We start from the raw sequence: 57,671 nt of genomic DNA, 5'->3' as shown, positions 1-57,671 counted from the left end.
CTATCGCCTTCGTCGGAGCGAGCCGGCTCCGGGCGGCGCTCCGACGAAGAGGGCTTAGAGCCGGTCACTCTTCGTCGCTGTCATCCAGCCGCCAGTAACCCACGGCTTTGACGAATTGCTCGTTCAGCCCATGCTCATCAAGCAGCACCCGCCGAATCTGCCGTGACACCTTGGTTTCGGTCGCCACCCACGCATACAGATTGCCGCCGGGCACGTGCAGTTGCTTCACGGTGGTCAGCAGATTGTCCTTGCCGCCTTCGCGCAGCACCCAGATCACATGGACCTGCGCGGCGCTTTCCAGACGTTGCTGCTCGGCGCCGTTCTCCACTTCCACAATCACCAGCGCCCGACGATTGGCTGCCAGGCCTTCGAGGCGACGGGCGATGGCGGGCAGGGCGGTTTCGTCACCGATCAGCAGGTAGCTGTCGAACATGTCCGGCACGATCATCGAGCCGCGTGGCCCGCCGATGTGCAGGAACTGACCGGGTTTGGCCTGCTCGGCCCAGGTCGAGGCAGGGCCGTCGCCGTGCAGTACGAAATCGATATCCAGTTCCAGCGCGTCGAGGTCATAACGACGTGGTGTGTAGTCGCGCATCGGCGGCATCGGCCCGTTGTTTTTGCCCGCGCCGAGCACCAGGGTTTCCAGCGCCGCGTGTTCCGCCGCGTTTTGCGGGAACAACAGTTTGACGTGGTCGTCGGTGCCGAGGCTGACGAAACCGGCCAGTTCCGGCCCGCCCAGGGTAATCCGGCGCATACGTGGCGTCAGGTCGACCACGCGCAACACCTCCAGACGACGGCGTTTGATCTCATGCATGACGCGGTGGATGGATTGCACGATCACTTCAGTCATTCGGCTTTCTCCCGGACAGGTGGAACGGCAGGGCCGTCGACAATGGCTTTGGCGGTGTTATTGAGCAGGTCGCGTACCCGCAGGATTTCTTCCGGGCTCCAGCGGCCGTGGTGCATCTGCAAGGCATGACGCAAGTTGTGCACGGCTTCGTGGATCTCGGCCGGGCGGTCATGCCCGCGCAGCGAGCGTTTGCTGACTTCGATGCGCATCCGCACGCCATCCAGTGCAATGGCTTGCTCGGTCAACGATAAACGTCCGGCGTCGGTGATGCTGTAGCGTTTTTTGCCGCCCTCGGCGTCGCCCAGAATCATTTCGCTTTCTTCAAGAAAAGTCAGGGTCGGGTAGATCACGCCGGGACTGGGGCTGTAGGCGCCGTCGAACATGCTTTCGATCTGGCGGATCAGGTCATAGCCGTGGCAGGGCTGTTCGGCGATCAGTGCCAACAGCAGCAATTTCAGGTCGCCGGGGGCAAACACACGGGGGCCACGGCCGCCGCGTTCTCGGCCAGGACCTGGGCGTTTTTCGAAGCCGTCGCGGCTGTCGTTGTGCTCTCGATGGGAATGATGGTCTCTCATTTTGTGTCTTCTCTGTCGTGTTTAGATACAACTTAAGATATATCTTATGAGAAATGCAAGGCACCAGGACGAGCGGTCGAAGACTGAGGCAGGGCGCTGCAAGCGCAAGAGGGCTGTGACGGTTGCTTCTTTAGAGTAGTTAGACTAATTAATAACAGTTCATTTCTTACCAATGGCTGTTAAAAAATAATAAGTAGTGCCGTTCTTACAGATATTTAATCATTCTTGTCTGTGTGTTTTTTTAGTTAAAACTGTGTGTAGTATCAGTCTGAGAGTCGAACAGCGTAATTGCTGTTTTTACGACTTTTTTCCTTCTGTTCGAATGCTCTTGTTACTACATGTTCTTCGGAAGTTACGTACTTACTTTCCCAAGAGATTGGTCGATCATGTTCCGGCGTCGAAAGTTAAGCCTCGTGATGAACTCGTACATGACGCTGGCTTGTTAGGACTGCTCTCGGCCCAATCCTTTGAAAAGACAGGTACTCAATAATGCTCAATAAGTTTGCAATCGCCGTCCCGATGACACTCTTGGCACTTGGTTCTTCGCTGGCGTTCGCTGCGGAAGAAGCGCGCACCTCCATCAACATCAGCGCCACCATTCCAACCCAGGTTTTCCACGCCCAACCGGTCAATCCGGACTTTGGTAAAGATGAGAAAATGACCTACAACCTGGTGACCGGTACTTTGAGCCCATTGCGTGCGACGTACGATATTCGGCACACCAATGGTTCGGTCGGCGCCTATGTGGAAGGAGGCCCGCAACCCCTGTTCAACGGTAGCAACAACATCGCACTGACCTATAAATTCAACGGCGTTACCCTGACCGGCGCTTCCCAGGAAGTCGTTGGCGATACCGAGTCCAACGGTGGCATGCGGGCTGATCTGGTGATTGACGCCGCTAAACCCACCGCCACTCAAACGGGTTTCTACACTGCCACTCCGGTGGTGATCTTCGATGCCATCCCGCGCATCTAGTAATACTGAGATGACTTAAGGGTTGTCCTTATTAAGTAACGCTCACCGGTCGATGGGTAGTCAGTATCCGTCGATCGGGTTTTAACGTAACTATCTCTAGAGTATTTCGCTCATGTTCCCGATGACTCACATCGCGACGGCGCTTGCCCTGTTTTTTTGTGCAACCGCTTTGGCTGCGCCTGCAGATAGCGCGTCTACGCCTCGAAGTCTGCTGGCGCAGGCCAAAGGTTTGCCGTCTGAGTTCGAAGAGCACTTCTTTGATGTGCCACTGGCGGTGCGCGTGGAACTTGACCAACAGTTTCTGGGTGAGGCGATGGTGGTGTTATCCCGCGACGATCGCATCACCTTAGTTGACTTCACCGATGTCAGCGATAGCACTATCAAGCCCAGCGAGCGCGAGACCTGGGCAAATTATCTCAAGCAAGGTGTCGCACTGGGAGGCTGCCAGTGGTCGTGCCCGGAGCAACTGCTGGCGGTGCATTACAGCCTGGAAAACTCACTGGTTTCGATCCTGACGCAAAACGCCGAACGCGACGAGACGGCGCAGCGCTACTACACGTTGCCCGAAGGCGGCAGCACCGGCCTGATCGTGCGCAATCAGTTGAACCTCAACGGCGGGCAGAACCAGGACCTGGGCGGGCGCTATGGTCTTGAAGCCAGCAGCAGCCTGGGCAACTGGACTCAGGCTGTGAATGTTCAGCTGTCCCGACTCGGCGGGATGGATGACGAGTTGTTTCACGCGGTGAATGAGCTGTACACCCAGCGAGAACTGGAAGGCAATTTTCTGCGACTGGGCCTTTTCACCCCTTCGTCCGAAGGGCTGAGTCGGCAACCGCGCACCTTTGGTACCAGCCCCGATACGGCGGTGGGGGTCATGTACGGCAGCTCCGACAGCCTGGCTATCAACAATCCGAAACCGGCGGTGTATCCGATCTACGTCACCGCCAACCGCCAGGGGTCGGTGGAAATCTATCGCGACGGTTTGCTGATCAATACCCAGGCGATGCCGGCCGGCTTGCAGACCCTCGATACCCGACCGTTACCGGGCGGGATCTACGAAGTGGAAGTGCGTCTGATCGAAGACGGTCAAATCACCTCCAGCACCCAAGAGCTGGTCTACAAGCCCAACAACTGGCGTAACCATGACGAGCGCTGGCGCTACAACCTGTTCGCGGGGCGCGAGTCCAAGGTGCTCAGTAACTGGGACGAGCAGGACGATGGCGACATGACCGCCGGCGCGGCGGTCAACTACTTGTTGCATCCGCGGGTGATCGTCGGCCTGAACGGGCGCCAGGTGCGTGACAGCTTGCAGTACGGCACGTCGGTCGACTGGGCCATCGTCAACAATGCCAGCCTCTACGCCAACATTTATCAAACCGAAGACTACGGCACCGGCCTCGACGTGCAGGGGCTGTATTCCTACGGCAGTGGCAGCGTCGTCGCCAGCCACAACCGCAGTTGGCTCGACACGACGCGGCTCTACGACACCTTGCCGGACGGAACGCGAGTGCGACAACGCAACGTGTTCGTTGGCCAGACCAGCAACTCTTCGTTGTCGCTCAACCATCGATTGACCAGCAAAACCTCGGTCAACGCGCGGGTGTCCCACAGCGAGGGCAATACCGAAGGCACGGGGGTGGATCTGGGATGGACCCAGCGCACCCGACTGTTCGGCAGCGATGCCAACTGGCGATTGTCACTGTTCGACCGGCCAGGCAGCGTGAGTTCGGGGGACGACCGCAATCGTGGCGTCGACCTGAGCGTCAACATTGCTTTGGGCGGTCCTGGCGAACAGCTCTCCGGCAGCATCGGCTCACGCACCGCGCGTGAGGGCGGGCGGGATAACAACGCCTCGATCACTTACCGCAAAGACCTGCAGGGGCACCTCTTGCAGAGCGTGTCGGCGACCGCCATCACCGACACCTATGGCATCGGTTTGAATGCGATGGGGACGATGCATTCGGACCTGGTCAACGGCGACGGGTTTGTCCAGCGTTCGTCTTTCAACAACGACTTCACCGGCGGCCTGAACCTGGACAGCACCGTGGCCGTCGGCGGCGAAAAAATGGTCGTGACCAGCCAGTACCACCGCAACGGTGCCGGGATGATCATCGATGTCGAATCGGACATCGCGGGCATCACCCTGCGCGCCGACGATTTGAGCGGCGGCAGTGCGGTACTCAAACCGGGTCGCAACTTTGTCCCCATCACGGCCTACAAAAGCAGTTCGGTCAGTTTCGACTTCGAGGGCAATCATGTGCCCGCCGCGACCATCCAGCCGGCGCGCTCCAGCTATCACCTGAACAAGGGCGGCGTGGAATATCGCCAGGTCCGCGTGATGAGCACCCTCACCGTACTCGGACGCTTGATCGACCCCCAGGGCAACCCGCTCAAGGGGCACCACATCATCAACCACGCCAGTCGCGGCGTGAGTGAAGTCGACGGCTTCTTCTCCATGGAAATGAACGCCGGCTCACCGACCCTGGAAGTGCGCCACGGCAATCAGTTGCTGTGCCAGTTCCGCCTCGACCCGAGCAGCGCTCGCACGGAAAACAACGTGCTGATGATCGGGGACCTGCGGTGCACACCGGACACATTGGCGGATGCGACTTTCATGGCCCGGACGGCGGGCTGATGGTCCGGCACAACGCGATTAATCAACGAGGTAAGGGACGATGAAACGTCTGTTGGCACTATTTGGTTTTTGTTTGTTCACCCAAACGGCACACGCTACGCCGAGCATCAATATCGGCACCGTCTACGACTATCTGGACGGCGATAAAAGTACCTACCTGAAGCGGGTTTTCAACGGCGGCGACAGCACTGCGTTCGTCAAGGTCAACATTCTTGAAATCCTCTATGACGCCCAGGGCAAATCACAGGAAGTACCGCTCAAGACCCAGGCCGACGGCAGTGCCCGCGACGGCCTGATGGCCAGCCCGGCGCGGCTGATCGTGCCGGCCAATGGCATGCAGGGCACGCGATTGCTGTACATGGGCGAACGGGACAAGGAGCGTTATTTCCGCGTGCGTTTCGTACCGGTGGTGCCGGAGAAAGAAGATGAGTTCGCCGTTTCCAGTGAAGAACGCGATGCCTACAAGAAAACCCTCTCGGCCGGGGTCAACGTCCTGGCCGGTTACGGCGCGGTGTTTTTCGTGCGGCCCAAGCACACGCGCTATGAAAGCGTGATTGAAAACGCGGCGGCTCTTTACCGCATTCGCAACAACGGCAACACGGTGGTGGTGATCGACGAGTTCAAGGACTGCTCGGTAAAAAACGAACAGGACTGCCAGCCGACGACCAAGCATCACATCCTCGCCGGCCGGACGTTTCAGTTTGAAAAACAGGCTGGTCGCGAGTACCGCTTCACCTTGGTTGAAGGTGAAAGCAGCAAAAAACTGGACGTAAAGGGTTGAGCCCGGGTGATGACTATGTTGAAAAAAATACTCCCCGTGCTCATCGGTGCATGGGTTTCGAGCACGGCGTTTGCCGCCAGGGAGTCCCACCATTTCGATGTGTTCGTGAGCATTCCAACGTTGGCGTTCTATGTGATTCCGTCTGACCCTGGCTGGATTCATCGTGAGCAGCAACTGCCATGGAACCTGACGGCATCGACACTGGGTGGTTTGCGCAAGTTTTTCGACGTGAAGAACGAAGCAGGCTCGATCGAGGCCCGGCTCGAAGGCCGACCCTATCTATCCAATGGCACCGAAGCCCATGACATCGGCTTACGCGTGCTGTTCAACGGCACATTGTTGAACGACGCGGAAAACAGCGAGGTGGTGTCCATGGCCGACGCCATTGCGGGCAAACGGGTGGTGCTGGAAATCGTCCCGGTGCCGCCGGCCGACGGGGTTTACAAGCCCGGCAATTATTTTGGCAACGTCAACATGATTTTCAATGCGGTCATGCCCGGTGGCTGAGTGATAGAAAATGAAAACGAAAAACACCGTAAGAGTTCCGAGCCTTATTGTTTGGGCAATTGCGACGCTTGGATGGGGGATCGAGCCGGTGATGAGTGCGTCCATGGATATCAGCGCGGTGTTTCGGCCTGATCCTTCGAGACCCATGGATAACAAGTTCATCAATCAAACGCCTGTTACCGGACATTGCCAGCTTCAACCGGAATTTTGCAAAGAGAAGGGGCTGTTTTCTCTACTGGCGCCCATTGATTTTGTGTCCGTCGCGCCCATCGAAGCGCGGCACTCAGATTCGCGTAAAGGTGCATTTTTTCGAGTGCCAGGTCAGTGGCAAGTGCTGCGTGTCAGGAACGCCGTGACTAATGAGTATTCCGAACTGGAAGTGCGCATAGCGTCGATTGGTGGCCGCTACATCCTTCCGGATACCGCTGAAAACCTTGTGGGTGAAGGCGAGCCCACCAGCGTTCAGGGGTGGCACACACGCTTATGGGGCGACTGGACATGGTATCCACCCGCTCCCTGCCAGCCGACGGGAGGTATGTACACCGCACCGGCCAATCGAACTTTTTTCTGGATGACACCGCTTGCGAGTGAATGCGCGGCAACCGCCAATTATCGTATTTCGAACTTGAGTTACGACAAGATGCAGATCGGCTATGAACTGCGTACGCCTAATCCTTTGGGCATGTCGTCCGGCCTGTATACCGGCGACTGGACGTATACCGTCGGTCCCGGAATGGATTTCGATATGGGTGACATCATGATGCCCAGCAGTTCAACCCTGACATTGAACTTCACGCTGGACGTCCAGCACACCCTCAAGGTTGACGTGCCGCCGGGCGGCAATCGCGTGGAACTGGTGCCCCAGGGGGGGTGGCAGTCCTGGTTGACGCAAGGGCGCAAACCGACGCGGCTGTTTCGCGACCAGACGTTCAATATTTCCGCCAGTTCGCGCTTCAAGATGCAGATGGAATGCCAGTACAGCCACGAGGGCCGCACGTGTGCAGTGCTGGAACCGGTTTCCGGACATTCCGTGCCGCTGAACGTCAGTGTCAGCCTGCCCCATGGGTTGACGGACGCCGATGGGCAAGCGGTGGATCGTCGCCCTCTGAGGCTCGACGGCAGCGGTACAACGTTGTTCCAGCCGGGATTTTACGTAGACCGCAAACCCGGAACACTGCACTTCGAAATCCCCGCCACGCAAGTGGGCGAAATGATTCATCCGGGTCAGGCACGGCAGTACTCAGGCAGTGTGACCGTGATCTGGGATTCGGACATTTAGACGCGCCATCACCCGATGCTGGTGCAAGTGATTTGTGGAGAAGAGACGATGGATGATTCAGCCCGGCAAGGACACCGGACGATAAAACGTGGCGTATGGACAGGGTTACTGGTTGTCGTTTTTTCTGTCCCGGCAGTGGCGGAAGTACACGATATCCGCGCGACATTCCAGCCGGATTCGGCGAACCCGCAAAAAAATCAATTCACTAATCAAACACTTTCCGAGGGATTTTGCGCTCAAGTTCCACAGGCCTGCGCGCCCTTGAAACTGTTCAGCCTTATCGCCCGCATTCCATTTACGGCCAATGCGCCAATCCTCGCCAATCATACGGACCCTCGCCAGGGCGGCATGGCCCGGGTGCCGTCCGACTGGCGCGATGTGTCCGTGACACACAGTTCGGGGGACGTCACAACGCTGCAGGTGCGGATTGCCGCGATTGGTCATGAATCGTTGCTACCGAGGTCCATTTCCGAATTGACGGGTGGCGGGACCTGGGACGATTTATGGGAAGGCGGGCGCTGGTTGTATGCGCCTGCACCCTGCGTAGGAGTGGGGTGGGGCACCGTCGGCAACTTTGGCTATAACAGCTTCTGGGTCGTCCCCGTCGGGGCGGGTGTTTGTAGCAAAAAGGCGAAGTTCGACATTCCTTTGTCCTTTCGTTATCAGTACATCGTTTTCGGGTACGAATTGCGTACGCCCGATCCGCTGAAAATGGCGTCGGGCGATTACACCGGCGTTATTTCCTACACGGTTGGCCCGGGCCAGGATTTCGACATGGGCGATGTCATGATTCCCAGTGACTCCGTGTTGACCCTTAACTTTTCCCTTGAGGTCAGCCATACCCTGAAAGTCGATGTACCGCCTGGGGGGAACCGCGTCGAACTGGTTCCCGAGGGCGGCTGGCAGTCCTGGTTGACGAAAGGGCGCAAACCGACTCGGCTGTTCCGGGACCAGACGTTCAATATTTCCGCCAGTTCGCGCTTCAAAATGAAGATGGAATGCCAGTACAGCCACGATGGCCGCACGTGTGGAGTGGTGGAGCCGGTTTCCGGACACGCCGTGCCGCTGAACGTCAGTGTCAGCCTGCCCCATGGGTTGACGGACGCAGCCGGGCAAGCAGTGGATCGCCGGCCGCTACGGATCGATGGCAGCGGTACGGCGTTATTCCAACCGGGGTTTTATGTGGACCGCAAACCGGGAACGCTGCACTTCGAAATCCCCGCCGCGGAAGTTGGCGAAATGATTCATCCGGGTCAGGCGCGGCAGTACTCAGGCAGTGTGGCGGTGATCTGGGATTCGGATGTTTAGATACTCGCGTTATACGCGGTGACAGGGAGTGTATGAAACATGAATAGGGCAACGACGGCGAGCCGCTTGAGTACGCTGGCTCTGGCAGGCGCGTTCGCTGCGTCGGCAAGCGCGGCAACCGTGGATATGACGGCGGTATTCCGGCCAGATCCGGCAAACCCCATGCAAAATTCTTTCGAAAACAAAACACCTCAAGGAGGGTATTGCGGGGATCACCCGGAGTATTGTGACAACGGCGTGTTCAGCATCGCCCTGCCCATTCGCTTCAGGTCGGTCGCACCTATCCAGGCGTTGCATGATGAACGCCAGGGCCCGATGTTTCGTGTGCCTTCATATTGGAAGGACATCACGGTTCTCCATGAAGAGACCGGAGAAGCCGAGACGGTCAGAATGCGGGTCAACGGTATTGGTGCGGCCTACACGAACAACGCCCCGCTTCCCGAAGCTGTTTGGCAAAGAGCGTGGGTTTACGCGCCAGCCCCCTGCCAATATGGTGGCGTTGGCTATGGTAACGCCCTGTATTACGCGTTCTTCTGGAGAGTACCGGCCGATGCAGGTGTGTGCGCCAAGCAGGCACAGAAGACAATTGCCGAGACCCTTTCGTTTGCTTATGAGAACACCGGGTTTTCCTATGAGCTAATCACGCCCAACCCGCTCAAGATGACGGCGGGTATCTACCGGGGCATATCGAGTTACACCGTCGGGCCGTACCGGGATTTCGACATGGGTGATCTCATGTTGCCTGACGATGATCTGATCACCCTCAATTTCACGTTGCTGGTCGAACACACGTTGAAAGTCGAGATTCCACCGGGCGGCAATCGCGTCGAACTGGTTCCGCAGGGGGGCTGGCAGGCCTGGCTGACTCAGGGGCGTAAGCCTGTGCGGCTGTTCCGTGACCAGACGTTTAACCTGTCGGCATCCAGCCGTTTCAAGATGAACCTGGAATGCCAGTACGTCAGCGGCAATACCTGCGCGTTGCGGGAACCGGCATCGGGGCACACGGTGGCGCTCGATGTCGGCGTGACCTTGCCCAACGGCCTGACCGACGGGACGGGCCAGCCGGTCAATCGTCGTCCACTGTTGCTCAACGGCAGTGGCACCGATCTTTTCCAGCCTGGCTTTTATCTGGATCGCAAGCCCGGCACCCTTCACTTTGAAGTGGGCTCGGAGGACGTGCAGGAAATGCTCAATCCGAGAACTGCCCGTAACTATTGGGGCCAGGTCACGGTCATTTGGGATTCAGAGGTGGGGTGATTGAATCCTGAGGCCCAAGGACCTCAGGACACTCAGGGTCCTGCTCGTTTACAGCCCGGCCTTGTTCAACGCCTCGCGAGTCAGGCGCCGGCTCAATTCCTTCTCCCGATAACCGATATCGTTGAGCAACCGGTCATAGGTGGCATCGGGCATGACACCTTCGTTCAACAGCTCGCTTTGTGCCACGGGAATTTGCTGCGCGAGGTCGAGCACTGTTTTTCTGAGCACTCTGCGCTGCGCATCGGGGTGGCCAATGGAGCGTGCCCAGTTCCGTTGAGCCGTGCGCAGTTGTTCCAGCAGGTCGGACTTGGTCGCATAAAAACGAGTGTTTCGGCTGTAAGCGTCCGAATAAGTCGCCCTCAGGTATTTGTCCCAGAACGGTTGCTCGATCATCGCGTTCACCAGCCCGTCTCCTTGCTCCAGTGAAATGACCGTGTCAAAAGCCTGTTCGAGCATGGCGTCGTCGACGCCGGCCGTGGGCCGGTAAAGCATGGTCCGGGATTGCCACGGCAAACCCAGGCGTTGGGCGAGCCCGGTTTCATAGGCCAGGAAGACCTCGACTTCATCCGGGGTGCCGGCACGGCTACGAAAATCGGCGCGGGCCACGTCGTCCACGTGTTCCAGGCGAGCGGCACCTTTGGCCAAGGTCACCAAGCGGTTTTCCAGCATCGTGGTCGATGTCGACAGGGCGTTCGCTTCGCTGGCAAGCACCTTGATCCCCATGTTGTTGAACACCTGAGCCCCTGCATCGGCGCAGGTGGTGGGCGCGGTCGCGATCTCGAACAGTTCCTGGCGAAGTTCGCTGTCCAGATCCATGGCCTCGATCATGCGCCAGACTCGGTTGCTGAGTTGTTGGCGCATCTCCCCACCGGCCCGATAGTCGCCGGACAGCGTCTGGCGCTGGATAATCTCGAAGAAGCCTTCGGCGTTCGGCTCGCCCATTAGCGCGTGCCAGGCTTCTTCTCTGAAGGTGCCCAGCCCGCCAGTCTTGTTCCACCAACGGCTGTCGTCGGACATCGGCCATTGATCGATGGCGCGCTCGGCAGCGGGTGAGTAAGTCTGGTAGGGGTTGCGCCCCACGGACCGTCGGTAGTCGTGATAGGCAATACGGTTCGCCTCCGACAGATCCCGTACGTTGAGCCGGGTACGCGCCACCAGCAGTGCGTCGTCGGAACCGGGTACGACGTCCGGTATCTGCGCCAGCGGGTTGTCCCTCAAGTCGAGGAAAAAACCTCGCGGCCGTTTTTTATTAAACAAGCCCTCGGGCCAGGCCTTCACCCCCGTGTGGCTCAAACTCAGGATGCCCAGTTTCGGCATGCGCCCCACGTCCGGCAGCAGGCCCAGTTGCGGGTTGTCATCAAGGCGCAGGGTTTCCAGGCGGGTGAGGTTGCTCAATTGTTCGACTGCGGTGGGTGTCAGCCTGATCTGGTTGTCGGTCAGACGCAGCGAGCGCAACAGGTGCATTTTGCCGACGCCATCCGGCAGCCGGGTCAGCCTGCAGCCTCTGGCGCTCAGTTGTGAAACCCGTGGAAAGTCTCGCAGCAGTCCATCGGCGGAGGCAGAAAACCCCGTGTGATCCAGGTTCAGGCTGCTGACCTGATCGAGGTAGTACTTGAGGTCGGGCCGTTTTTTCCACCACAGCTCAAGGTTGTATTGACTGAACTCTGTCGACAGATCCAGTGCGTAGCCTGCATCAAGGGTGGTGCTGCGCTCACCGAAGACGGTCGACTTCCTTTCGAAACATTTGATGAGGCGTTCGCTAATGTGCAGACCACCCTTGTCCCTGAAAGAATTTGCGCCGGGTCCCCAGCCTTCCGGTTGCTGATAGCGCCATTGATTAAGCAGCACGCGCAGATTGTCCAGGTCGCGTTCCAGGCGATCAAGCGTCGCCAGCGCCTCGTCAATCGGCCCCAGTGACCTGACGAAGCGGGTGGTCTCCCGCTCGCTAAAATGAGGGTACAAATCCTGCACCCGTTCCATCGGGGTCGTGCCGGCCCGGGACAGGGCGGGGCCGCGCAGCAGCAACTGGGTCTGCGGGGCGGCGCTGGGCAAGATCGGCGGTTCGAGCAACGCGGTGCGTCGTTCGCCGGGCGCCTCGGTTTTGGCTTTTACCCATTGTTTGAACATCCGCCCCTGGCCCGTGCGGTAACCCAATCGGGCTCGTGCCTGTGCCGGCAGTGCCCGGAGCACGGCGTCATAGAAGTTCTCGAACGGCACGGGGCTGGAGCCGCCGCTGACAGCGTAGCGTGCGAACTCGTCTCGAATCAGCAGCCGAACCGTCTTCGCCTCGTCACTGCCCACACGGCAGCGCAGTGGTCCGTCAGAGGTGCCGTCGCGGATGTCGATGCGCAAATCACCAAAGGTGTCGGCGTGGATCCTGAGCGCGTTCAGCACCAGGCGTTCGGTATCGGCTGTCAGCTGTGCGTCATCGAACAACCCGGCGTAAGCATGGCTGGCGCGTGCTTCGAAGGCCGCCTCGCGGGCCTCGCTTTTCAGCGTCAATGGCAAACTTCGCTCGGTGTCCATTCGTTGCACATCGATGCGGCTGGCGCCGGCCAGCAGTTTGTCGGCAGCGCTGACGGGCAGGTCTGGAAAGTGACGCGTCAGCAGGCGAAGACGAGGGTTGTCGACGGTTTGGCTGGCCTGGTACTGCAGGTTGAAAATCTCCACCTCCAGTTTGCGGGCTTCATCGGCCAACAGGTTGCGCAGGGTTTGCAGGCGCTCAGCGGCGGGCAGTGGGTGGCCGAACAGGTTGTTGAGTTCCGCTTCGTCAAGAAACGCAAGAAGGCTGTGCGCAAACTTGCCGCTCAGCACGTGAGCCACGCTGGTGGAAAGGGTTTGCCCAGGGCCGGCGTCGGGGTTGCCATACTGGCGAAAGCTGCCGCTCAAGTCGGCGTCCTGGTACACCTTCAATGCCTTGTCCACAGGCCAGCCCTCCAGGTACGTTGGCAGCGCCTCGAACCAATAGGACGTGGCGGAAAGCGGTTGGCCGGTCCGGATCTTTGCAATGGCGTGGGCCACGTCCCGGCCAATTCTGAAGCGTTGCAGGCTATCGCTCAGCAATGGCGGGGGCGGGGCATTGTCGACATGCATCCGGCGCAGGGCGTTGTCCTGGGTACCACTGATGCTGCGGATTTGCTCGAGTTGCGCATCGCTCAGGTCCGCCACGCTGTGCCCCAGACGACGCATCAAGGTCGAGCCTTCCCACTCGCGCGGATTCTCGGCTTCATGGCTCCAGGCGCCGACGCCGTTGTGTTTCAGCGCGGGTTGATAAGCGTCGGTGCGGCTCGGATGCTTGACGCGCCAGGTGCCCGTGCGTGGGTCCTGCTGCACGGCGTAGTGCTTGTTCTCCAGCGCCAGGATGCGTTGACCGTCGAGGGCGTGCAGACCTTGTTCGTCGGGGATTGAGTCGGCAGGCAACTTGAGGTTCGGTTGTTCGTACGGTGTGAGGTCGGGGTGCCACAGATACTGTCGGCCATCGGGCAATTGCACCGGTTTCATGCCTTCGACCAAGGGCGACAGTTTCAATCGTACAAGCTGGCCAATCTGTGCGCCGGCGGCAAAAGCCGCGAGCTGGATGACGTCCGTGACCACCCCGACGATATGCTCGGCGGCTTCGGTAAACTGCCCTTCGGCAAGGTCCACAATGGACGTGAGGACCTCGCTTGTGAGCTGGTACGCCGTATACACCATCATCAGTTCACCCAGGCCCGGCACGAACGGCGTGACGATCATCAGGGCCACGTTGAAAATGTCCGAAACGACTTTCTTGAAGTTGTCCCACCAGGCCCAGCGCGCGTTGCTGTCTGCGTCGGCGGTAGAGACAGCAATGTGCCGGGCGTCATTGAGGATCTTGTTAAGTTTTCGCTGGTAGAGACGGGGCCAGAAATCACCGGTGACCGGTGTGACGTCAATACGCAGATTGGGAGTGGATATGGGCTCCTCTCGCCACGTCGGACGCTGATCGAACGGCCCTTTTTTATGGATCTGCGTCTCGAACAGACGGGCCTGGAGGCCGGCAAAAAAATGCCCTCGCTGTGGCTGATCGACAAACTGGCTGAAGTACTGGCGATAGGTCATTTGCGACGACTCGATGAAGGCGTTGTCACGCAACTGGCGAGTCAGTTCATTCATGAAGTCGGTGACCGAGGCGTATTCCTTGAGCGGATGCTCGGGGTCATGGGGAACGTACGCAATGATCCTTGAGACATCGCTCGCCTGTTCCAGATCAGGCGATATCAGCACGATGCCGGTCAATGGCGTGTCCATGAGGGCCATCTCGGCGAATTGCACAATCTTGCCTTTGAGGGTGAGATTGCGCTGGCCATCGAGCATCGCAAGCACTAGATCACGGGTATCGGCGACGATGTCGCCAGTCATCACCGCCAGGTGTGTCGCGGCGATGAACGCGGCTTTCTGGTTGTCGACCACTTTGTGTTTCAGGTACGTCTTGGCGAGCGCATCGTCCGGCAACAAGGTGCTTTCAAGGTGCTTGGTGTACCGCGCGCCAATGTCCAGTTCCCGGCACAGGGTCTGGAATTGGGCAATGGACATTTTGCGTTTGATCGGCTTGATATCGAACAGCCCTCGCTCGTCGGGCTGGGTGATGAAATCGGAGGCCGCTTCGCAGGTTTCGTGTCGGGCGAAGTTATGCAATGCGGCGTCCAGTAGCGAAACATTGCGAACGACAACGCCCCCCGATAGGTTGATGGCGTACCAGGGACGCGCTTTGGGTAAATAAAGATGTAAGTAAGTTGTTCTTGTGTTGTCGTCGATCCCGTACTGCTCTTTTAAGGCGGCGCTTAATAAGGGTACGGCAAATGTATAAATATCCTGTAACTCATCAAGCATTAAGTCCACTTTGTTTTGTGATGCCCAAAGTTTCAGACTGGCCGCTTTCAATAAAGAATGACTGGACGGTGAAGCGGCGGATATCCAGTGCCCGCGGCCTGTGCGGGCAGCGCTTAGCGCCTTGATCCTCTGGGATGAAACTTCTTTGAGCGGGGCAGGGATTCGACTTGTTATAAAGTCATAATGGCGGCCTTTGTTTTTGGCAGTACGTCCTTGTGGGTCAGTCATTGTTTTAATAAACCTTAAACGTTGAAAGAAGGCTCCAGCCTACCCTCCAACGTTAAAAGTAAAAGTCTGAATTACTGCTGTTAAGTCAGTGTGCGTACTTGCGCATCATTAATTTTATCGATGTCGAAAATATTTAATTACCACCCTCGTCAATCAACGCCGTGCCACCTCGACAGGCAGGCACCCGGTGTTACTTCCCGGTTGCAGGTAGGGCATCAGAATCGGCGCCATGCCCTTGAGCACTTGCACCGGCAGTGCTGAAGTGAACGTGAACGTTTCGGCCGAGCGACCCGGCACGAAAGCGGTGAGGGTGCCGAAATGGTTGTCGCCGATGTAGAACACGAAGGTCGCCGTGCGATTGAGGGATTTGGAGCTCAGCACCCGGCCGCCGGAACCAATGGCCGCAATGCGGTTGTCACCCGTCCCGGTCTTGCCGCCCATGGCCAGGGGTTTGCCATTGGGCAATGTGAAACTGCCGGACACACGTTTTGCGGTACCGGCATCCACCACTTGGGACAAGGCTTCGCGCATGGCCGTGGCGACTTCGGATGGCATCACCCGTTTGCCCACGACCGGGTCGTTGATCAACTTGGTTTCATACGGGGTGTTGGCCGCGAAATGCAGCGTGTCGATGCGCAGTGTCGGCATGCGCACGCCATCGTTGAGGATGGTCCCGATCAACTCGCCCAGCGCCGCCGGACGGTCGCCAGAGCTACCGATGGCGGTGGCCAGCGACGGCACCAGATGATCGAAGGGGTAGCCGACTTTCTGCCAGCGCTGGTGAATGTCCAGGAAGGCTTCGATCTCGAGCATGGTGCGGATGCGGCTGTCGCGGGCGCCCTTGTGCTTGCTTTTGAACAGCCAGCTATAGACTTCCTGACGTTCGAACTGACTGGCCTTGACGATCTGGCCCCACTTGGCGTCGGGGTTGTTCAGCAGGTAGCCCATCAACCACATGTCCAGCGGGTGGACCTTGGCGATGAAGCCCTGGTCCGGCAGGTCGTAGGCGCCGGGACCATAGCTTTCGTAGAGCCGTTGCAGGCGTTCGTCGGTGAGTTTTTCAGTGAGCTTGGCACCTTTGAGATGCGTGCGAACGAAGGTGTTGAAGCTTTCCTGACTGGCTTGCGGCAGCATATAACGATGGACCGCCGCCAGACGGATCGGTGTCGGGCGCATGCTGTCGAGGAAGGTGTCGAGCCGTGCCTGGGTGTCCTTGTTTTTGTATTTCTTCCAGAATTTCAGCAGGAACGAGGTGCCTTCGCGGTCGGCGAAATCGGCCAGGTATTCCTGACGGCGAGGGTCGCGGTCGTCCTTGAGCAGTTCTGCGCTGTTGTTGGGGCCCGAATACGTGGCGTAGCGCACCAGGTCGCGCATTAACCGAATGAACGGCAGGTTGATCGATTCACGCAGCGCATCGCGCAGGGTAGGGATGCGGCCGTTGTCTTCCTTGCGAAAGTTATGGAACACGTGCAACCCGCCACCGGTGAAAAACGCTTCGCCGGGGCTGGCCGAGTATTTGCGATCCAGCGCGGCACCCAGCATGGCCGGCAGATTGCGATCTTGATTCTCGATCAGGTAATCGACGGCCCAACGACTCAGTCGGTCCTGATCGGGGACATCGACTTTTTTCAGCTCTGGAATGGTCATCCCGGCATATTTGTCGTGCAGTTCGGCGATGATTTGCAGGTAGGTGGTGAGCACGCGCATTTTTGCAGTGGAGCCCAGTTCCAGCTTGCTGCCTTCGTTGATGTCGAACGGCTGGTCGGTGCTGTCGGTCTGGATGCGTACGCGCGCGCCGTCCGGCGTCAGTTCAAACAGGGTGAAGCTGTAGCGCACCTGGGTGGTGCTGGTGGGGGTGAGCAGGCGTTCGCCCATCAAGCCGATCTGCGCCGCAAATACCGGGTCGGCCAGGTGCTTGAGGTACTCGGTGGCCTGGGATTGCAGCTGGCCTTGCAAGGTACTGGTGGCAGACAGATCAAGGCGATCGAGGTCGTACAGTGGACGATTGAGCAAGCCGCCCAAGCGACTGCGTGCCACGCTGATGCCTTTGTTGGTTTCAATGGGCTGAATGGTCGGCTGGGTTTGCCAGTCGCGATAAGTGACCTTGCTGGCCAATGCCGCAGCGGCAAACGGCCCATCGATCACGCCATTTTGTGCCAGCAGTCGGATGTGGCTGTCAGTGAGATCGACCAGTTCATCACGGCCCTTGGTCAGGTAGTGGGAAGGCCGGCGCTGGGCAATCATCAACGAGAGCATTTCACGCAGGGCCAGGCCTTTGGCGGCCATCGTTTTTGGATCGGTGGCTGGGCTGGCCAGGGTTTCGTTGGCCTTGTCGAAGTCGGCGCCGTACCAGACGCGCAACCCTTCGGCCATGCCATGCACTTCACCGTGACCGGGCACGGCGGACAGCGGCACGCTGTTGAGGTAGTCGCGGACCACATTTTTCCGGGCATCGAGGGTTTCCGGGCCGGCCTGATAGGCGCGCACGGTGGCGGAAATCATCTGCCGGATCTTTTCCGCCCCCGATACCGTCAGGCCATCGGGCGAATGCCGATACTTTTCAAGCTGTGTCGCCAGGGTACTGCCGCCCGCCGATTGACCCGGCAGGTGAATCAATTTGGCTACCTGCGACCACGCCGCCATGCCGAAGCGCGGCCAGTCCACGGCGGGGTTGGCCAAGGGTTGCTTGGGGTCGAGCAGGAAACGGTTCTCGATGAACAACAGGCTGTTGATCACCACCGGCGGGATCGATTCAAAGCTTGAATAAAGCTGCTGCGGATACTTGAACTGGTACAGCGGCAACGCGCGGCAATCGGTGATCGACAGCCCGGCCTGGATTTTTTCCGAATAGGGCACGAACAGGCCCTTGTCGCTGTAGTCCATCAACTTTTTGGAAAAACGGGTCTGCGCCGAGATCACGTAGTCGCGCTTGAGCAACCGGGGCAGGAACTCATTCAGAGAGCTATAGCCCAGACGCAAATCAAAAGGCCCGGCGCCAGGGTAACGAATCGCATCGCTAGGGCCTGGTTCCAGGGTGTAACTCAGGGACGCAGCGAATTTGCTGACTTCCCGCGCCTGAAATTTCGACGTGCGCATTTCCTTGGCAGCGGCCAGGCCCACGACGATCAGAATGATCAGCAACAACAACCAAAACGCCTTCCAGCCGTGTTTGACACGACTGGTACGGGGTTTTTCAGGTAAAGGCGCTTCATCCACTCGTTCAGTCGGGACCACAGTTTTACTCGTATCGGTTTGCCACAAAGCGCCCATAGCCGATTGATCCATTCACGCAGATTGATCTGACTTGTCTGAAGCTTAGACGGTGGTTGGCAAAGGTGAAAAAATTGTGGACAAGGTTATCGCCTATTTTTTTGTATCCACACAAATCCCTGTAGCAGCTGCCGAAGGCTGCGTTCGACTGCGCAGCAGTCGCCAATCCTGCAATTTCAATTTGTCTGGAAAGCCGCGGTGTCTGATTTACGACTGCTGCGCAGTCGAACGCAGCCTTCGGCAGCTGCTACCAGGGGGCGGTGGTGTTATGGCTGAAGAGGCTTGATCTAGAGCTGTTCAGCAGTAAATAAGGTTTAGGCAAGTGCATGACGATGCACCAATGCTGTGCAATACTCGCCGCCGTTTCAGAGGCGAGTGTAATCGCCTTTAGCCAGTTAATACCTCTCCATAAATTGCTATTTTGCCGAGACTTATGGCTGCATATTGTGATTTATAGAGTGAAAAAACCTGATCGATGCTTTTTATACTGCACGTCCCGCTGATCCTCGAGGTTTTGTCCTACAGGACGGTCCTGCTCACGAAGTAGACCGGTTTCAGGCAAGCAATGGCTTATCGGTCAGCGCTTCGACACTCAGTGGCTAAATCCAATAACAAGACGAGGATGTCCCCTATGCCTGTCGGCAATCACCTGCCCAACGGCGAGACCGCTCAAGGCGGCCCGCTTAAACGCGAACTCGGCGAACGGCATATTCGCTTGATGGCACTCGGTGCCTGTATCGGCGTCGGCCTGTTCCTGGGGTCGGCCAAGGCCATCGAAATGGCCGGTCCCGCCATCATGCTGTCCTACATCATTGGCGGTCTGGCGATCCTGGTGATCATGCGTGCCCTGGGCGAAATGGCCGTGCACAACCCGGTCGCCGGCTCGTTCAGCCGTTATGCCCAAGACTATCTCGGCCCCTTGGCGGGCTTCCTTACCGGCTGGAACTATTGGTTCTTGTGGCTGGTGACCTGCGTCGCGGAAATCACAGCGGTGGCGGTGTACATGGGGGTCTGGTTCCCCGATGTGCCGCGCTGGATCTGGGCGCTGTCGGCGTTGATCAGCATGGGCACCATCAACCTGATCGCGGTCAAGGCCTTCGGTGAGTTCGAGTTCTGGTTCGCCCTGATCAAGATCGTCACCATCATTGCCATGGTGGTCGGTGGTATCGGCATCATCGCTTTCGGGTTCGGCAACGATGGCGTGGCGCTGGGGATTTCCAATCTCTGGGCCCACGGCGGTTTCATGCCCAATGGCGTGCAAGGCGTGTTGATGTCGCTGCAGATGGTCATGTTCGCCTACCTGGGCGTCGAGATGATCGGCCTGACCGCCGGTGAAGCCAAGAACCCGCGCAAGACCATCCCGGATGCCATTGGCTCGGTGTTCTGGCGGATTCTGCTGTTCTACGTCGGCGCGCTGTTCGTGATCCTGTCGATCTACCCATGGAACGAAATCGGCACCCAGGGCAGTCCGTTTGTGATGACGTTCGAGCGCCTGGGCATCAAGACCGCCGCCGGTATCATCAATTTCGTGGTGATCACCGCTGCGCTGTCGTCCTGTAACGGCGGCATTTTCAGCACCGGGCGCATGCTCTACAGCCTGGCGCAGAATGGCCAGGCCCCGGCCGGTTTCGCCAAGACGTCGAGCAACGGCGTACCTCGCCGCGCCTTGCTGTTATCGATGGGCGCGTTGCTGTTGGGCGTGTTGCTCAACTACGTGGCGCCGGAGAAGGTCTTCGTCTGGGTCACCGCGATTGCCACCTTCGGCGCGATCTGGACCTGGGTGATGATCCTGTTGGCTCAGCTCAAGTTCCGCAAAGGCCTGAGCGCCAGCGAGTGTGCCGGCCTCACGTACAAGATGTGGCTGTACCCGGTCAGTTCGTACCTGGCGCTGGCGTTTCTGGTGTTGGTGGTCGGCCTGATGGCCTACTTCCCGGACACCCGCGTGGCACTGTATGTCGGCCCTGCGTTCCTGGTGCTGCTGACGGTGTTGTTCTATGTGTTCAAGCTGCAACCGACCCAGGCAACGCAAGGTGCGGTGCGTTCGGCGTCGTAAGGCGTAACGCTTGAAATGCCAAAGCCCCGGTCGATTGACCGGGGCTTTTTCGTTTCAGGCTGCCGCGACGTGCAGTGAGCGGTTCAGGCGCTTATTGAATTCCAGCCAGACCCCCAACAACCCCATCAACCCCGCCCCGACCAGTGCGGTGAAGATTTGCATGGCAAACGCGTCGTCGGTCATGGCGTTGACCATGTCCGCCAGCGGCGCCAGCAACACGCCGAGGCAGAACACTTCCAGCGAATAGCGCCCCATGCGACAGCATTGCTGTGCCAGCCAGTTTTGTGTCCAGCCCGTGTCTGGCAGCAGTTTCGCCGTGACATAGGCCAGTGCCAGAAAGTGCAGTAATCGCACCGGCGACAGGTCGGTCTTACTGATCGGGTACAGCCAGTTGCTCAACAGGGTTGGCATCACCGCGTCGTGGATATGCGGCCAGCGCCAGGAAACGGTAATCACCCCGGCAAACACTACGTAAATGGCTGCACAGACAAATAACGGCTGGCGCGACAGCGCACGCGTCTCGGGCAGTCGTGACCTTTGCCCGTGAATCGCCGCCGCACCACCGAGCACAAACAGCAGTTGCCAGGTGACTGGGTTGAAATACCACACGCCGTCCTTGATCGCGGCCAGGTTCCAGCCGAATGACGGCGCCAACAGGTAAACAGTCAACGACACCGCTACCACTGCCCACGCCTTGCGTACCAGCAACGGCAGCACTAGGGGCAACCCGGCCAGTAGCACGATGTACAGCGGCAACGGGTCCATCAGGTTCGGTTTGAAGCGCAGCAGCAACTCATCGGTCAACGCTTGTTGAGGGTTGGAGATGAAGTGGTGCAGGCCCATTTCCTCGACCAGATCGCGGGTTTCCACATGGCTGTTGGCGAAGAACACGATGCCCATCAGCATCGCCAGCAGGAAAATATGCACCACATACAACACCCAGGCGCGGCGCAGGATTTTCACACAGGCAATCAGGTAACCGTCACGCGCAAGGATCTTGCCGTAGGCCAGCACCGCTGCGTAGCCTGCCAGAAATACAAAGATTTCCGCGGCATCGCTGAAGCCTACGTTGCGCAAGGTGATTTGACCCAAGGGGTTGTGGGGCACGTGATCCCAGAAAATGAAGATCAGTGCCAGGCCACGGAAAAAGTCGATTCGGTGATCGCGTTCAGTCGTCATGGCTGCGGGCTCTTGAACGGGTGTTGAAGGGGGCGGGCGGCGCCACTAGGTCGTGCGCCGCACATCGGCGGCGCGCAGGGTGCAGGCATTCGTCGGCAATTGCAAAGTGTGGGTATTACGAGATGTCTCAACCGCCTGTCTAAAAGCCCGGCAGCGGTGCGATCTCTGGTTATCGTCGGGTTCAAAGCTTTAGTGGTTGTAGGCGGAATTCCCTTGAGGCGCCGACATGAGCATCAGCGATTGGCTCGACAAAGAACGTGGAGGCCGTCAGGTCTGGTTGCTGTTTGTGCTTGCGACGCTGCTGTATGTCCTGCCGTTTATCCTCGCGGATTTCCCCTACATCGATGACAACTGGCGTGGCCTGGCCGCCGGCATGGGCTGGTCGCAGGAGGGCCGTCTCTTCGCACAATGGTTCTACAACCTGCTGAGCTTCAGCGATGCCGCACCCAATATCTTCCCGTTGCCGCTTTTGATCGCCACCCTGGCCATGAGTGCGGCCCTGACCCGTCTGACGTTCCATTACTTTCCCGTACCGACGGTTGCTCATTGCCTGGTCGTTCTGCCGCTTTGGTACAACCCGTATTTCCTGCAAAACCTGTCGTACCAATACGACGGTCCGACCATGGCGCTGAGTGTGGTGGCGGTGATCTACGCGATCACGTTTCAAAGCCCCTCGCGCGTCCAGCGATTGATCGTTCCGGCCGTGCTGATTGCATTGGCCATCGGCCTTTATCAGGCCAGCATCAATGTGTTTCTCGGGCTCTGTTGCCTGGAGCTGCTGCGCGGGGCAACCGAGCGAATATCGTGGCCGGCGTGGTGCCGATTGCTCGGCTGGAAAGTCGCGCAGGTGCTGTTGGCCGGATTGATCTACGGCGCCACGGCTTTTGCTTACATGAGTCAAAACCGCACCGCGATATTGAAGGGGGCGGCGGCACCGCTGCTGCAAGTTGAAATCAATGCGGGCCGGGTGCTGGAAAAAATCGTGCTGTTGTTTCATGGCGGCTTTACCTGGGTGTTCGCCGCGCTGTTGCTGTGCGCCATCGCCGGAGGTGTGTGCGTGGGGCAGGGTGTGCTGGCGCGGCAGGACACGGGGCTGCACAAGGCGCTGATAGGGTTGGCGTGTCTGATGATGCTGCCGGTCCTGATGTTACTGGTGCCCGGTGCTTCATTGTTTTTTCGAGACTTCAATGAAGGCGCCCGAACCTTGATGGGTTTTGGCGTCGTGCTGGTGGTGCTGTTCTACCTGAGTCATCGGGCGCTGGCGTCGTGGCATGGAAAACTGCCACTGCTGTTGCTCATCCCGCTGCTGGCGATGCTCTCGCTGTCCTTCGCCTACGGGCGCGTGCTGACCCTGCAAAAAACCTTCGCGACCAACGCGTTGTATGCCCTGAGTGCCGACATTGCCTCGCGCCCCGCATTGCGCGATGCCAAGCGCATTTACCTGTCGGTGAGTTATTCGGATCACTGGTTGGTGGCCGCTGCCGGGTCGTTCAAACAGATGCCGGTTTTGCACTATTTGCTTAACACCGACTTTTACATGCTCGCGGAAAACCTGCCGAAAACCGGCATCACCAACGTGGTCAGGGAAAAGGAACGGCGCAATGCGACACGAGTCGGTTACCAGGGGTATCCGCCGCTGGTGGACAGCCAGTTCTATCGCATTTATCTGCTGGGGGATTACGGCTTTATCGTCATGAAAGAGCCGGTGCCCGTGAAAACGCTTCAGTGGTGAATGAAGCCATTGGGCATGACCGTTAATCAGGAATACCGCGGTACCTGCTATTTCTGACAGTAGACGCACACCTGCCCTGACATTAGGTTGAAGCACTTCTGAAACCGAGAGCGGACCACGGAATGGACATGAAAGCTTTATGGAAAGAATTCTCCACCTATGCGGTAGTTGGCGTGGCCAATACGCTGATTCATTGGCAGCTGTTTTACATCCTCACCACCGCCGCCGAATGGAGTCAGGCCGCCAGCAACGTTACGGCGTTCTGTGTCGCGGCAACGTTCTCCTTTTATGTGCACGCGCTGTACACATTTGAAGCCGGAGCGTCGGTACGTCGTTATCTGTCGTATGTCTGCTGCATGGGCGTAGCGAGTTTTGTGGTCGGGCACTATGCCGATGTCTGGAAACTCCACGGCTTGGTAACCGTCGCATCGTTCTCGCTGTTGAGTCTGTTCTGCGGGTTTTTCTTTTCGCGATTTATCTTGTTCCGCGAGCGCGAAGCATGATGGTTTCGCGCTGCTCTGGGGAGGTCGCAGCGCTGTATGTGGTGGTGGCGGTCGCGTTATTCGCGAGACTTCACGCCATCACCACGCCGGCCGTCTGGTGTGAAATCTCCGACCGGCGCCTCCTGTGGCTGTTTTCAACCGATGTTTATGCCGCAACTTCCTCATTCGGCTCAAAACTGTCCGCCCGCGCCATCTGCCACATCCGCGAGTAAAACTCGCCATTCACTTCACCGGTGAGTAACTCGCCAGGCTTCAAGAACACATGCAACTGCGAGAACAATTTGATCTCGGTCGCCGACATGCGCCGCACCAAGTGTTTGGCTGACAGTTGTGAAGGGTGATCGAGGCCCGCCGCCGCGAGCATTTCAGCCAGGGCCTTGAGCGTGTTGCGGTGGAAGTTGAACACGCGCTGGGCTTTGTCCGGAACGACGAGGGCGCGTTGACGCAAGGTGTCCTGGGTGGCGACGCCGGTCGGGCATTTGTTGGTGTGGCAGCTTTGCGACTGGATGCAGCCGATGGCGAACATGAAGCCGCGTGCCGAGTTGGCCCAGTCGGCGCCGATGGCCAGCACGCTGGCGATGTCAAAGGCGCTGACGATCTTGCCGCTGGCCCCCAGTTTGATTTTGTCCCGCAGGTTCAGGCCCACCAGCGTGTTGTGCACGAACAGCAGGCCTTCGCGCATCGGCACGCCGATGTGGTCGGTGAACTCCACTGGCGCAGCACCGGTGCCCCCTTCCTTGCCGTCGACGACGATGAAGTCCGGGAGGATGCCGGTTTCCAGCATGGCCTTGGCGATGCCCATGAATTCCCACGGGTGGCCGAGGCAGAACTTGAAACCCACCGGTTTGCCGCCTGACAACTCACGCAGTTGCTGGATGAAATGCATCAGTTCAATCGGTGTGGAAAACGCACTGTGCCGCGACGGCGAGATGCAGTCTTCGCCCATCAGGATGCCGCGGGTTTCGGCGATTTCCTGGGTGACTTTGTGCTTGGGCAGAATCCCGCCGTGGCCGGGCTTGGCGCCCTGGCTCATCTTGATTTCGATCATGCGCACTTGCGGCGTTTGTGCCTGGGCGGCGAAGCGTTCCGGGTCGAAACGACCGTCGGCGGTGCGGCAGCCGAAGTAGCCGCTGCCGAGCTCCCAGGTCAGGTCGCCGCCGTTTTCGCGGTGGTACGCGCTGATGCTGCCTTCGCCCGTGTCATGGGCGAAGTTACCGAGTTTGGCGCCCTGGTTCAGCGCGCGAATCGCGTTGGCGCTGAGTGAGCCAAAGCTCATGGCCGAGATGTTGAACACCGAGGCCGAGTACGGCTGGGTGCACTGCGGGCCGCCGACCATCACCCGAAAACTGCCTGGATCACTCAACGGCGCTGGGCGCATCGAGTGGCCGATGAATTCGAAGCCCGATTGGTACACATCGATCAGCGTGCCGAAGGGTTTGTCGGCGCTTTCATTTTTGGCCCGCGAATAGACCAGCGAACGTTGGGCACGGGAGAAGGGCAGGGCGTCGCTGTCGGATTCGAGCAGGTACTGGCGGATTTCCGGGCGAATGCCTTCCACCAGATAACGAATGTTGCCCAGGATCGGGTAGTTGCGGCGTACCGCGTGAGGGCTTTGCAGCAGATCGAACAGGCCGATCAGGCTGAGCACGCCGGTGACGGCGGTGATCGGCCAGAGCCAGTCGTATTGCAGAAAGGGCAGGCTGACGAGGGTGAAGATCACGCAAGCGGCAAAGAAGGCGTAGCGGCTCAGGAGTGACAGGCTCATACGGTTTCCTTGGGTTCGGACTCGGTTGTGGCCACAGAGATCCCTGTAGGAGCCGAGCTTGCTCGCGATGACGTCGTGTCAGACAACGGAATTTTTGACCGGAAGACCGCCATCGCGAGCAAGCTTTGCTCCTACAGGGTTGCGGTGTGTCAGGCGTTTTGGGCCTGGAGAAAAATCGAAAACAGCTCGGACTGGGACTTGATTCCCAGCTTGCTGTACATGTGTTTCTTATGGACTTTCACGGTTTCGACGGAGATTTCCAGCTTACGGGCGATTTCTTTGCTGGAGCAACCGCTGAGCATCAAACGCCCGACGTCGAGCTCGCGCGCGGTCAGTTGCGCGCCTTTGAGCTGCTGCACCGACGCTTCCAGTTGCACGCGCCAGTCAGGTTGCGGTGGCGACGGCGCAAGGGCCACGACCTCGTTGATTTCGTAGGGCAGGCGCTGACGCAACAGGCCCAGCACCCACGGCTGGATCAGCGACAGCAAGGCGATCTGCTGGCCGCTGAAGCGCTGCTTGCTGCCCAGTGACAGGCACAACGTGCGGTCGCCTTCGAGCTGGCAATTGAACTGGATTTCATCGGCGACCACATTCAGACGAAAGTAGCGCTGGTAATACTCGGTCAGCTCAAAGTGCTCCGGCGCCACTTCCGACAAGCGATAGAGACCGGTGCGCGATTGCTCGCGGCAGGCGATGTAGAACGGGTCGAGCAGGTACAAACCGCGCAGGTAATCCTGAAACAACTGGTCAGGGCTGCCGTCCTCGCCAGGGCATTCGGCGAATACTTGCGGGTGCTGGTCGGCGCTGAAAAGCAGGGCCACCCAGCTGTCGAAGGTCACGTACTGATCCAGCAACCGCACCAGCTGCGTCCAGAAATTAGGCTTGTCTAGCGCGTCGATCAGTTGCCCGACCGAGCGATGCCACGCGATGTCGTCCAGCGAAAGTGTCATGCCTCTACCCCTATCGGGTTACCCCAGCGGCGTGATTCCCCGGCCGGTGGCTTGCTGCGCATACTGGCGCACAGTCACCGACCGGGCAATCTTTCTGCCGCCCGGCGTACTCCAGAACAAGGAATACCCATGAAAGTCGAACTCGCCCAGTTGGCGGGCCGTGACAACGGCACAGCGTATAACCTCGAACGCGCCTTGGCGGCGATTGCAGCCTGCGCCGCCGACACACAACTGATTGTCTTCCCGGAAACCCACCTGATGGGCTTCCCGACCGCCGACACCGTGGCCCGCACCGCTGAACCGCTGAACGGCCCGACCGTCAATGCCGTGCTGACCGCTGCCCGCGAACGCAACATCGCCGTGGTGATCGGCATGGCCGAGAACGACAACGGCCGGTTCTACAACACCACACTGCTGATTACCCCCGAAGGCATCGCGTTGAAATACCGCAAGACGCATTTGTGGGCCTCGGATCGCGGTGTGTTCGAACCGGGCGACCGTTACGCCACGTGCGAGTGGAACGGTGTGCGGGTCGGCCTGCTGATTTGCTACGACATCGAATTCCCGGAAACCGCCCGCGCCCTCGCGCAACTGGGCGCCGAACTGCTGATCGTCACCAACGGCAACATGGACCCCTACGGCTCGACGCACCGCACCGCGATCATGGCCCGCGCCCAGGAAAACCAGGCGTTTGCGCTGATGGTCAACCGGGTGGAAGCGGGCGATGACGGGTTGATGTTCGCGGGCGGCAGTGCGCTGGTGGATCCGCTGGGCACGCTGTTGTTCGAGGCCGGACGGGATGAAGGCCGGTTTACGGTTGAGCTGGATTTCAACCGGTTGGACGCGGCACGCAAGGACTATCGGTACCTGGACGATCAGCGGTTGAAACTGCCGGGGGAGATGGTTGAGCACGCTTCCGGGATTCGGGAGCTGCTGATTCCTAAAAACTGACCACCGATCGTTCCCACGCTCTGCGTGGGAATGAATCAACGGACGCTCTGCGTCCGCTTTTGGGACGCGGAGCGTCCCCGGCTGCATTCCCACGCAGAGCGTGGGAACGATCACTCGGCTCTGCCATAAATCTAATAAATTCGGAGTAGTCGCTCATGGCTCGTTTGCAACGCACCCTTTCATTGGGGTCGGTGGTGCTGTTTGGCATTGCCTACATGACGCCGATCATTGTGCTCGGCACCTTTGGCATCCTCGCTCAATCCACCGCAGGCATGGTGCCGGCCGCGTACCTGGCGGCCTTGGTGGCGATGTTCTTCACCGCCATGAGCTACGGCCGAATGGCCTCGGCGTTCCCTGTCGCGGGCTCGGCTTATAGCTACGTACGCAAAGCCATCAGCCCCAAGCTCGGTTTCATCGCCGGTTGGGCGGTGTTGCTCGATTACCTGTTCCTGCCAATGGCGATCTGGCTGATCGGCGCCGCCTACCTCAACTCTGCCTTCCCCGCAGTGCCGCAATGGCTGTGGGTGTTGGCGTTCATCGGCATCACCAGCGCGATCAACATCGTCGGCCTGAAACTGGCCAACGGCGTCAACGCCTTGCTGATGCTGGTGCAGGCGCTGGTACTGATCGCCTTTGTTGCGCTGTGCATCCATTACGTGGGGGGCGATGCAAGCACACCGTTGTGGTCGATCAAACCGTTCTTCAACGGCGACATGCAAATGCCGCTGATCATGAGCGGCGCAGCCATCGCCTGTTACTCGTTCCTGGGCTTCGACGCGGTCAGTACCCTGACCGAAGAAACCCGCGACCCGCGCCGCACCATCCCTCGGGCAATCATGCTGATTACCCTGGTCGGCGGGCTGATCTTCGTCAGCGTCTCGTACTTCGTGCAGATCGCGCATCCCTCGTTCCAGTTCGACAACGTTGACTCGGCCGCCTACGAGATTGCCCGCAACATCGGCGGCGACCTGTTTGTGTCGATCTTCCTGATCGGCCTGATCGTCGGCCAGTTCGCCTCGGGCCTTTCGGCACAGGCCAGTGGCTCGCGTCTCTTGTTCGCCATGGGCCGTGACGGTGTGCTGCCAAAATCGTTCTTCGGCACCTTGCACGAACGATTCGGCACCCCGGTCAACAGCATCCTGTTGTGCGCGGTCGTCGCGTTGCTGGCGCTGAAACTGGACGTCACCACCTCGACCTCGTTCATCAACTTCGGCGCGTTCCTCGCCTTCAGCCTGGTCAACCTGTCGGTGATTTTTCACTACTGGATCGGCGGCGAGAAAAAAGGCCCGCGTGAGCTGGTTCTTTTCCTGGTGTTCCCGTTCATCGGTCTGGTGGCGGACTTGTGGCTGATGGTCAGCCTCGACCACCTGGCGATTTACCTGGGCCTGAGCTGGCTGGCGATTGGCGTGGTGTACCTGGCGGTGCTGACCGGCGGTTTCCGTCGCCAGCCACCGGAGATGGATTTCCAGGAAGCTACATAAGCAATCGGCTGGCAGTACAGAACCCTGTGGGAGCGAGCTCGCTCCCACAAAGGTTCGGCAGTGAGTTGCAGATATTTTTCCCCGTGACGATGCACCGACACTTATGTGAACCTTGCGGCTTTTTCCCAAGGCCAATTCCGATCCATGACCCGTCCATCCGCTGATACGCCACGCATCATCCGCATCGCCGCCGCCCTGTTGATCGGCCCCGACGGCCGCACATTGCTGGTGCGCAAGCGCGGCACCCAGGCCTTTATGCAACCGGGCGGCAAGATCGAAGCCCATGAGCAGCCGGTTCACGCCTTGGCCCGCGAGCTGGAAGAAGAGCTGGGGTTAGTCATCGATCCGTCGCACGCCAGCTACCTCGGGAAATTCTCGGCACCGGCCGCCAACGAGCCGGGTTTTGTCGTAGAGGCCGAACTTTTTCGGCTGGCCATCGAGGAGGACGTCACCCCCGCAGCCGAAATCGAAGAAGTGATCTGGATTGACCCGACCACCGACGGTGATATCACGCTGGCGCCATTGACACGCGACCTGATCCTGCCGTTTTATCGAGCTTCGCTGACCGAACCTGCCTGATCAATTACGGACGAAGGACTGCCCATGATCCCGCTTCAAGATTTGCTGATTTTCGCCGCCGCCGCATTGCTGATGGTGCTGACACCGGGGCCGAACATGATCTACCTGATTTCCCGTTCAATCTGCCAGGGGCGCAAGGCGGGCGTGACGTCATTGTTGGGCGTGGTCGCGGGGTTCTTTGTCCACTTGTTCGCCGCCGCGGCCGGTTTGACCGCGGTGTTCCTGGCCGTGCCGATGGCCTACGAAGTCTTGAAATGGGCCGGGGCGTTGTACCTGGTGTGGCTGGCCTGGCAGGCGGTCAAACCCGGCGCGCGTTCACCGTTCGAGGCGCAGCAGTTGCCGCCGGACTCGTCACGCAAACTGGTCACCATGGGTTTTCTCACCAGCGCGTTGAACCCCAAGATTGCGGTGTTTTACCTGTCGGTGTTTCCACAGTTCATCAACCCTGAACACGGCTCGGTGTTCAGCCAAAGCCTTATCCTTGGCCTGACGCAGATCAGTGTCAGCTTCTGCGTCAATCTGCTGATCGCGTTGTTCGCGGCCGGCATCGCCTCGTGGTTCGTCAACAACCCGACCTGGCTGGCGGTGCAGCGTTATTTCATGAGTTTTGTGTTGGCGACGCTGGCGGTGCGGCTGATGCTTGAGCAACGCAGGACGGTTTGAACATGTGGATTGAACGGCTGGACGCCCGTCATGCCCTGGCCTATCGGGAACTGATGCTCGAAGCCTACGACCGGCATCCGCAGGCGTTCACCTCCAGCGTGCGCGAGCGCGCCGCGATGCCGCTGAGTGGGTGGGAAGGGCGCCTGACCAGCAAACTGGATGTGGTGCTCGGGGCGTTTGTAGAAGGGCGGCTGGCGGGCATCGTCGGGCTTGCGTTCGAGGCTCGGGAAAAGGCCCGGCACAAGGCGACGCTGTTTGGCATGTACGTCTCGGGCACCCTCCGCCAGCGCGGGGTGGGGCAGCAACTGGTGCAGGCAGCGTTGGCCGAGGCGGGCAAGCATCAGGGCTTGAAGCTGATCAAACTGACCGTCACCGCCGGCAACGACACCGCGTTCAACTTGTACAGCCGTTGCGGCTTCATCCAGTTCGGCCTCGAACCCATGGCCGTGCGCGTGGGTGAGGATTACTTCGACAAGATCCATATGTGGCGTGAACTCTAAACCCCACCGACAGATCTTGTAGGAGCCGGGCTTGCCCGCGATGGCGGTGTGTCAGTCGCCGCAGACATTGACTGGAAAATCGCCATCGCGGGCAAGCCCGGCTCCTACAAGGGCTATGTGTTCCTAGCGAACGGCGCTGACGCCATCCAGCGTCGAGAACGACGTGTCCTTGGCCGTCAGCAAGAAATCACGCATGTACGGCGCATCCAGCATGTCCGCGCGGATTCCTGCGTACAGCGTCGCAAACAAGCCTTTCTCGCCCAGTCGCTTGGCCTTCACGTAACCCCGTGAGCTGTATTCGTGCAGCGCCCAGTGCGGCATGCCGCACACGCCGCGTCCGCTGGCCACCAGTTGCATCATCATCACCGACAGTTCCGAGGTGCGGACCTGCGCCGGTTCGATGTCGGCCGGTTCGAGGAAGCGGGTGAAGATGTCCAGTCGATCACGCTCCACCGGGTAGGTGATCAGGGTTTCGCTCAGCAGATCTTCCGGAACGATATACGCCTTGCTCGCCAACCGGTGCTGGTTGGCCACCGCGAGCATGGCTTCATAGGTGAACAGCGGCACGTAGGTAATCCCGGCGATGTCTAGCGGGTCAGAGGTCACCACCAGGTCCAGGTCACCGCGCGCCAGCGCCGGCAAAGGCGCAAAGGCAAACCCCGACGCCAGATCCAACTCGACTTCTGGCCACGCATCGCGGAACTGGTCGATGGTCGGCATCAGCCACTGGAAGCAACTGTGGCACTCGATCGCCATGTGCAAACGGCCTGCCGTGCCACCGGCCAATCGTGCGATATCGCGTTCGGCACCGCGCAGCAACGGCAGGGTGGCGTCGGCCAGTTGCAGCAGGCGCAAACCGGCGCTGGTGAAGCGCACCGGTTTGGTCTTGCGCACGAACAACTGCATGCCCATGCGCTCTTCCAGTTCCTTGAACTGGTGGGACAGGGCCGACTGCGTCAGGTGCAGGCGGTCGGCGGCATCGACCAGGCTGTCGGCTTCGCGCAAGGCGTGCAGGGTCTTCAGGTGACGGATTTCAAGCACCGGATGGCTCCATGAGGAAAACTTGTGATCAACACGAAAAGGTTGAGTTTGTCTCATGTTGGGTTGGCTGTCGACAATAGCGCCATCTTTTACAGGGAGAAATACATCATGGCTCTGGCCCACACACTTGGTTTCCCACGCATCGGCGCGGACCGTGAACTGAAAAAAGCCCTCGAATCCTACTGGAAGGGCGACATTGATCAGGCTGCCCTGGACCGCGTTGGCCGCCAATTGCGTGCCATGCACTGGCAATTGCAGAAAGGCGCCGGGATCGACCTGCTGCCCGTGGGCGATTTCGCCTGGTACGACCAGGTGCTGACCCATTCGCTGACCTTCGGTGTGATCCCCGAGCGTTTCGACAGCACCAAAGATGCCGCCGGCCTGCCGACCCTCGACACCTTGTTCGCTATGGCCCGTGGCGCCACGGCCAGTTGCTGCGGCGGCGAACACAGCACCGCGCAATACGCCCAGGAACTGACCAAATGGTTCGATACCAACTATCACTACCTGGTCCCGGAATTCAGCGCTGACCAACAATTCAAACTGAGCTGGGAGCAGTTGTTCGACGAAGTGGACGAAGCCAAGGCCCTCGGTCACACCGTCAAACCGGTGATCATCGGCCCGTTGACATACCTATGGCTGGGCAAGGCCAAAGGCAATGACTTCGACAAACTCGACCTGCTGGAACGCCTGCTGCCGGTGTACAACGAAATCCTCGGGCGCCTCGCCGCGCAAGGGGTTGAATGGGTGCAGATCGACGAGCCGATCCTGACCCTCGACCTGCCGCAAGCCTGGAAAAATGCGTTCGAACGCGCTTACCACATCCTTCAATATTCGCCGCTGAAAAAACTCGTGGCGACCTACTTCAGCGGCCTGGAAGACAACCTCGGCCTGGCCGTCGGCCTGCCAGTGCAAGGCCTGCACATCGACGCCGTGCGTGCGCCGGATCAACTGGGCCAGGTGCTGGATCGCCTGCCGACCTACAAGATTCTCTCGGTCGGCCTGGTCAACGGTCGCAACGTCTGGCGCTGCGAACTGGAGCAGGCGCTGGCTCAGCTGCAACCGGCGCAAGAGCGTTTTGGCGACAACCTGTGGGTCAGCAGTTCGTGCTCGTTGCTGCACAGCCCGGTGGATCTGCGCCGCGAAGACAAACTCGACCCGGAACTGAAAAGCTGGCTGGCGTTTGCCGTGCAGAAGTGTGGCGAAATCGCCGTGCTGCGTGATGCCCTCAACGACCCGCAATCGCCCAGCGTGCAAGCGGCGCTGGCCCAGAGCCGCGCAATTGCGGCCAGTCGTGCCGAGTCGCCGCGTATCCACAAAGCCGCCGTGCAGGCGCGTATCGCTGCCATTGGCGTTGCGGACAGCCAGCGCCATTCGCCGTTTGCCCAACGCGTCGAACAGCAACGCGCTCGCCTGAAACTACCGACATTCCCGACCACCACCATCGGCTCGTTCCCGCAGACCGGCGCGATCCGTCTGGCCCGTCAGGCGTTCAAGCAAGGCAGGCTGTCGGCCAACGATTACACCGACGCGATGCACAGCGAAATCCGCCACGCGGTGCAAGTGCAGGAGCGCCTGGGCCTGGATGTATTGGTGCACGGTGAAGCCGAACGCAACGACATGGTCGAGTACTTCGCCGAGCAACTGGACGGCTACCTGTTCACCCGCTTCGGCTGGGTTCAGAGCTACGGCTCGCGCTGCGTCAAACCGGCGATCATCTACGGCGACCTGAGCCGCCCGAACGCGATGACGGTCGACTGGATCACCTACGCACAGAGCCTGACCGACAAGGTCATGAAAGGCATGCTCACCGGTCCCGTGACCATGTTGATGTGGTCGTTCCCCCGTGAAGACGTGTCGCGCAAAGTCCAGGCGCAGCAGTTAGCGCTGGCCCTGCGGGACGAAGTGGTGGACCTGGAAACCGCCGGCATCAAGATCGTGCAGATCGACGAAGCCGCGTTCCGTGAAGGCTTGCCCCTGCGCCGGGCGCAATGGCAGGACTACCTCGACTGGGCAGTCGAAGCGTTCCGCTTGAGTGCATCGGGTGTGCGCGATGAAACGCAGATCCACACTCACATGTGCTACAGCGAATTCAATGACGTGATCAAGGCCATCGCCGACATGGACGCCGACGTGATCACCATCGAAACCTCGCGTTCGGACATGGAACTGCTGGAGGCCTTCGAAGCCTTCGACTACCCGAACGACATCGGGCCGGGTGTGTACGATATCCACTCGCCACGGGTGCCGGACACCGCCGAGATGGTCAAGTTGATGAGCAAAGCCGTGAAGCGCATTCCAGCCGAGCGCTTGTGGGTGAACCCCGATTGCGGTCTGAAGACCCGGGCGTGGCCAGAGACTGAAGCGGCGCTGGTGAACATGGTGGCGGCGGCCCGACAGTTGCGCAGCCAATTGGCTTGAAAACAGTGAAACGGGAGCGGCCCAGCCGCTCCCGTTTTACTTTTTAGCCCTGATCAAAATGCCTGAGCGCGGCTGACTTTTTGCCGATGTCCGCGTAAGGCAGCGCGGTGTTGTCGGCGTGGGTCAGAAACCGGTGTTCCGGCAGTTTCAGGTGCGCCTTTTCGAACTCGGCGAATGCGGGGGCTGCCTTGGCGTAGTGGAAGTGGGCGTACCACAACAGTTTGGGTGGTTGAGCGGTCACGTCCCATATTTCATATTCCTGCAGGTGATCGCTTCGACCGTCAGAACGTTTGCCCAAGTGTTTGATCGGGCTTGTCTTGCGTATCTCCACGGCGTTGTGACTGATCAGGTCATCCAGCATTCCATCGGTCGGTCGTTGGGTACTCAAGGATTGGCGGGTGCGCATCTGGCGTCCGCTGGCAACGAGCTCGGTCGCCTTGTTGCGCAGTTGCTCAATGAGCGGATGTTGCGGGGCAACCGCCTCGATGGCTATCGCGCGGTGGGTCAACTCGCCGGCTTCACTGGTCATCATGTGCTCCAGGTCCACTGGCAGCATGTCGTGCGCCGCATAAAATCGAATCCTGATCTTGTAAGCCTCCTGAGATTGGAGGCGGCTGCGAGCATCTTCGACCAACGCGCCAAGGTCCCGTTGAGGCGTATGGGTTGCTGGCTCGGGCGGGTTCAGCAGGCGAAACTTGCCGTTTGTACCTTGTTCCCACACTTCATCAAATCCGCCCTGTCCGGTCAGGGTGTATTGGCGCTTTTGCGTTGTCGGCTCCCAGCGCTCCACTCCGATCAGCAATTGATCGTCTTCGGTGGTGAACACTTTTTTGCTGCGCTTGCCGGCAACAGAGGCGGGCGCCTGTTGATCGATGCCCTTGCGTGCGCGCTCGGCCATTTTTTCGAGGCCCTCCAGCAGTGGCACCACGGCGTCCTGATGAAAGTGTTGCGGATAACTGGCGGTCCAGGCGTTCATCCCGCGGCGAAAGGCACCATAAAGATCGAGACATTCCTGCAAGATTTGATTGCGCTGGGCCTTGGTGGCGATGACTTCCGCCAGGCTGAACTGGGTGAACAAGGCCCGGTCGACTTTAACCCGCAGATTTTCTGTCTGGCCTTGCAGGTAGAACCAGGAGACGTCCCGTGAATGATCAAAGCGTTTGACGACTTCCAGCAGGTGACCGGTTCTCAAGTAGAGCAGGTTGGCTTCATTGAGCCGCCCGTTCAGCATCATGACTTCGCCGGTAATTTGTGCCTTGTGGTTGCTGACTGAAATACGTTCGTACCAGAGGTTGAGATCGCGCATCCCGGCATCGATGTGATCCAGTTCGCGGATGAACTGCACGCGCAATTTTCGGGTGTCTTCCAGAACCCGCACGCGTTCGCTGATCGCATCGCCCGGCAGTGCATCCAGTTGGGCGACCAGATCGTCGATCCGGTCCATCAACGGATCGGCCCGATGATTGGCCAGGAACACCCGTTGCCTGTACCGATCGGTGATCAGCAGGGCGTCATGGCTCTGCATGTCCTTGAGCACGCGCCGCTTGTTGCCATGGGTCAGGGGGAATAGCTCAGCCAGCGTTTCATAGTGTCGGCTGGCGAGTTCGATGTCGCCGATACACGCGGTTTCGGTGGCCGGTATCAATGCCGGACGCTGCTCAAGCGTGCTGGTGTTGTACGTTTTAATCAGGGCATTGGTGTGCTTGACCCGGGCGTCGAGTTGCGGGGCGAAATCGTCTGCCGCTTCGGTCAACGCGTTCTGACGGCGAAACGCCTGGTCGGCCCACCAGCGCGGCAGGCGTTCGCGAATGGCGGCCGGCCAGATCGGGTCGAGCCGGTCCGCCAGGTGCCCGAGCAGATTGCCGCCGCCCAGCCCGCCCCCCTCGAACGTCACCCCATAGACACCGAAGTAAGTGTCCCAACACCCCACCTCATCCAGGCCAACCGGTTGCTTATAGGTTTTCTGGCGGGTGCCGGTCAGTCGCCAGTTTCGTGAGTCGGTGCTGCGTTCAACCTGAAAGATGCGCCCTTGGCGAACGATGAAATCGCCGTCCACATGCCGGTAAATGTTGCGGTAGATCCCGTGGGTAGCCGGCAGCAGTCCGGCAAGGGAAATCGGCTGTTCATAATCGTAGCCAGCGAAGCGATTGAAGCCATGCCGCGCCTGGCGCTGTGACCTGGCTTGCAACGCACCGGCGTGGCGGCCTGATGCCTCCAACTGACGAAGGCGCGCCAGCGCGCGAGCGCTTTTGGCTGATCGGGGCCTCGCGGCAACCCCCGGAAGAATATCCATGGCGGCATCGACCAGTGACAGCAGCACCGACTCAATCTCGGTCACACCATCACCCACGTCGCCGCGCAGCAGCGACGCGACAGCCCGGTTGGCACTGCTCCAGGCGTCGTAAAGGGCAATGGCCGAGCCGACAAAGGGCACCACGCCCAAGGCCATTCTCATGTAATTGAACGCCCTCGGACCGCTGAGCGCGTAGCGCTCCAGGTACAGGTCATCGTTGGAACGGGACGTTGCGCGATGGGTTTCGATCAGGCGCCCCATATGGGCATCGAGCAGATGGGCCGCCAGTGACGTGGTTTTTGGCCACGGCTCGCCGACCCCGATCATGGCGTCGAAATGTTTAAGCACGGCCTGATTGATGCGGCTGACATGGGCTGGCCCCCGGCCTTGCAACGCTCGTCCTGCCAGGTAGTCAACCATTTCGCGACGCAGGCAAAGATTGAACAAGGCCCCGCGAGCCGCTTCCAGGTTGTCGTAGCGACGCAGGAACTGCCCATCGGGGCTATCCGGCAGATACAGCAGGGTCATCCGGCTGACTTGCTCTTCAATGAACGTCACCCCGGATAAGGTTGTGGGCCCCTCGTTGGGCGTGTCCTTGCCGCCAGCGCTCAGGTACGCCGGCCGGATCACGATGCGTTGGCCGTCCACGTTCCAGGCGTCAGGGGTGTTGGCCTCAATGGCGATCTTCAGCACCTGCCATTCGACTTGATTGATCTGTTTTTGCAGACGTGCGCAGGTCCCCTGCAACGTCAGCATCAGGCGCCACGGATCGATCAGGCATTCGCGACGATGCGCCTGCACAAACACGGCCTCGCTGGCCGAGCCGGTGAAGGCATCGCGGATCAGTGTTTCGTAGGCTTGGGGCAGATCAAGTTCCGGCAAGACGTTGCGTAGCCAGGGCAAGGTGATGCCGCGTAGCAATGCCTGACGTTCGGCGGGATCGGTTGCCGTAACGTCCACCCGCATAAAGCCCAGTCGCAGTGAAAGAGGCTCCAATCGCATCGAGGGGGTGTTGTCGAGGTTCAGTTGCGCGAGTTCTTCGAGGGACATTGTGTTGCGGGTTTGACTGGGGACCGCGACGAGTTTTTGCGGGGTTCCCGGGGCGGCTCCTTCTGCCAGTTGTTTTTGCAATGTCACCGAATCGGGCAGATCAAGTTGCACCTCAAAATGCCCTTCGAGCGCGAAGTCCTGGCGCAGGCGGGCCTGCACCTGCTGACGGGTGAAATCGTCACGCGGCGCCAAGGCGGTTTCCAGCTGTTGGTGACTGCGGCGCATCGCCAGGAGGTAAGCCTCGAACAGGGCCTTGAGTTCAACACGCTCGGACGCTGACAAGGTGGCGAGCCACTCGGGCAGCAGGGAGAAGAGCGCGCCACTGCGGCTTTGCTCCAACTGGTGCGAGAACGCCAGGCTTCGTGCGGCGTGCACCGGCACCTGCAAGGTGGCCAGCGTTTGTTTGCGCAGTTTTTCCAGTTCGTCTGCACGCAGTAGCGCCTGAGCGGCGTCGGGCGTGGACTGGCGGATGTGCGCTGCGCTGTCTTCGGAATGGCGGGTGAGTTGATCGAGGCTGTCATGCAGCGGGTCGGTGTCGATTTTTTTCAGCTGCAAGGCCAACACCGGATCCCGGTCCTGAATCTTGAACACTTGCCGCTCCAGCTCGGTGCGATTGGCGAACCGTTGCAAGCCGCCACCGCTGCCGGGCCAGTACAGCAAAAGGCTGTGGGATGAAGCGGCGTCGAGCGGCGCTCGGGTGATCACGAACGGTCCATTGAGCAACTGCGTCGTGACGTTGCCGGTTGGGTCGGTCATCGACAGCGTCAGGCTGGCGGCGATGATGCCGGTATCGCGATTGGCGGCGAGCGGTGCGTCCAGCACGGCCTGGAGCAGGCTGAATTCATCGCTGTCGAGTTGCTTGAGGGCCCGTTGAATGTCGGCCTCTGCGCGCAAGCCATCCTGGTGCGCCTGATAGAGCGCGCTGAACGCGCGGTTGATGGTCGTAAAGTCGAGGGTACGTGACCGGTAAAGCAGGGCGCGGGCGGCGGTGTCAGCGGTCTGCTCTGCCTGCTCCAACGCCTTCATTGCCGCCTCGAAGGGTCGTTGCCGGTCACTTTCAAACGCATCGCCCAGCAGCGCTTCGAGGGCATCGCGCTGCCGGTTCAACGCGGCTTGGCGCAGGGACCAGGGGATGTCGGCGAACAGGCTGCCAAACAGCGGCGGATCATCTTCGTCAACCACCGTCACTTCAACGACCGGCGGCAGGGCGAAAATCACGGTGTTGGTGTGATGCGGGTGGAGCAGCAGTTCAGTAATGCCTGATATCAGCGGCTGAGCGTTGGCGGTGTATTCAAAGCGCACGTCATCCTCCGGCAGGCCTTGGGGGATGAGCGATTGCCCGGATAACCAGGCTTCCATGTCGCTGCGCTGAGGGAAGACTTGAATGGGAACGGGACGCTCGGGCAGGTACAGCCACTGTGCGATGGCAGGCCCATCCCCGACGCTGATGACCCAGGCGGCGGGGAATTTCAGGGTGCCGCTGTCGCTCAGAATCAACGTCAGCCGTTCACTCCGCACGGGCTGATTGTCCAGAAAAAGCCCTTCGGCAGGCGGATCGATGATCAATTGCAACGGCTTCAGCTGTTCAGCACTCAGGGTTCTGCGGGCAAAGGCTACTTGAGCACAGGCCTCGAAATGGTTGCGATACAACTGCCCGGCCCACTCGCGTCGCGATAACGGCGTACCGGGGGCTCGGGTGCCCCAATAGGCATTCCAGCGTTCGTTGAGCGAGGGTTCGTTACGGTGTGCTCTGTGCGGCGCGGCGCTGAACAGCGCCTGCAAGGCCCGGCTGCTCTCGCGCCAGCGTGTCGTGGCGCTCAGCAGCAGGCTTTCATCGGGGTTGTTTTTCAGGGGGGGATGGGCCGCCATCACGACCGGCGGGGAATCGGGCAAGGCGCTGAACACACGTTCTTTCATGACGACATAGCTCTGTGCAGGAGAGCGGCGTGTCCGCTCTTGAGCGCGTCATTGAAGGCAATTTACGGCCCTGCGTGGCACTACATAGTTATCGTATTGACCATTGGGCGATATTCACGAAACTGTCACGCAACTGTGGCAGCGCGCTTGAACAAACTTCATCAGACTCGCGCTCTACTGGGGTTCTGCGTGTTGGTGTTTTTTCATGAGTGCGTCTTTTTTTTCTAAAGCCATTTTTCTGGCCGCGTTGCTATTTGGCCTGCCGTCGTTGGCGGCCTCTCGTTGTGATGTCAACGTTCCAACCGAACACGTCGATCTGGCGCAGGTGAGCCTGGCGTACCAGAGCATTGGCCGTGCGTCCGACCCGGCGCTGTTGCTGGTGATGGGCCTGGGTGGGCAATTGATTCACTGGCCGGACGAGGTGGTGGTTGCGCTGTGTCAGCAGGGCTTTCGGGTGATTCGTTACGACAACCGCGATGTTGGCCTCTCCACGTGGCGGCAAACCCCGGCCGAGGCCAACCTGACGTTTGAAGCGTTGCGCTACAAACTCGGCTTGCCGGTGTCGGCGCCGTACACCCTGACCGATATGGCCGACGATGCCTTTGGCCTGATGGACGCGCTGCACGTCGAGCAATTTCACGTATTGGGCGCGAGCATGGGCGGGATGATCGCCCAGCACATGGCGGCGATGGCGCCGCAGCGTGTGGAAAGCCTGACCTTGATCATGACCAGCTCCGGTGCCGAAGGCTTGCCGGCGCCGAGTGCGGCGCTGGTGCAATTGTTGTCGCGTCGTGGCGCGCCGAATCGCGAAGTGGCGCTGGAGCAACAAGCTGACTTGCTCGCGGCGTTGGGCAGCCCGTCGGTGACAGATGATCGGCAGGCCTTGTTGCAGCAGGCGGCGCAGTCCTATGACCGGGCGTTCAACCCGGAAGGTGTGAAGCGCCAGATCATGGCGATCCTCGCCGAGCGCAGTCGCGTGGACCTGCTCAATCAGCTACGCGTGCCGACGCTGGTGGTGCATGGCACGGCTGATCCGTTGTTGCCGGTGATGCACGGCGTGCATTTGGCGGCGCATATTCGCGGGAGTCAGTTGAAGTTGATTCCGGGGTTGGCGCATCGCTTCCAGGAAGCCTTTAAAGAGCCGTTGCTGGCGGCGGTGTTGCCGTACTTGCAGGCGCATCGCGAAGACACTTCGCATTGGGCGCAGATCGATCCGGTGCCTGCGCCGAATCTCTTGTAATCCCCCAAATCAAACTGTAGGAGCGGGCTTGCTCGCGAAAGCGTCGTGTCAGTCGACATCTGATTTGACTGGCACACCGCCTTCGCGAGCAAGTCGAATCGTCGCACCGCCGTTCCCACATTTGATCTTCTACGGGTTGAGAATTATGTGGGGACGACGTTATCCAGCATCCGGTTCACCGCCAGTTCGCCGAGCATGACGGACTGCTGAATGCCGAGCACGGTGTTGCGCTGGGTGCCGTCAACCGTTGCGGCGAAGTTGCTCAACATGACACTCGCTGACGCCAACGTCTCACAGGCGTTGACCAGCAGGGTTTCGTTGTCGGTGTCGGGGGCGACGAGGTAGATCGTGCTGGGTTTGCGGGGCGTGTCTTTGGGGATGACCGGTTTGAGGTAGTAGTCGAGGGCGCGGTCGGCGGCTTTGTTGAGCTTTTTGGACTCAGGGGTTTCGTAGGGGGAAACGTCGTCGGTTTCCGGTGGGTTTGGAGTAATTTTGAACATTGAGGGATTTACCTTTAGTAGGGCTACAACCTCTCTCGCTACTAAACGGTAGGGGTGGTAGCTGTGCGCAAGTTAGTAGACCGGTAACTCCCTCAAACCCGGCGCACCCGAGGGTGCCATGCACACAGCCACCATCAAGTGCAGGTGAAAACCTGACTGAATGACGCTTATGCATCCGTCTTGAGGGGTAATCCGGGCTACTAAACCCGATCACTGGAAATCAGTGACGGAACCAAGTTACCGACGGCCCTCCAGGCGCACAAGCCGGCGGATTCTGACGTGGTTGTAGGCGACGGCGCAAGGCGCTGTAGCTTTCAGGAAGTAACCCTAAACAGAACTAAACACACCCTCCCGATCACTGCAAAACCTGTGGGAGCCGGGCTTGGGGGATGACTGCCAACGCGGCCCGGTCAGGTGTATCGTGCGAACTTTCCAGCGCCATTCAAGCCTGCGAGGTGTGCGATGAGTAACCCCCTGAAAATCGATTTCGTCAGCGACGTGTCCTGCCCCTGGTGCGTTGTCGGCTTGTACGGCCTGACCCAGGCTCTGGATTTGCTGGGTGATGAAGTCCAGGCCGAGATCCGTTTTCAGCCCTTCGAACTGAACCCGAAAATGGCCCCAGAAGGCCAGAACATCACCGAACACATCACCGAGAAATACGGCTCAACGCCTGAGCAATCGCAGAAAAACCGCGAGATGATCCGCGCCCGTGGTGCCGAGGTCGGGTTTGCGTTTCGCACCGATGGCAACAGCCGTATCTACAACACCTTTGATGCCCACCGCTTGTTGTATTGGGCGGGGCTGGAAGGGTTGCAGTTCAATCTCAAAGACGCCTTGTTCCGTGCGTACTTCAGCGAGGGCGGCAACCCTTCCGATCACGCTCAACTGGCGCAGATCGCCGAAGGCGTGGGGCTCAATCGCGAGCGGGCAGAAGCGATTCTGGCGTCGGATGAATTTGCCAAAGAGGTGCGCGAGGAAGAGCAATTGTGGCTGTCGCGTGGCGTGAGTTCGGTGCCGACCGTGGTGTTCAACGGGCAGTACGCGGTGACTGGCGGGCAGCCGGTGGAGACGTTTGTCGGGGCGATTCGCCAGATCATGAGCGAGGCCAAGGGCGGCACCGTGAGCTGACGACTACCGATCAAAAATATATCAATATGCCACTACGGTTTTTACCGGTGCTGCCGACATAAGCAGCACCGCTAATAATCATAGGGACTTGATCCATGACTCTTCACGCTCTACGCACCTGGGCAGCGCTGACGTTGCTCGCCTGCCTGACCCTCACTGGTTGTGCCCACGTACAACCGCCAGTTCCGCTGGACCAGCAATTCTGGGATGCCAAAGAGCCGACTATTGGTGTGGCAATCACTGTGGTGCCTGCGCCGGTGCTGGCGCTGACCGGTAATCAGGGGCTGCTCGATTACGCCATCAACAAGGGCGTTAACAGCAAGCTCAGTGACAACGTCGAAAAGTGGCAAGTGAGTGACCTCAACACCTTGCCGGATGTCCTTGTCGCCAAGCTGCAGGCCAAGGGTTACAAAGCCAAGCGAATCGACAAGCCGGTCGACCTTGCAGCTTTTAAGGAAACCAGTTTCCGCGAAGGTTACATGACCCGGGACATGACGCCGGTCAAGGCTTCCTACGGCGTTGATCGTCTGCTGTTGGTGAATGTCTACGCCACCGGTGCCACCCGCAGCTACTACAGCATCGTGCCGACCAGCGTGCCAATGGCGCAGGTAGGCGGACAGGGCATGGTGATCGATCTGGCCGACAACAAACTGTTGTGGTTCAAACCCTTTGTTGCTGTTCAGGCCGCCCAGGGTGAGTGGGACGAGCCGACCTACGCCAACCTGTCCAACGCGTTCTATCAGGCTATGGACAGTAGCCGTCAGCAAATGATCACGCCTTTCACCCAATGATGCGTCTGCCCACAGTGGCGGGTGCCTTGGTCCTGCTGATGCTGACCGGGTGCGCACAGAAACCGGCCCCTGAGGCCGGTTTCAAGGATCAGAGTGCCTTGCCTTACGTCCAGGCCCACGGGCTTAAGGTCGATGTGCAGTTGCCGCAATCCTTTGTCGGTGCCAGCACCGTGATTGACTCCCAGGCAGCCTTGCAAGCCGCGTCGTCGAGTCAGAATCTGGTGGCCAGCTCGGGCAACAGTGCCGGGATTGCCGGCTTGTTGGTGGCCAGCCTGGTCAACACCCAGATGGGCAGCGGCAGCTTGCAGCGCGATGCGGAAAAAGCCGCACTCAACGAGGCGCGACCGATGGCCGACTTGATGGCGGGCGTTCCGTTGCAGGAGCATCTGCAAAAGCGCTATCAACAGGCTTCGCAAGTGGCCGGGTTCAAGCAAGGAGAGGGGCAAGTCACTGCGCACCTGGTGATTGAACCCAAACTGATGCTGACCCCGGATCGTGGCAGTTTCGTGCTGGTCAATCAGGTCCAGGTCCAGGACATTGCCGGTTCGGCGTTGTATCGCATGCGGATCGAAGTGATCAGCCAGCCGATTCGACGCTGTGGCAAGCAGTGCATCGACGACGGCAGCCTCGATTTGGCGAAGGTCACGGCTGTGCTCGACGAGTGTATCGACGAATCGATGCGCGTTCTGGCCACCGACCTGATGCAGCCGACACCGCCAGCGGCAGCCCAGGAAACCTTGCGTTATAACCTTGATGGCCAGCGAGTGGTCGAGCGCGGTTATCAACTGGCCAACAACGGGAACTACTGGCGTTATCGCAATCTCTACGGGGCCGTGAAATCGGTGCCGGTGCCGTTTGAAGATGCGTTGACACAAGCGCAGTTGCAGAAGGTTTATGGGCAGTCTCCAAGAGACTTGCCCCTTTCCCCACACCCGTAGTGCCGTTGCGTCAGCTGTGAAGGCGAACCCAGACACTGACGAGCACGGTGGCCGCGATCAACCAACCCACCGCCGCCACCGCCAGCGAAGCCTCCAGGCGCATCCGGTCGACCATCACGTACAACGTCGCCAGGTAAACAAAGTAGGGAATGATCGACCACATGCCAAACACGATGGTGGTCTTCAAGTCCTCGATTGAGCGCCCCTTGCCGACGATGAAATGCGCGATCAGCGCAAAGGTCGGAAACAACGGCACCAGGCCTGCGATGTAATAGTTTTTGGTCTTGGCCAGTGCCGCCAGAATCAGCACCACCGCCGCACCCAAAGCGGCTTTTAGAATCAGATCCATCAGTGGCTCAGCCCGTACTTTTTGACTTTGTCGAACAGGGTGGTCTTGGCCATTCCCAGTTCCAGGCTGGCCTGGGTCAGGTTGCCGCCGCTGCGCTGCAAGGCGTCGCTGAGCAGGTTGCGTTCGAAGGCCTCGACCGCTTCGGCAAAGGCCAACCCTTGATTGCTGCCACTGGCGCCGGACTTCTTGAAGGCGGGCAGGCCGAGGGCGAAGCGTTCGGCGACGTTGCGCAACTCGCGCACGTTGCCGGGCCAATCGTGGCTCATCAGGTTCGACACGGTCTGGTTATCCAGCTCCGGGGCGATGCGGTCGAAACGCAGGGACGACTGCTGCAAAAAATGTTCGAACAATTGCAGGATGTCTTCGCGACGTTCGCGCAGCGGCGGTAATTCCAGCGTCACGACATTCAAGCGGTAATACAGGTCGCTGCGGAATTCGCCGGCCTTGCTCGACTGGACCAGGTCGGACTTGGTCGCCGCGATCACCCGGCAATCCACCGCCACGCTCTGGTTCGAACCGAGGCGTTCGAGGGTGCGTTCCTGCAATACCCGCAGCAATTTGATTTGCAGCGGCAACGGCATGCTTTCCACTTCATCGAGGAACAGCGTGCCGCCATCGGCGTGTTCGATCTTGCCGATGCGCCGCTTGCCGGCGCCGGTGAAAGCGTTGGCCTCGTGACCGAAGATTTCGCTTTCGAACAGGTTTTCCGGCAAGCCGCCACAGTTCAGCGCGACGAATTGTTTGGTGTGGCGGCGACTGAAGTCATGCAGGCAGCGCGCGACCAGTTCTTTACCGGTGCCGGTCTCGCCTTCGATCAACACGTTGGCCGAGGTGTCGGCGACGTTGGCGATCAGCTCACGCAGGTTCTGCATGGCGGGCGAGCGGCCAATGATCCGGCCTTCGAGGGAGTCGCGCTCCGCCAGTTGTCGACGCAACGAAGTGACTTCACGGGCGAGGCTGCGTTGTTCCAGGGCCCGACGTGCAACGTCCACCAGGCGTTCGGGAGAGAAGGGTTTCTCCATGAAGTCATAGGCGCCTTTTTGCATCGCGCCGACGGCCATGGAAATGTCGCCGTGGCCGGTGATCAACACCACCGGCAGGCTGCGATCACGGGCCTTGAGCCGGTTCAGCAGTTCCAGGCCATCGATGCCGGGCAGGCGAATGTCACTGATGACGATGCCGGCAAAGTTGTCGCCGACGCGTTCCAGTGCTTCCTCGGCGCTGCCCACGCCCACGCAGGGAATGTCTTCCAGGGTCAGCGCCTGTTGGCAGCCGAGCAGCACATGGGGGTCGTCTTCGACGATCAGCACGCTAAGGTCGTTGTTCATATTGGCTCGGCGGAAGTAGGGCTTACCAACGGTAAACTGAGGACAAAAGAGGTACCACCGCTGGCCGGGTGTTCGACACCCAGTTGCCCGCCGGTGGCTGCGGCCAGGCTGGCGGACAGGGTCAGGCCAAGGCCCAGGCCTTGTTCACCGGGTTTGGTGGTGAAGAACGGCTCGAACAGATGCTTGCGCGCTTCGGCATCAATGCCGTGGCCGTTGTCGCGCACACGAAGGCGATACTTGCCGTCGAACACGTCGCCTTCCAGCCACAGTTCCGGCACCGGCTGAGCCTGCATGGCATCAAGGGCGTTACCGATCAGGTTGACCAGAATCTGTTCGAGGCGGGTCTGGTCGATTTGCACCTGCAGGTCGCTGAAGTCGCGGTGCAATTGCAGGTGCGCGCTTTCCACCCGACCGCCGAGCAGTTGCAAGGCAGCGTCAATGGCTTTGCCAAGGCTTGCCTGACCTTTGTCGTCACCGCGACGCGCGAAGGAGCGCAGGCTGGCGGTGATCCGGCCCATGCGGTCGATCAGTTCATTGATGGTCTTGAGGTTGGTGCTGGCGATATCCAGCTGACCGCGCTCCAGAAAGCGCACGGTGTTGCCGGACAAGGTCCGCAGCGCGGCCAATGGCTGGTTCAATTCGTGGGCGATGCTGGTCGACATCTGGCCGATGGCCGCGAGTTTACCGGCCTGCACCAGTTCATCCTGAGCCCGGCGCAGCGTCTCTTCGGCGTGCCGGCGCTCGCGAATCTGGCCCTTGAGCCGTTCGTTGCTGGCGCGCAGGTCGGTGGTGCGTTCGGTAATCCGACGCTCCAGTTGATTGTTGGCTTCCTGCAAGGCTTCCCGGGCCGCGAGGCGGGTGGCAATCACTTTGCGTCGCTCGTTCCAGGCGATCAGCAGGAACGCCACGAGGGCGAAGGCCACCGCCACCAGAATCCCCTGATTGATCGCTTCGCGGCGCAAATCCTGAAGCGGCGTGAGCAGGGTGAAGTTCCACGGCGTGTCGCTCAAGGGCCGGGTCTGAGCCAGGTAGCTGATGTTTTCTTCGTCGGACGCCACTTCGCTGTTGGCGGGGAAGGTCAGTTTTTCCACGCCTTCGGCCAGGGTTTCACGGGCCAGCGGTTGCAGTTCGTTCAATGGGAACCAGTAGTACTGGAGACTGCGGGCGAGTTTTTCCTTGGTCTCATCGCTCAACGGCACCACCGACTTCAGTCGTCGTGCCGGATCGCTGGACAGGATGATGATGCCGTTTTCGTCGCTGACGAAGGCTTCGAGGCGCGCCCGTTGCCAGCGTTCTTCCATGGCTTCGAGACGGACCTTGACCACCGCGACGCCGATGATCTTGCCGTGTTCTTCCAGGCCATGGGCCAGGTAATAGCCGGGTTCGCCGTTGGTGCTGCCGATGCCATAGAAGCGCCCCGGCTGACCGCGCACGGCATTCTGGAAATAGGCACGGAAGGACAGGTCTTCGCCCAGGTAACTGTCGACATCGCGCCAGTTACTGGTGGCCATGACGCGGCCAGTGGTGTCCATCACATAGATAGCCCGACTGCGGCTGCGCCGGTTCAGGCCTTCGAGGTATTCATTAACCGTTTGCCGATGTTCTGGCGTCGGGTCGGCCAGCAGCGTGGGTACGCTGGTTTCGAGTTCCAGCAGGCTGGGCAGGTAGGTGTATTTGCTGATTTCACTCTCGACGGCGCGGGCGTGCAGTTCGAGCTGACGCTGGCCGTTCTCGCTGAGGCTGCGAATGCCATAGTGTTCACTGATCCAGAAGCCGGCAAAACCCAATCCGATCATCAGGGCGATGATCAGCGGCGGCAGGAATAAATGGCGAACCAGACGGGGTTTCACGGCAAGTGATGGCGGCGCGGCGCGATAGAGAGTGGGGTCGCATTTCATCACAGATGCCTTGGGTCAACCACAACACAAATCTTCGGATCATCACCTGCCCCTGTAGGAGCACGGCTTGCCGGTGATGACATCGACCATGACGCCATCGTCGGCAAGCCGTGCTCCTACAGGAGAGCGGTGTTTTTCTTAGTGCTGCAGAATCTTGTTGAGGAAGTGCTGTGTCCGTTCGGCGCGGGCGCTGATGTCACCGAAGAACTCTTCTTTCTGGCAGTCTTCGATGATTTTGCCGGCGTCCATGAAGATCACCCGGTCCGCCACTTTACGGGCGAAGCCCATTTCGTGGGTCACGCACATCATGGTCATGCCCTCGTGGGCCAGTTGCACCATCACGTCGAGCACTTCGTTGACCATTTCCGGGTCCAGCGCCGAGGTCGGTTCATCGAACAGCATGACGATCGGGTCCATCGCCAGTGCACGGGCAATCGCCACGCGCTGCTGCTGACCACCGGACAGTTGGCCCGGATGTTTGTGGGCGTGAGCCGACAGGCCTACGCGCTCAAGCAGTTGCAGGCCCTTCTTGGTAGCCTCTTCCTTGCTGCGGCCCAACACCTTGATCTGCGCGATGGTCAGGTTTTCGGTGATGGTCAGGTGCGGGAACAGCTCGAAATGCTGGAACACCATGCCCACGCGCGAACGCAGTTTCGGCAGGTTGGTCTTCGGGTCGGCGATGGACGTGCCATCGACCACGATGTCGCCTTTCTGGAACGGCTCCAGGGCGTTGACGCATTTGATCAGGGTCGATTTGCCGGAACCGGATGGCCCGCACACTACGATCACTTCGCCTTTTTTGACCTCGGTGCTGCAATCAGTCAGTACCTGGAAGTCCCCATACCACTTGTTGATGCTTTTGATAGAGATCATACGGCGAACCTTTTTTGCAGACGCTTGACCAGCTGCGAGGCGGCAAAGCTGATGATGAAGTACACGAGACCCGCGAAAATCAGGAACTCATTGGAGCGGCCAATAATGTCGCCACTGGCGCGCGAAGCATTGAGGAAGTCCACCAGGCCGACGGCGTAGACCAGCGAGGTGTCCTGAAACAGGATGATGCTCTGCTGCAGCAACAGCGGGGTCATCTTGCGGAACGCTTGCGGCAGGATGATCAAGCGCATCATCTGGCCGTACGACATGCCCAGGGCCTGGGCGGCGCCCATCTGACCTTTGGGAATCGATTGCACACCGGCCCGGACGATTTCGCAGAAGTACGCGGCTTCAAACATCATGAAGGCCACGATGCACGAGGCGAATGCGCCGATCGGGGTGTCTTCGCCGGTGATCCAGCGCAATACGAACGGCACCGCCAGGTAGAACCAGGTGATGACCAGCAGCAGCGGGATCGAGCGGAAATAGTTAACGTAGGCGCCGGCAAGGTTCGACAGCAGTTTGCTGTGGGACAGACGGCACAGCGCCAGGATGGTGCCGAGGACAATGCCGCCGACCACGCCCATGACCATCAGCTTGAGGGTCATGACCATGCCGTTCCACAAACCCGGCAGGGACGGGATGATGCCCGAGAAGTCGAATTCCATCATTTACCCCCTACGGAGATCAGGCCCGGTACGGCGACTTTCTTCTCGACCATGCGCATCAGCAACATCAGGCTCATGTTCAGGGTGAAGTAGATCAGTGTTGCCAGGGTGAACGCTTCGAACAGGTTCGCGGAGAACTCGGCGGTCTGTTTGGTTTGCGCGAGCAATTCCATCAGGCCGATCAGCGAGGCCACGGACGTGTTCTTGAACACGTTGAGGAATTCCGAGGTAAGCGGCGGAATGATGATCCGGTAGGCCTGGGGCAGCAGCACGTTCCAGTAGATCTGTGGCAGCTTGAAGCCCATGGCGCGAGCAGCGGATTCCTGGCCTTTTGGCAGGGCCTGAATGCCGGTGCGCACTTGTTCGCAAACGCGAGCGGTGGTGAACAGGCCCAGGCAGACGACGACGCTGAGGAACGCCGAAGTGGTCGGGTTGAGGTCCTGCTTGTACCACTCTTGCAGGTCGGCAGGCAGCAGATCGGGCACCAGGAAGTACCAGATGAACAGCTGAACCAGCAGCGGCACGTTACGGAAGAGTTCGACGTAGCAGGTCGCGATGCCCGATACGATGCGATTCGGCACGGTGCGCATGACGCCCAGGATCGAGCCCAGCGTCAGGGCAATGATCCAGGCCACGATGGCGATGGCAATGGTCCAGCCCAAACCGGCGATGTACCAGTCGAGATAAGTCTCGCTGCCAACGCCGGTGGACTTGAAGAACACGCCCCAGTCCCAGTTGTAATTCATTAGGGTCTCCCCTCAGATCGATCGATGTACAAGTGCCCGCCTGGGGAAGCTCCGTTCCCGCCCGAACCTTGAAGTTCAGGCACACACGAGCGGCTCGACAGCCACCGGTTCGAGTGTTTCCAAAAATACCAGCAGGGAGTGACAAACTCCTGGGAGGGCCGTGACCCTCTCAGGAGATAAGGTTAGTCAGAAAATCAGGACTTCTTGTCGTCAGCCGCTTTATCGGTCGGACTGGCGATCAGGGCCTTGAGCTCGTTGCTCATCGGGAAGTTCAGGTTCAGGCCTTTTGGCGGGATTGGCTGCATGAACCATTTGTCGTAGATCTTGTTGATCTCGCCCGAGGCGTAGGTGGCCTTGATGGCGTCATCCACAGCCTTTTTGAACGGCTCGTCGCCTTTGCGCATCATGCAGCCGTAGATTTCATAGGACTGCGGAGTGCCGGTCACGGCCCAGTCATCAGCCTTCTTGGCTTTGGCGGCTTCACCGGCCAGCAGGGCGTCGTCCATCATGAACGCAACGGCACGACCCGATTCCAGCATCTGGAAGGATTCGCCGTGGTCTTTGGCGGAGATGACGTTCATGCCCATCTGCTTGTCGGCGTTCATCGACTTGAGGATGCGCTCGGACGTGGTGCCGGCGGTGGTCACGACGTTCTTGCCTTTGAGGTCGTCGAAGTCTTTGTAAGCCGAACCTTTCTTGGACAGCAGGCGGGTACCGATTTCGAAGATGCCGACGGAGAAGTCAACTTGCTGCTGACGTTCCACGTTGTTGGTGGTGGAGCCGCACTCGACGTCCACGGTGCCGTTTTGCACCAGCGGGATACGGGTTTGCGAAGTCACGAGGTTGTATTTGACCTCGAGGTTGGGCATGTCCAGGTCTTTCTTGATGGCTTCGACGATTTTCAGCTGGATATCGTGGGAGTAGCCAACCGGTTTGCCGGAAGCGTCGGCAATGTAGGAGAACGGAATGGAGGCATCGCGATGCCCGAGGGTGATCACGCCGGACTCTTTGATCTTCTTCAGGGTGCCGGTGAGTTCGGCGGCGAAAACTGGAGTGCTGATCAGAGCGGCAGCAATGGCTGCGCCCAGGATATGGGGAACGATGCGCATCAAATTTTCCTCGACATTGTTTTTTTTATGGAGCCAGTTCATCGGCCCTTTTGTGCTTCGAATGCTTGCCGGCCCCGGAAAGGGATGTGGCAGGTGTTCGTCCAAGAGTGTAGAGCATGACTCGTGCCAGGCCAGGAGCCTCACATCAAATCATTGATTTATAAGGATATTAAATATTTATGGCGGGTTTTTTTGCGAGGAATAATCCGGTTATCCGAATCGACCAATAGGTCGCGTTCGGAAAACCGAATGGCCTGCCCCGCACATAACCCTGTGGGAGCCGGACTTGCCCGCGATGAGGCCAGCACAGCCACTATTAATGTTGGCTGTTCCACCGTCATCGCGGGCAAGCCCGGCTCCCACAGGGATTGGTGGTGTCTGGGGGAATGTAAAAAGCCCCTGAATCTCTCGATTCAGGGGCTTTGCTTTAACCGGCTTCCCGATCAGGCCGCTTCGATCTTTCTGCGGTTCTGTTCGACTTTGCTCAGGTAATCCGCCAGCTTGCACTGTTCCGCCTCAGTGGTGAACAGCCCGAGTTTGCTGCGACGCCACAAAATGTCGTGCGCGGTGGTTGCCCACTCATCTGAGCACAGGTAATCGATTTCGCGGGTGTAGAGCCCGCCGCCGATGTGTTCACCCATGTCACCGAGGTTCTGCACGCCTTCGAGCATGCGCCAGGTGCGGCTGCCATAAGTGGTGGCCCAACGGCGTGAGATTTCGCTCGGCACCCAGTCGAATTTGTCGCGGATCAGCGAGCTCAATGCTTGCGGGGTGGTCATGTCTTCACCGCCCGGCAGCGGGGCACTGGCGGTCCAGCTTGGCTTGATGTGCGTGAAGTAAGGCGCCAGTTGCGCCAGCGCCGATTCGGCCAGCTTGCGGTACGTGGTCAGCTTGCCGCCGAACACCGACAGCAGTGGTGCTTCTTCGCCGGTGCCCGACAATGCCAGGGTGTAGTCGCGGGTGACGGCCGACGGATTATCGGACTCGTCGTTGCACAGCGGCCGAACGCCAGAATAGCTGTGCAGGATGTCGTCGCGGCTGATTTGCTTCTTGAAGTGGGCATTGACCACTTGGAGCAAATAATCGGTTTCGCCTTCGGTGATCGCCACTTTGGCTGGGTCGCCGATGTACTCACGGTCGGTCGTGCCGATCAGGGTGAAGTGGTTCAGGTACGGAATGGTGAAGACGATGCGCTGATCTTCGTTTTGCAGAATGTGCGCGTGTTCGCCTTCGTACAGTTTCGGCACGATCAGGTGGCTGCCCTGAATCAGGCGGATGCCGTAGGGCGATTCCATCTTCAGGTCGTCACGAATGAACTTGGCAACCCATGGGCCGGCCGCGTTCACCAATGCCTTGGCGCGGATCGAAAACAGGCTGCCATCGGCGCGTTCCAGGTGCAGGTGCCACAGGCCCTTGGTGCGACGCGCGCTGACGCAGCGAGTCTGGGTGTGAACGTGGGCGCCTTTTTCGCGAGCGGCCATGGCGTTCAGGACCACGAGGCGGGCGTCGTCAACCCAACAGTCGGAGTATTCGAAGCCTTTGGTGATTTCACTTTTCAGCGCGCTGTCCGGGCCGAACTTCAGGCTTTTGGAGCCTGCCAGTTGTTCCCGTTTGCCGAGGTTGTCATAGAGAAACAGGCCGGCGCGGATCATCCAGGCCGGACGCAGGTGCGGGCGGTGTGGCAGGACGAAACGCATCTGTTTGACGATATGCGGAGCCTTGGCCAGCAACACTTCACGCTCGGCCAGGGCCTCACGCACCAGGCGGAATTCGTAATGTTCGAGGTAGCGCAAACCACCGTGGATCAGCTTGCTGCTGGCCGAAGAGGTGTGGCTGGCCAAGTCATCCTTTTCACAAAGGAACACTGAAAGACCGCGGCCGGCGGCATCCGCTGCGATCCCCACGCCATTGATCCCGCCACCGATGACGGCAATGTCGTAGACCTCTGCGAGAGGGGGCGTAGGCAAGGTGGAAGTGGGCATCGGCTGGCCTCGGTGCTTATTTTATGTATTTGAATTCGAACATTAATGTTCATTTGCGAAAATGGTAGCCCATAAAGAGGCGCGCAGCCAGTTAACTTCGATTGAAAAAACTCATCGAAGGGCGGCTAAAGGAAAATTTTCGAACATTAGAAGAATAAAGAGAGAGGGGGGGCGCAGCGATATTTGTAGGAGCACGGCTTGCCGGCGATGACGTACTTGAGGCCGCCATCGCCGGCAAGCCGTGCTCCTACGGGTTGTGTAACCGCCTTCGCGGTTAAACGACTTCCAGGCGAATCTTGTGCTGACTCAGCAACTGTGCCAGCGCGGGCACCGGCGGCTGGTCGGTCACCAGGCAATCGATCAGGCTGATCGGCCCCAGTCGAATCATGGCGTTGCGCCCGAATTTGCTGGAGTCCGCCGCGAGGATCACCTGGCGCGCATTGGCGATGATCGCCTGCGATACACGCACTTCCTGATAGTCGAAGTCCAGCAGGCTGCCGTCTTCATCAATACCGCTGATGCCCACCAGCGCGAAGTCGACCTTGAACTGGTTGATAAAGTCGACGCTCGCCTGACCGACCACACCGCCGTCGCGCCGCACATTGCCGCCCGTCAGCAGAACGTCGAAGTCGTCCTTGGCGCTGAGCATCGAGGCCACATGCAGGTTGTTGGTGATGATCTTCAGGTGATTGTGGTTGAGCAGCGCCCGGGCAATCGATTCGGTGGTGGTACCGATATTGATGAACAGCGAGGCGTGATCGGGGATCTGGGCGGCAATGGCTTCGCCGATGCGTTGCTTTTCATCGCGCATCTGATCGGCGCGCATGGCGTAGGCGGTGTTTTCGACGCTGGAGTCGTAAGCAGCGCCGCCATGGTAGCGACGCAATAAATTAGCTTCCGCGAGCTGATTGATATCGCGGCGGATGGTCTGCGGTGTAACGACGAACAGCGTAGCCATTTCCTCGATACTGACGTAGCCGCGTTCGCGGACCAGTTCGAGGATTTGCTGCTGACGGGGAGGCAGATTCATGGGGCTTCCTTTGGGCTGCCGTGCAAAATTTGCCCATGATGCCGCAGGAATCCGCTCCCGACCAGTTTCCAAACAGCGTGAAAGCTACTGCGCTCGGCAATCCTGCGTTAAAAACAGGCTCGGACTGCTCATTTACAAACCCGTAAACTCCGCGTCCTCGCCTGTTTTTGCCTTGTCTTGTCTTGCCTTCGCTCGCTACGCTTTCACGCTGTTCGGACAGCCTTAGTCAGTCCTCAGACAGGCTTATTCAGCGTCCTCACGATCCCAGTCACGGGTCCGGCTAACCGCTTTTTTCCAGCCTTTGTAGAGTTTTTCCTTCGCTGCTTCGTCCAGGCTCGGTTCGAATTCGCGCTCGATCACTGCCTTGCCACGCAGTTCTTCCAGGCTGCCCCAGAAGCCGCACGCCAGGCCGGCCAGGTAAGCGGCGCCGAGTGCGGTGGTTTCGCGCATTTGCGGACGCTCGACCTTTGTACCGAGGATGTCGGCCTGGAACTGCATCAGGAAGTTGTTCGCCACCGCACCGCCGTCCACGCGCAGGGCTTTGAGGCGTTCGCCGGAATCCTGTTGCATGGCGTCGAGCACGTCGCGGGTCTGGTAGGCAATCGATTCCAGTGCGGCACGAATAATGTGATCCACGCGTACGCCACGGGTCAGGCCGAACAGTGCGCCACGGGCATACGGGTCCCAGTAGGGAGCGCCCAGGCCGGTGAAGGCCGGCACCAGGTACACGCCGTTGCTGTCCTTCACTTTATTGGCGAAGTATTCGGTGTCGTGGGCGTCGTTGATGATCTTCAGTTCGTCACGCAGCCATTGAACGGTTGAACCACCGTTGAACACCGCGCCTTCCAGTGCATACGCGACTTCGCCGCGCGGGCCGCACGCGATGGTGGTGAGCATGCCGTGCCTGGACTTCACGGCTTTGTCGCCGGTGTTCATCAGCAGGAAGCAACCGGTGCCGTAGGTGTTTTTTGCCTGCCCGGGCTCGACGCACATTTGACCGAACAGCGCGGCTTGCTGGTCGCCGGCGATGCCGCCGATGGCGATGCCGCTCTTGGTATGGCCATAGATTTGCGACGAGGCTTTCACTTCTGGAAGCATTTCCCGTGGGATGTCGAGGATCTCCAGCATCTTCGTGTCCCACTCAAGCGAGTGGATGTTGAAGAGCATGGTGCGCGAGGCGTTGGTGTAGTCGGTGACGTGGACTTTGCCACCGGTAAATTTCCAGATCAGCCAGCTGTCGACGGTGCCGAACAGCAGTTCGCCGTTGCGCGCACGTTCGCGGCTGCCTTCGACGTTGTCGAGGATCCACTTGAGCTTGGTGCCGGAGAAGTACGGGTCGGTGACCAGGCCCGTGGTGTCGCTGATGTATTGCTCGTGACCGTCGCGCTTGAGCTGTTCGCAAATCTCGGTGCTGCGTCGGCATTGCCAGACGATCGCGTTGTAGATCGGGCGGCCGGTGGTCTTGTCCCAGACGACGGTGGTTTCGCGTTGGTTGGTGATGCCGATGGCGGCCACCTGGTCGTGATGCAGGCCGGCTTGCGCCAGGGCCTCGACCATCACGGCGCTTTGAGTGGCGAAAATTTCCATCGGGTCATGTTCAACCCAGCCGGCTTGCGGGTAATGCTGCGCGAATTCGCGCTGGGCGGTGCAGACCACGTTGGCGTCGCGGTCGAAAATGATCGCGCGCGAGCTGGTCGTACCCTGGTCGAGGGCAATGATGTAGTTCTTATTCTGAGTGTCGGTCATGTCGATTGCCTTGGACGAAATAAGGGGTGAGATCAGGCGCGCAACCACAATGGGCAGAATCACGCGCCTACGGTATCAAGAAGTGCTTGGTTTGCCGTCAATGGCCGGTGTTGCATCCTTTGTAGCAGGTGTGGCGCCGGGCAGATGACGGGCAATCAGCCCGCGATAAGCGGCAGCACCGAGGCAGGCACCGACAATCGGTGCAAAAACAGGAATCAGGAAGTACGGGATATCACGCCCGCCAGTGAAGGAAATTTCACCCCAGCCAGCGAAGAAAGTCATCAGTTTAGGACCGAAGTCCCGCGCCGGGTTCATCGCGAAACCGGTCAGCGGGCCCATCGAGCTGCCGATCACCGCAATCAGCAGGCCGATCAGCAGCGGCGCCAGCGGTCCCTTTGGCAGGCCGTTGTTGTCATCGGTCAGGGACATGATCACGCCCATCAGGATCGCGGTGATGATCACTTCCACCAGGAACGCCTGGGCCGTGGTCAGGGCCGGGTTGGGGAAGGTCGAGAACACCGACGCCAACTCCAGGCTGGCCTGAGTGCCGCGAACCATATGGTGAGTTTGTTCGAAATCGAAGAACAGATTGCTGTACAGCGTGTAAACCAACAGCGCGCCGCAGAAGGCGCCTGCCACTTGGGCCAGAATGTAAAACGGTAATTTGCGCTTTTCGAAGTCAGTGAAAATGCTCAGGGCAATACTGACAGCAGGGTTGAGGTGCGCACCGGAAACTCCGGCGGTCATGTAAATCGCCATGCTGACGCCGACGCCCCAGATGATGCTGATTTCCCACAAGCCAAAGCTGGCGCCCGCGACCTTGAGCGCGGCAACACAACCGGTACCAAAAAAGATAAGCAGTGCAGTCCCCAGGAACTCGGCCATGCATTGGCTCGAGAGCGACGGTTGTTGTAAAGCAGTTGTCATTGAAAACCTCAATTGTTTTTGTTGTCTGGCGCTTTTTTCATCATGGTCCAAGCGCGATTTTCACCAAGGCAGGATCCCCATCCGGGTCTTGGTTTACTGCGGGGTGCTGCTGTAAGACTTTTCGTGCGTATTCACATTCGAAAAAATATAGACAAGAAACACTGCTGTCAAAGGTCGAAAGTGAACCATTGGTCATTAATCAACTATTAGTCACGTGAATGGTCGTGTTGTTCACGCGCCCCGTCTTGCCCTGACGGACGGTAAAAGGCGTCGCCAGCCCCTGAAAACAGGGGCGTAATAGAGCGTTTTGCAGGTCAATGACCTAGAATCGAGCGCAGGATTTTTCTACTGCTGCCCAGTCTGGAGCTGTCATGACCCCCGCATTGGATTTGTTGAAAAAAGTTCGAGCCGAACATCGTGTGCACAGTTACGAACATGATCCAAAAGCTGCGTCCTATGGATTGGAGGCCGCCGAGAAGCTCGGGCTCGACCCGGCGCAAGTGTTCAAGACCTTGCTGGCGGCCAGTGAAAAAGGTGAGTTGCTGGTGGCGGTGGTGCCGGTCGTCGGGAGTCTGGATTTGAAGCATCTGGCCCACGCGGCGGGTGTGAAGAAAGTCGAGATGGCCGACCCTGCGGCTGCGCAACGAGCGACGGGGTATCTGTTGGGCGGAATCAGTCCGTTGGGGCAGAAGAAGCGTTTGCGCACGTTTATCGACAGTTCGGCTCAGCCACTGGCGAGCATTTTTGTCAGTGCCGGGCGTCGCGGTCTGGAAGTTGAATTGGCGCCGGCAGTGCTGGCCGAACACACTCAAGCGACGTTTGCC

General features: G+C 59.4%; 42 protein-coding genes (1 of these 42 running past the window's edge). 21 read left to right on the top strand and 21 right to left on the bottom strand.

Annotated elements, in window-relative coordinates; translation table 11 throughout:
- Positions 1-64: 64 nt before the first annotated feature.
- Positions 65-850: a siderophore-interacting protein gene (locus LOY55_RS24695; RefSeq protein ID WP_223524104.1), complete on the bottom strand. Its 786-nt coding sequence runs from the start codon at positions 848-850 to the stop codon at positions 65-67.
- A complete protein-coding gene (locus tag LOY55_RS24690) occupies positions 847-1,425 on the bottom strand; it encodes a PadR family transcriptional regulator (protein WP_046026587.1) in 579 nt (192 codons plus the stop codon). Before LOY55_RS24690 ends, LOY55_RS24695 begins: the two co-directional genes overlap by 4 nt.
- Before the next feature lie 489 nt (positions 1,426-1,914).
- Here LOY55_RS24690 and LOY55_RS24685 point away from each other — a divergent pair, with 489 nt between their 5' ends.
- The 7 genes from LOY55_RS24685 (at position 1,915) to LOY55_RS24655 (ending at position 10,167) form a co-directional block, all read left to right on the top strand.
- Positions 1,915-2,400 carry a CS1 type fimbrial major subunit gene (locus LOY55_RS24685; RefSeq protein ID WP_046026586.1) on the top strand — a complete coding sequence of 162 codons (486 nt, stop codon included), beginning with the start codon at positions 1,915-1,917 and terminating at the stop codon, positions 2,398-2,400.
- Between the two features lie 112 nt (positions 2,401-2,512).
- Entirely contained in the window at positions 2,513-5,035 is a 2,523-nt protein-coding gene (locus LOY55_RS24680; RefSeq protein ID WP_223524106.1) for a TcfC E-set like domain-containing protein, read from the top strand.
- A 40-nt stretch (positions 5,036-5,075) separates the two neighbouring features.
- Entirely contained in the window at positions 5,076-5,816 is a 741-nt protein-coding gene (locus tag LOY55_RS24675) for a pilus assembly protein (protein ID WP_109785000.1), read from the top strand.
- Between the two features lie 9 nt (positions 5,817-5,825).
- Positions 5,826-6,323: a CS1 type fimbrial major subunit gene (locus LOY55_RS24670; protein ID WP_371916699.1), complete on the top strand. Its 498-nt coding sequence runs from the start codon at positions 5,826-5,828 to the stop codon at positions 6,321-6,323.
- A 10-nt stretch (positions 6,324-6,333) separates the two neighbouring features.
- Positions 6,334-7,602, top strand: a complete 1,269-nt coding sequence (locus LOY55_RS24665; protein ID WP_223524109.1) for a hypothetical protein — start codon at positions 6,334-6,336, stop codon at positions 7,600-7,602.
- 48 nt (positions 7,603-7,650) lie between these two features.
- The gene (locus tag LOY55_RS24660) at positions 7,651-8,910 is read left to right on the top strand and encodes a hypothetical protein (RefSeq protein ID WP_258667048.1); all 1,260 of its coding nucleotides are present in this window, start codon (positions 7,651-7,653) and stop codon (positions 8,908-8,910) included.
- Positions 8,911-8,949: 39 nt separating this feature from the next.
- The gene (locus tag LOY55_RS24655; protein ID WP_258667047.1) at positions 8,950-10,167 is read left to right on the top strand and encodes a hypothetical protein; all 1,218 of its coding nucleotides are present in this window, start codon (positions 8,950-8,952) and stop codon (positions 10,165-10,167) included.
- A gap of 48 nt (positions 10,168-10,215) precedes the next feature.
- Here the strand turns inward: LOY55_RS24655 and LOY55_RS24650 are convergent, their stop codons facing one another.
- Together LOY55_RS24650 and LOY55_RS24645 are read right to left on the bottom strand one after the other, a co-directional pair.
- A complete protein-coding gene (locus tag LOY55_RS24650; RefSeq protein ID WP_258667045.1) occupies positions 10,216-15,246 on the bottom strand; it encodes an NEL-type E3 ubiquitin ligase domain-containing protein in 5,031 nt (1,676 codons plus the stop codon).
- Positions 15,247-15,399: 153 nt separating this feature from the next.
- A complete protein-coding gene (locus LOY55_RS24645; RefSeq protein WP_223524114.1) occupies positions 15,400-18,516 on the bottom strand; it encodes a transglycosylase domain-containing protein in 3,117 nt (1,038 codons plus the stop codon).
- Positions 18,517-19,147: 631 nt separating this feature from the next.
- Here LOY55_RS24645 and LOY55_RS24640 point away from each other — a divergent pair.
- Positions 19,148-20,569 carry an amino acid permease gene (locus tag LOY55_RS24640; protein ID WP_109785005.1) on the top strand — a complete coding sequence of 474 codons (1,422 nt, stop codon included), beginning with the start codon at positions 19,148-19,150 and terminating at the stop codon, positions 20,567-20,569.
- A gap of 54 nt (positions 20,570-20,623) precedes the next feature.
- Here LOY55_RS24640 and LOY55_RS24635 read toward each other — a convergent pair whose 3' ends face one another.
- Positions 20,624-21,748 (bottom strand): OpgC family protein, encoded by a 1,125-nt coding sequence (locus tag LOY55_RS24635; protein WP_258667044.1) that lies wholly within the window; start codon positions 21,746-21,748, stop codon positions 20,624-20,626.
- A gap of 226 nt (positions 21,749-21,974) precedes the next feature.
- On the opposite strand from LOY55_RS24635, the gene LOY55_RS24630 reads away from it, so the two are divergent.
- Both LOY55_RS24630 and LOY55_RS24625 read left to right on the top strand, forming a co-directional pair.
- Positions 21,975-23,480: a glucosyltransferase domain-containing protein gene (locus LOY55_RS24630; RefSeq protein ID WP_223523542.1), complete on the top strand. Its 1,506-nt coding sequence runs from the start codon at positions 21,975-21,977 to the stop codon at positions 23,478-23,480.
- Positions 23,481-23,608: 128 nt separating this feature from the next.
- A complete protein-coding gene (locus tag LOY55_RS24625; RefSeq protein ID WP_223523540.1) occupies positions 23,609-23,983 on the top strand; it encodes a GtrA family protein in 375 nt (124 codons plus the stop codon).
- 145 nt (positions 23,984-24,128) lie between these two features.
- Here LOY55_RS24625 and LOY55_RS24620 read toward each other — a convergent pair whose 3' ends face one another.
- On the bottom strand, positions 24,129-25,748 hold the full coding sequence (locus tag LOY55_RS24620) for an FMN-binding glutamate synthase family protein (protein WP_223523538.1): 1,620 nt from the start codon (positions 25,746-25,748) through the stop codon (positions 24,129-24,131).
- 149 nt (positions 25,749-25,897) lie between these two features.
- The gene (locus LOY55_RS24615) at positions 25,898-26,698 is read right to left on the bottom strand and encodes a LuxR C-terminal-related transcriptional regulator (protein WP_027922800.1); all 801 of its coding nucleotides are present in this window, start codon (positions 26,696-26,698) and stop codon (positions 25,898-25,900) included.
- A gap of 129 nt (positions 26,699-26,827) precedes the next feature.
- On the opposite strand from LOY55_RS24615, the gene LOY55_RS24610 reads away from it, so the two are divergent.
- The 5 genes from LOY55_RS24610 to LOY55_RS24590 all read left to right on the top strand — a co-directional run bounded on the left by LOY55_RS24610 (position 26,828) and on the right by LOY55_RS24590 (position 30,872).
- On the top strand, positions 26,828-27,649 hold the full coding sequence (locus LOY55_RS24610; protein ID WP_109785010.1) for a carbon-nitrogen hydrolase family protein: 822 nt from the start codon (positions 26,828-26,830) through the stop codon (positions 27,647-27,649).
- A 155-nt stretch (positions 27,650-27,804) separates the two neighbouring features.
- The gene (locus LOY55_RS24605) at positions 27,805-29,130 is read left to right on the top strand and encodes an APC family permease (RefSeq protein ID WP_077431334.1); all 1,326 of its coding nucleotides are present in this window, start codon (positions 27,805-27,807) and stop codon (positions 29,128-29,130) included.
- A gap of 144 nt (positions 29,131-29,274) precedes the next feature.
- Entirely contained in the window at positions 29,275-29,709 is a 435-nt protein-coding gene (locus tag LOY55_RS24600; protein WP_077431335.1) for an NUDIX domain-containing protein, read from the top strand.
- A gap of 24 nt (positions 29,710-29,733) precedes the next feature.
- The gene (locus LOY55_RS24595) at positions 29,734-30,372 is read left to right on the top strand and encodes a LysE family translocator (protein WP_046026567.1); all 639 of its coding nucleotides are present in this window, start codon (positions 29,734-29,736) and stop codon (positions 30,370-30,372) included.
- Positions 30,373-30,374: 2 nt separating this feature from the next.
- Positions 30,375-30,872, top strand: a complete 498-nt coding sequence (locus LOY55_RS24590; protein WP_223523537.1) for a GNAT family N-acetyltransferase — start codon at positions 30,375-30,377, stop codon at positions 30,870-30,872.
- Positions 30,873-30,995: 123 nt separating this feature from the next.
- Here LOY55_RS24590 and metR read toward each other — a convergent pair whose 3' ends face one another.
- Positions 30,996-31,913: a transcriptional regulator MetR gene (metR, locus tag LOY55_RS24585; RefSeq protein ID WP_109785011.1), complete on the bottom strand. Its 918-nt coding sequence runs from the start codon at positions 31,911-31,913 to the stop codon at positions 30,996-30,998.
- Positions 31,914-32,021: 108 nt separating this feature from the next.
- Between metR and metE the strand changes: the two genes are divergently transcribed.
- Complete coding sequence (metE, locus tag LOY55_RS24580; RefSeq protein WP_223523535.1) at positions 32,022-34,334, top strand: 5-methyltetrahydropteroyltriglutamate--homocysteine S-methyltransferase; 2,313 nt, start codon at positions 32,022-32,024, stop codon at positions 34,332-34,334.
- Between the two features lie 43 nt (positions 34,335-34,377).
- On the opposite strand, the gene LOY55_RS24575 is transcribed toward metE, so the two are convergent.
- Complete coding sequence (locus LOY55_RS24575; protein ID WP_223523533.1) at positions 34,378-39,594, bottom strand: dermonecrotic toxin domain-containing protein; 5,217 nt, start codon at positions 39,592-39,594, stop codon at positions 34,378-34,380.
- Between the two features lie 205 nt (positions 39,595-39,799).
- Between LOY55_RS24575 and LOY55_RS24570 the strand changes: the two genes are divergently transcribed.
- Entirely contained in the window at positions 39,800-40,834 is a 1,035-nt protein-coding gene (locus LOY55_RS24570; RefSeq protein ID WP_046026559.1) for an alpha/beta fold hydrolase, read from the top strand.
- A gap of 143 nt (positions 40,835-40,977) precedes the next feature.
- On the opposite strand, the gene LOY55_RS24565 is transcribed toward LOY55_RS24570, so the two are convergent.
- A complete protein-coding gene (locus LOY55_RS24565) occupies positions 40,978-41,334 on the bottom strand; it encodes a DUF6124 family protein (protein WP_046026558.1) in 357 nt (118 codons plus the stop codon).
- Between the two features lie 462 nt (positions 41,335-41,796).
- Here LOY55_RS24565 and LOY55_RS24560 point away from each other — a divergent pair, with 462 nt between their 5' ends.
- From LOY55_RS24560 to LOY55_RS24550, 3 genes are all read left to right on the top strand, one after another.
- Positions 41,797-42,462 (top strand): DsbA family oxidoreductase, encoded by a 666-nt coding sequence (locus LOY55_RS24560; protein WP_109785014.1) that lies wholly within the window; start codon positions 41,797-41,799, stop codon positions 42,460-42,462.
- A 95-nt stretch (positions 42,463-42,557) separates the two neighbouring features.
- On the top strand, positions 42,558-43,253 hold the full coding sequence (locus tag LOY55_RS24555) for a hypothetical protein (RefSeq protein WP_109785015.1): 696 nt from the start codon (positions 42,558-42,560) through the stop codon (positions 43,251-43,253).
- Complete coding sequence (locus LOY55_RS24550; protein WP_223523531.1) at positions 43,250-44,191, top strand: hypothetical protein; 942 nt, start codon at positions 43,250-43,252, stop codon at positions 44,189-44,191. The genes LOY55_RS24555 and LOY55_RS24550 overlap by 4 nt, the downstream gene beginning before the upstream one ends.
- A 10-nt stretch (positions 44,192-44,201) precedes the next feature.
- Here LOY55_RS24550 and LOY55_RS24545 read toward each other — a convergent pair whose 3' ends face one another.
- The 11 genes from LOY55_RS24545 to LOY55_RS24495 all read right to left on the bottom strand — a co-directional run bounded on the left by LOY55_RS24545 (position 44,202) and on the right by LOY55_RS24495 (position 56,847).
- Positions 44,202-44,531 (bottom strand): GlpM family protein, encoded by a 330-nt coding sequence (locus LOY55_RS24545; protein ID WP_223523547.1) that lies wholly within the window; start codon positions 44,529-44,531, stop codon positions 44,202-44,204.
- Between the two features lie 8 nt (positions 44,532-44,539).
- Positions 44,540-45,868 carry a sigma-54 dependent transcriptional regulator gene (locus LOY55_RS24540; RefSeq protein ID WP_046026555.1) on the bottom strand — a complete coding sequence of 443 codons (1,329 nt, stop codon included), beginning with the start codon at positions 45,866-45,868 and terminating at the stop codon, positions 44,540-44,542.
- The gene (locus LOY55_RS24535; protein WP_223523529.1) at positions 45,865-47,766 is read right to left on the bottom strand and encodes a sensor histidine kinase; all 1,902 of its coding nucleotides are present in this window, start codon (positions 47,764-47,766) and stop codon (positions 45,865-45,867) included. The genes LOY55_RS24540 and LOY55_RS24535 overlap by 4 nt, the downstream gene beginning before the upstream one ends.
- Positions 47,767-47,904: 138 nt before the next feature.
- Positions 47,905-48,639: an amino acid ABC transporter ATP-binding protein gene (locus LOY55_RS24530; protein WP_046026553.1), complete on the bottom strand. Its 735-nt coding sequence runs from the start codon at positions 48,637-48,639 to the stop codon at positions 47,905-47,907.
- On the bottom strand, positions 48,636-49,307 hold the full coding sequence (locus LOY55_RS24525; RefSeq protein ID WP_046026552.1) for an amino acid ABC transporter permease: 672 nt from the start codon (positions 49,305-49,307) through the stop codon (positions 48,636-48,638). Before LOY55_RS24525 ends, LOY55_RS24530 begins: the two co-directional genes overlap by 4 nt.
- Positions 49,307-50,053, bottom strand: coding sequence for an amino acid ABC transporter permease (locus tag LOY55_RS24520; RefSeq protein WP_046026551.1), 747 nt, complete (start codon positions 50,051-50,053; stop codon positions 49,307-49,309). The genes LOY55_RS24525 and LOY55_RS24520 overlap by 1 nt, the downstream gene beginning before the upstream one ends.
- A 194-nt stretch (positions 50,054-50,247) precedes the next feature.
- The gene (locus tag LOY55_RS24515) at positions 50,248-51,162 is read right to left on the bottom strand and encodes a glutamate/aspartate ABC transporter substrate-binding protein (RefSeq protein WP_223523527.1); all 915 of its coding nucleotides are present in this window, start codon (positions 51,160-51,162) and stop codon (positions 50,248-50,250) included.
- Between the two features lie 443 nt (positions 51,163-51,605).
- Entirely contained in the window at positions 51,606-53,144 is a 1,539-nt protein-coding gene (gene glpD / locus LOY55_RS24510; RefSeq protein ID WP_109785020.1) for a glycerol-3-phosphate dehydrogenase, read from the bottom strand.
- Positions 53,145-53,418: 274 nt separating this feature from the next.
- A complete protein-coding gene (locus tag LOY55_RS24505) occupies positions 53,419-54,174 on the bottom strand; it encodes a DeoR family transcriptional regulator (protein WP_007943555.1) in 756 nt (251 codons plus the stop codon).
- 243 nt (positions 54,175-54,417) lie between these two features.
- Positions 54,418-55,920, bottom strand: coding sequence for a glycerol kinase GlpK (gene glpK, locus LOY55_RS24500; protein ID WP_109785021.1), 1,503 nt, complete (start codon positions 55,918-55,920; stop codon positions 54,418-54,420).
- Positions 55,921-55,995: 75 nt separating this feature from the next.
- The gene (locus tag LOY55_RS24495) at positions 55,996-56,847 is read right to left on the bottom strand and encodes an MIP/aquaporin family protein (RefSeq protein WP_223523525.1); all 852 of its coding nucleotides are present in this window, start codon (positions 56,845-56,847) and stop codon (positions 55,996-55,998) included.
- 371 nt (positions 56,848-57,218) lie between these two features.
- On the opposite strand from LOY55_RS24495, the gene ybaK reads away from it, so the two are divergent.
- Positions 57,219-57,671, top strand: the 5' portion of a protein-coding gene (gene ybaK, locus LOY55_RS24490) for a Cys-tRNA(Pro) deacylase (protein WP_046026546.1). Its footprint extends 18 nt past the window's final position; the window shows 453 of its 471 coding nt (coding positions 1-453); the start codon lies at positions 57,219-57,221; the stop codon falls past the right edge of the window.

The organism is Pseudomonas sp. B21-040, assembly GCF_024748695.1.
Classification (GTDB): domain Bacteria; phylum Pseudomonadota; class Gammaproteobacteria; order Pseudomonadales; family Pseudomonadaceae; genus Aquipseudomonas.
Note: the sequence above shows the minus strand (reverse complement) of the source record. Positions and strands in the feature narration are given on the sequence as shown.

Bases quoted from the DNA above. Each gene is read 5' to 3' on its own strand.
- LOY55_RS24695 (WP_223524104.1), bottom strand. From the start codon at position 850: ATGACTGAAGTGATCGTGCAATCCATCCACCGCGTCATGCATGAGATC.
- LOY55_RS24690 (WP_046026587.1), bottom strand. From the start codon at position 1,425: ATGAGAGACCATCATTCCCATCGAGAGCACAACGACAGCCGCGACGGC.
- LOY55_RS24685 (WP_046026586.1), top strand. From the start codon at position 1,915: ATGCTCAATAAGTTTGCAATCGCCGTCCCGATGACACTCTTGGCACTT.
- LOY55_RS24680 (WP_223524106.1), top strand. From the start codon at position 2,513: ATGTTCCCGATGACTCACATCGCGACGGCGCTTGCCCTGTTTTTTTGT.
- LOY55_RS24675 (WP_109785000.1), top strand. From the start codon at position 5,076: ATGAAACGTCTGTTGGCACTATTTGGTTTTTGTTTGTTCACCCAAACG.
- LOY55_RS24670 (WP_371916699.1), top strand. From the start codon at position 5,826: ATGACTATGTTGAAAAAAATACTCCCCGTGCTCATCGGTGCATGGGTT.
- LOY55_RS24665 (WP_223524109.1), top strand. From the start codon at position 6,334: ATGAAAACGAAAAACACCGTAAGAGTTCCGAGCCTTATTGTTTGGGCA.
- LOY55_RS24660 (WP_258667048.1), top strand. From the start codon at position 7,651: ATGGATGATTCAGCCCGGCAAGGACACCGGACGATAAAACGTGGCGTA.
- LOY55_RS24655 (WP_258667047.1), top strand. From the start codon at position 8,950: ATGAATAGGGCAACGACGGCGAGCCGCTTGAGTACGCTGGCTCTGGCA.
- LOY55_RS24650 (WP_258667045.1), bottom strand. From the start codon at position 15,246: ATGACTGACCCACAAGGACGTACTGCCAAAAACAAAGGCCGCCATTAT.
- LOY55_RS24645 (WP_223524114.1), bottom strand. From the start codon at position 18,516: ATGGGCGCTTTGTGGCAAACCGATACGAGTAAAACTGTGGTCCCGACT.
- LOY55_RS24640 (WP_109785005.1), top strand. From the start codon at position 19,148: ATGCCTGTCGGCAATCACCTGCCCAACGGCGAGACCGCTCAAGGCGGC.
- LOY55_RS24635 (WP_258667044.1), bottom strand. From the start codon at position 21,748: ATGACGACTGAACGCGATCACCGAATCGACTTTTTCCGTGGCCTGGCA.
- LOY55_RS24630 (WP_223523542.1), top strand. From the start codon at position 21,975: ATGAGCATCAGCGATTGGCTCGACAAAGAACGTGGAGGCCGTCAGGTC.
- LOY55_RS24625 (WP_223523540.1), top strand. From the start codon at position 23,609: ATGAAAGCTTTATGGAAAGAATTCTCCACCTATGCGGTAGTTGGCGTG.
- LOY55_RS24620 (WP_223523538.1), bottom strand. From the start codon at position 25,748: ATGAGCCTGTCACTCCTGAGCCGCTACGCCTTCTTTGCCGCTTGCGTG.
- LOY55_RS24615 (WP_027922800.1), bottom strand. From the start codon at position 26,698: ATGACACTTTCGCTGGACGACATCGCGTGGCATCGCTCGGTCGGGCAA.
- LOY55_RS24610 (WP_109785010.1), top strand. From the start codon at position 26,828: ATGAAAGTCGAACTCGCCCAGTTGGCGGGCCGTGACAACGGCACAGCG.
- LOY55_RS24605 (WP_077431334.1), top strand. From the start codon at position 27,805: ATGGCTCGTTTGCAACGCACCCTTTCATTGGGGTCGGTGGTGCTGTTT.
- LOY55_RS24600 (WP_077431335.1), top strand. From the start codon at position 29,275: ATGACCCGTCCATCCGCTGATACGCCACGCATCATCCGCATCGCCGCC.
- LOY55_RS24595 (WP_046026567.1), top strand. From the start codon at position 29,734: ATGATCCCGCTTCAAGATTTGCTGATTTTCGCCGCCGCCGCATTGCTG.
- LOY55_RS24590 (WP_223523537.1), top strand. From the start codon at position 30,375: ATGTGGATTGAACGGCTGGACGCCCGTCATGCCCTGGCCTATCGGGAA.
- metE (WP_223523535.1), top strand. From the start codon at position 32,022: ATGGCTCTGGCCCACACACTTGGTTTCCCACGCATCGGCGCGGACCGT.
- LOY55_RS24575 (WP_223523533.1), bottom strand. From the start codon at position 39,594: ATGAAAGAACGTGTGTTCAGCGCCTTGCCCGATTCCCCGCCGGTCGTG.
- LOY55_RS24570 (WP_046026559.1), top strand. From the start codon at position 39,800: ATGAGTGCGTCTTTTTTTTCTAAAGCCATTTTTCTGGCCGCGTTGCTA.
- LOY55_RS24565 (WP_046026558.1), bottom strand. From the start codon at position 41,334: ATGTTCAAAATTACTCCAAACCCACCGGAAACCGACGACGTTTCCCCC.
- LOY55_RS24560 (WP_109785014.1), top strand. From the start codon at position 41,797: ATGAGTAACCCCCTGAAAATCGATTTCGTCAGCGACGTGTCCTGCCCC.
- LOY55_RS24555 (WP_109785015.1), top strand. From the start codon at position 42,558: ATGACTCTTCACGCTCTACGCACCTGGGCAGCGCTGACGTTGCTCGCC.
- LOY55_RS24550 (WP_223523531.1), top strand. From the start codon at position 43,250: ATGATGCGTCTGCCCACAGTGGCGGGTGCCTTGGTCCTGCTGATGCTG.
- LOY55_RS24540 (WP_046026555.1), bottom strand. From the start codon at position 45,868: ATGAACAACGACCTTAGCGTGCTGATCGTCGAAGACGACCCCCATGTG.
- LOY55_RS24535 (WP_223523529.1), bottom strand. From the start codon at position 47,766: ATGAAATGCGACCCCACTCTCTATCGCGCCGCGCCGCCATCACTTGCC.
- LOY55_RS24530 (WP_046026553.1), bottom strand. From the start codon at position 48,639: ATGATCTCTATCAAAAGCATCAACAAGTGGTATGGGGACTTCCAGGTA.
- LOY55_RS24525 (WP_046026552.1), bottom strand. From the start codon at position 49,307: ATGGAATTCGACTTCTCGGGCATCATCCCGTCCCTGCCGGGTTTGTGG.
- LOY55_RS24520 (WP_046026551.1), bottom strand. From the start codon at position 50,053: ATGAATTACAACTGGGACTGGGGCGTGTTCTTCAAGTCCACCGGCGTT.
- LOY55_RS24515 (WP_223523527.1), bottom strand. From the start codon at position 51,162: ATGCGCATCGTTCCCCATATCCTGGGCGCAGCCATTGCTGCCGCTCTG.
- glpD (WP_109785020.1), bottom strand. From the start codon at position 53,144: ATGCCCACTTCCACCTTGCCTACGCCCCCTCTCGCAGAGGTCTACGAC.
- LOY55_RS24505 (WP_007943555.1), bottom strand. From the start codon at position 54,174: ATGAATCTGCCTCCCCGTCAGCAGCAAATCCTCGAACTGGTCCGCGAA.
- glpK (WP_109785021.1), bottom strand. From the start codon at position 55,920: ATGACCGACACTCAGAATAAGAACTACATCATTGCCCTCGACCAGGGT.
- LOY55_RS24495 (WP_223523525.1), bottom strand. From the start codon at position 56,847: ATGACAACTGCTTTACAACAACCGTCGCTCTCGAGCCAATGCATGGCC.